The 56,963-nt window shown below is 74.0% G+C and carries 51 protein-coding genes (1 of these 51 only partly in view); 23 read left to right on the top strand and 28 right to left on the bottom strand.

The window, feature by feature from the left end; all coding sequences use genetic code 11:
* Positions 1-70: 70 nt before the first annotated feature.
* The 3 genes from ABD330_RS02625 to ABD330_RS02615 are packed head-to-tail and all read right to left on the bottom strand — an operon-like array spanning position 71 to position 4,350.
* Positions 71-2,950 (bottom strand): FtsX-like permease family protein, encoded by a 2,880-nt coding sequence (locus tag ABD330_RS02625; RefSeq protein WP_344460182.1) that lies wholly within the window; start codon positions 2,948-2,950, stop codon positions 71-73.
* Positions 2,947-3,714, bottom strand: a complete 768-nt coding sequence (locus tag ABD330_RS02620; protein ID WP_344460606.1) for an ABC transporter ATP-binding protein — start codon at positions 3,712-3,714, stop codon at positions 2,947-2,949. The genes ABD330_RS02625 and ABD330_RS02620 overlap by 4 nt, the downstream gene beginning before the upstream one ends.
* 39 nt (positions 3,715-3,753) lie before the next feature.
* Complete coding sequence (locus tag ABD330_RS02615) at positions 3,754-4,350, bottom strand: PadR family transcriptional regulator (RefSeq protein WP_344460180.1); 597 nt, start codon at positions 4,348-4,350, stop codon at positions 3,754-3,756.
* Positions 4,351-4,415: 65 nt separating this feature from the next.
* Here ABD330_RS02615 and ABD330_RS02610 point away from each other — a divergent pair, with 65 nt between their 5' ends.
* The gene (locus ABD330_RS02610) at positions 4,416-5,375 is read left to right on the top strand and encodes an endonuclease/exonuclease/phosphatase family protein (protein WP_344460179.1); all 960 of its coding nucleotides are present in this window, start codon (positions 4,416-4,418) and stop codon (positions 5,373-5,375) included.
* Positions 5,376-5,451: 76 nt separating this feature from the next.
* On the opposite strand, the gene ABD330_RS02605 is transcribed toward ABD330_RS02610, so the two are convergent.
* The 4 genes from ABD330_RS02605 to ABD330_RS02590 all read right to left on the bottom strand — a co-directional run bounded on the left by ABD330_RS02605 (position 5,452) and on the right by ABD330_RS02590 (position 14,044).
* A complete protein-coding gene (locus ABD330_RS02605; RefSeq protein WP_344460177.1) occupies positions 5,452-6,525 on the bottom strand; it encodes a PP2C family protein-serine/threonine phosphatase in 1,074 nt (357 codons plus the stop codon).
* Positions 6,526-6,838: 313 nt separating this feature from the next.
* On the bottom strand, positions 6,839-10,036 hold the full coding sequence (locus ABD330_RS02600; protein WP_344460175.1) for an ATP-dependent helicase: 3,198 nt from the start codon (positions 10,034-10,036) through the stop codon (positions 6,839-6,841).
* Between the two features lie 151 nt (positions 10,037-10,187).
* The gene (locus ABD330_RS02595) at positions 10,188-13,538 is read right to left on the bottom strand and encodes an ATP-dependent helicase (protein ID WP_344460174.1); all 3,351 of its coding nucleotides are present in this window, start codon (positions 13,536-13,538) and stop codon (positions 10,188-10,190) included.
* Between the two features lie 179 nt (positions 13,539-13,717).
* Positions 13,718-14,044 (bottom strand): MGMT family protein, encoded by a 327-nt coding sequence (locus ABD330_RS02590; RefSeq protein ID WP_425555414.1) that lies wholly within the window; start codon positions 14,042-14,044, stop codon positions 13,718-13,720.
* Positions 14,045-14,187: 143 nt separating this feature from the next.
* Here ABD330_RS02590 and ABD330_RS02585 point away from each other — a divergent pair, with 143 nt between their 5' ends.
* Positions 14,188-16,965, top strand: coding sequence for a flippase-like domain-containing protein (locus ABD330_RS02585; protein WP_344460171.1), 2,778 nt, complete (start codon positions 14,188-14,190; stop codon positions 16,963-16,965).
* 207 nt (positions 16,966-17,172) lie between these two features.
* Here the strand turns inward: ABD330_RS02585 and moeZ are convergent, their stop codons facing one another.
* From moeZ to ABD330_RS02560, 5 genes are all read right to left on the bottom strand, one after another.
* Positions 17,173-18,351, bottom strand: coding sequence for an adenylyltransferase/sulfurtransferase MoeZ (gene moeZ, locus ABD330_RS02580; protein ID WP_344460169.1), 1,179 nt, complete (start codon positions 18,349-18,351; stop codon positions 17,173-17,175).
* Positions 18,352-18,580: 229 nt separating this feature from the next.
* Positions 18,581-19,552 carry an NAD-dependent epimerase/dehydratase family protein gene (locus tag ABD330_RS02575; protein ID WP_344460167.1) on the bottom strand — a complete coding sequence of 324 codons (972 nt, stop codon included), beginning with the start codon at positions 19,550-19,552 and terminating at the stop codon, positions 18,581-18,583.
* Between the two features lie 116 nt (positions 19,553-19,668).
* Positions 19,669-20,754 carry a hypothetical protein gene (locus ABD330_RS02570; protein WP_344460166.1) on the bottom strand — a complete coding sequence of 362 codons (1,086 nt, stop codon included), beginning with the start codon at positions 20,752-20,754 and terminating at the stop codon, positions 19,669-19,671.
* Positions 20,754-22,394: a DUF3492 domain-containing protein gene (locus tag ABD330_RS02565; RefSeq protein WP_344460164.1), complete on the bottom strand. Its 1,641-nt coding sequence runs from the start codon at positions 22,392-22,394 to the stop codon at positions 20,754-20,756. The genes ABD330_RS02570 and ABD330_RS02565 overlap by 1 nt, the downstream gene beginning before the upstream one ends.
* Positions 22,395-22,918: 524 nt before the next feature.
* Complete coding sequence (locus ABD330_RS02560) at positions 22,919-23,842, bottom strand: alpha/beta fold hydrolase (RefSeq protein WP_344460163.1); 924 nt, start codon at positions 23,840-23,842, stop codon at positions 22,919-22,921.
* Between the two features lie 241 nt (positions 23,843-24,083).
* Here ABD330_RS02560 and ABD330_RS02555 point away from each other — a divergent pair, with 241 nt between their 5' ends.
* From ABD330_RS02555 to ABD330_RS02545, 3 genes are all read left to right on the top strand, one after another.
* Positions 24,084-24,764: a TetR/AcrR family transcriptional regulator gene (locus ABD330_RS02555; protein ID WP_344460161.1), complete on the top strand. Its 681-nt coding sequence runs from the start codon at positions 24,084-24,086 to the stop codon at positions 24,762-24,764.
* Between the two features lie 128 nt (positions 24,765-24,892).
* Positions 24,893-25,120, top strand: coding sequence for a DUF3107 domain-containing protein (locus tag ABD330_RS02550; RefSeq protein ID WP_344460604.1), 228 nt, complete (start codon positions 24,893-24,895; stop codon positions 25,118-25,120).
* Positions 25,121-25,248: 128 nt separating this feature from the next.
* Complete coding sequence (locus tag ABD330_RS02545; protein ID WP_344460160.1) at positions 25,249-25,530, top strand: hypothetical protein; 282 nt, start codon at positions 25,249-25,251, stop codon at positions 25,528-25,530.
* Between the two features lie 207 nt (positions 25,531-25,737).
* Here the strand turns inward: ABD330_RS02545 and ABD330_RS02540 are convergent, their stop codons facing one another.
* Positions 25,738-26,460 carry a ferritin-like fold-containing protein gene (locus ABD330_RS02540; RefSeq protein WP_344460158.1) on the bottom strand — a complete coding sequence of 241 codons (723 nt, stop codon included), beginning with the start codon at positions 26,458-26,460 and terminating at the stop codon, positions 25,738-25,740.
* Positions 26,461-26,866: 406 nt separating this feature from the next.
* On the opposite strand from ABD330_RS02540, the gene ABD330_RS02535 reads away from it, so the two are divergent.
* From ABD330_RS02535 to ABD330_RS02510, 6 genes are all read left to right on the top strand, one after another.
* A complete protein-coding gene (locus tag ABD330_RS02535; protein ID WP_425555413.1) occupies positions 26,867-28,957 on the top strand; it encodes a DEAD/DEAH box helicase in 2,091 nt (696 codons plus the stop codon).
* A 180-nt stretch (positions 28,958-29,137) separates the two neighbouring features.
* Complete coding sequence (locus tag ABD330_RS02530; protein WP_344460156.1) at positions 29,138-30,004, top strand: alpha/beta fold hydrolase; 867 nt, start codon at positions 29,138-29,140, stop codon at positions 30,002-30,004.
* A gap of 431 nt (positions 30,005-30,435) precedes the next feature.
* Positions 30,436-30,582, top strand: a complete 147-nt coding sequence (locus tag ABD330_RS02525; RefSeq protein WP_344460155.1) for a hypothetical protein — start codon at positions 30,436-30,438, stop codon at positions 30,580-30,582.
* A gap of 411 nt (positions 30,583-30,993) precedes the next feature.
* Positions 30,994-31,632 carry a DUF6758 family protein gene (locus ABD330_RS02520; protein ID WP_344460153.1) on the top strand — a complete coding sequence of 213 codons (639 nt, stop codon included), beginning with the start codon at positions 30,994-30,996 and terminating at the stop codon, positions 31,630-31,632.
* A gap of 56 nt (positions 31,633-31,688) precedes the next feature.
* Positions 31,689-32,549, top strand: coding sequence for a PHP domain-containing protein (locus ABD330_RS02515; RefSeq protein ID WP_344460152.1), 861 nt, complete (start codon positions 31,689-31,691; stop codon positions 32,547-32,549).
* Between the two features lie 124 nt (positions 32,550-32,673).
* On the top strand, positions 32,674-33,288 hold the full coding sequence (locus tag ABD330_RS02510; protein WP_344460150.1) for a MarC family protein: 615 nt from the start codon (positions 32,674-32,676) through the stop codon (positions 33,286-33,288).
* Between the two features lie 90 nt (positions 33,289-33,378).
* Here ABD330_RS02510 and ABD330_RS02505 read toward each other — a convergent pair whose 3' ends face one another.
* Both ABD330_RS02505 and ABD330_RS02500 read right to left on the bottom strand, forming a co-directional pair.
* Complete coding sequence (locus ABD330_RS02505; RefSeq protein ID WP_344460149.1) at positions 33,379-34,032, bottom strand: suppressor of fused domain protein; 654 nt, start codon at positions 34,030-34,032, stop codon at positions 33,379-33,381.
* 60 nt (positions 34,033-34,092) lie between these two features.
* The gene (locus tag ABD330_RS02500; RefSeq protein ID WP_425555412.1) at positions 34,093-35,022 is read right to left on the bottom strand and encodes a DMT family transporter; all 930 of its coding nucleotides are present in this window, start codon (positions 35,020-35,022) and stop codon (positions 34,093-34,095) included.
* A gap of 155 nt (positions 35,023-35,177) precedes the next feature.
* Here ABD330_RS02500 and ABD330_RS02495 point away from each other — a divergent pair, with 155 nt between their 5' ends.
* The 5 genes from ABD330_RS02495 (at position 35,178) to ABD330_RS02475 (ending at position 40,088) form a co-directional block, all read left to right on the top strand.
* Entirely contained in the window at positions 35,178-35,714 is a 537-nt protein-coding gene (locus tag ABD330_RS02495) for a pyridoxamine 5'-phosphate oxidase family protein (RefSeq protein ID WP_344460147.1), read from the top strand.
* Positions 35,715-36,018: 304 nt separating this feature from the next.
* On the top strand, positions 36,019-36,846 hold the full coding sequence (locus ABD330_RS02490; protein ID WP_344460146.1) for a MerR family transcriptional regulator: 828 nt from the start codon (positions 36,019-36,021) through the stop codon (positions 36,844-36,846).
* A 107-nt stretch (positions 36,847-36,953) separates the two neighbouring features.
* A complete protein-coding gene (locus tag ABD330_RS02485; protein ID WP_344460144.1) occupies positions 36,954-38,258 on the top strand; it encodes a magnesium transporter MgtE N-terminal domain-containing protein in 1,305 nt (434 codons plus the stop codon).
* Positions 38,248-38,871, top strand: coding sequence for a DUF1003 domain-containing protein (locus tag ABD330_RS02480; RefSeq protein WP_425555411.1), 624 nt, complete (start codon positions 38,248-38,250; stop codon positions 38,869-38,871). Before ABD330_RS02485 ends, ABD330_RS02480 begins: the two co-directional genes overlap by 11 nt.
* A 56-nt stretch (positions 38,872-38,927) precedes the next feature.
* On the top strand, positions 38,928-40,088 hold the full coding sequence (locus tag ABD330_RS02475; RefSeq protein ID WP_344460143.1) for an Mrp/NBP35 family ATP-binding protein: 1,161 nt from the start codon (positions 38,928-38,930) through the stop codon (positions 40,086-40,088).
* A gap of 153 nt (positions 40,089-40,241) precedes the next feature.
* Here ABD330_RS02475 and ABD330_RS02470 read toward each other — a convergent pair whose 3' ends face one another.
* The 5 genes from ABD330_RS02470 to sigE all read right to left on the bottom strand — a co-directional run bounded on the left by ABD330_RS02470 (position 40,242) and on the right by sigE (position 43,845).
* Positions 40,242-40,562, bottom strand: coding sequence for a barstar family protein (locus ABD330_RS02470; RefSeq protein WP_344460141.1), 321 nt, complete (start codon positions 40,560-40,562; stop codon positions 40,242-40,244).
* 85 nt (positions 40,563-40,647) lie between these two features.
* Complete coding sequence (locus tag ABD330_RS02465; protein WP_344460140.1) at positions 40,648-41,334, bottom strand: hypothetical protein; 687 nt, start codon at positions 41,332-41,334, stop codon at positions 40,648-40,650.
* Positions 41,335-41,526: 192 nt separating this feature from the next.
* Positions 41,527-41,949, bottom strand: coding sequence for a sec-independent translocase (locus tag ABD330_RS02460; protein ID WP_344460138.1), 423 nt, complete (start codon positions 41,947-41,949; stop codon positions 41,527-41,529).
* A 196-nt stretch (positions 41,950-42,145) separates the two neighbouring features.
* Complete coding sequence (locus ABD330_RS02455) at positions 42,146-43,132, bottom strand: zf-HC2 domain-containing protein (RefSeq protein WP_344460136.1); 987 nt, start codon at positions 43,130-43,132, stop codon at positions 42,146-42,148.
* Positions 43,129-43,845, bottom strand: coding sequence for an RNA polymerase sigma factor SigE (gene sigE, locus ABD330_RS02450; protein ID WP_425555430.1), 717 nt, complete (start codon positions 43,843-43,845; stop codon positions 43,129-43,131). Before sigE ends, ABD330_RS02455 begins: the two co-directional genes overlap by 4 nt.
* A gap of 318 nt (positions 43,846-44,163) precedes the next feature.
* Here sigE and ABD330_RS02445 point away from each other — a divergent pair, with 318 nt between their 5' ends.
* Positions 44,164-44,796, top strand: a complete 633-nt coding sequence (locus ABD330_RS02445) for an O-methyltransferase (RefSeq protein WP_344460594.1) — start codon at positions 44,164-44,166, stop codon at positions 44,794-44,796.
* Between the two features lie 176 nt (positions 44,797-44,972).
* On the opposite strand, the gene ABD330_RS02440 is transcribed toward ABD330_RS02445, so the two are convergent.
* Positions 44,973-45,140, bottom strand: a complete 168-nt coding sequence (locus ABD330_RS02440) for a DUF3117 domain-containing protein (RefSeq protein ID WP_280715156.1) — start codon at positions 45,138-45,140, stop codon at positions 44,973-44,975.
* A 319-nt stretch (positions 45,141-45,459) separates the two neighbouring features.
* Here ABD330_RS02440 and ABD330_RS02435 point away from each other — a divergent pair, with 319 nt between their 5' ends.
* Entirely contained in the window at positions 45,460-46,260 is an 801-nt protein-coding gene (locus tag ABD330_RS02435; protein ID WP_344460132.1) for an enoyl-CoA hydratase/isomerase family protein, read from the top strand.
* Here ABD330_RS02435 and ABD330_RS02430 read toward each other — a convergent pair.
* Positions 46,245-46,829: a DNA-3-methyladenine glycosylase I gene (locus ABD330_RS02430; protein ID WP_344460592.1), complete on the bottom strand. Its 585-nt coding sequence runs from the start codon at positions 46,827-46,829 to the stop codon at positions 46,245-46,247. The two genes, ABD330_RS02435 and ABD330_RS02430, sit on opposite strands and share 16 nt — an antisense overlap.
* Positions 46,830-46,840: 11 nt before the next feature.
* On the bottom strand, positions 46,841-47,332 hold the full coding sequence (locus ABD330_RS02425) for a DivIVA domain-containing protein (protein ID WP_344460131.1): 492 nt from the start codon (positions 47,330-47,332) through the stop codon (positions 46,841-46,843).
* Positions 47,333-47,506: 174 nt separating this feature from the next.
* On the opposite strand from ABD330_RS02425, the gene folP reads away from it, so the two are divergent.
* Entirely contained in the window at positions 47,507-48,319 is an 813-nt protein-coding gene (gene folP, locus ABD330_RS02420; RefSeq protein WP_344460590.1) for a dihydropteroate synthase, read from the top strand.
* A 152-nt stretch (positions 48,320-48,471) separates the two neighbouring features.
* Here folP and ABD330_RS02415 read toward each other — a convergent pair whose 3' ends face one another.
* Both ABD330_RS02415 and dapE read right to left on the bottom strand, forming a co-directional pair.
* The gene (locus ABD330_RS02415) at positions 48,472-49,296 is read right to left on the bottom strand and encodes an LOG family protein (protein WP_344460129.1); all 825 of its coding nucleotides are present in this window, start codon (positions 49,294-49,296) and stop codon (positions 48,472-48,474) included.
* A 64-nt stretch (positions 49,297-49,360) separates the two neighbouring features.
* Complete coding sequence (gene dapE / locus ABD330_RS02410; RefSeq protein ID WP_344460127.1) at positions 49,361-50,437, bottom strand: succinyl-diaminopimelate desuccinylase; 1,077 nt, start codon at positions 50,435-50,437, stop codon at positions 49,361-49,363.
* 315 nt (positions 50,438-50,752) lie between these two features.
* Here dapE and ABD330_RS02405 point away from each other — a divergent pair, with 315 nt between their 5' ends.
* Positions 50,753-51,721, top strand: a complete 969-nt coding sequence (locus ABD330_RS02405) for a VldE C-terminal domain-containing protein (RefSeq protein WP_425555429.1) — start codon at positions 50,753-50,755, stop codon at positions 51,719-51,721.
* A gap of 376 nt (positions 51,722-52,097) precedes the next feature.
* The gene (locus tag ABD330_RS02400) at positions 52,098-52,853 is read left to right on the top strand and encodes a hypothetical protein (RefSeq protein WP_344460124.1); all 756 of its coding nucleotides are present in this window, start codon (positions 52,098-52,100) and stop codon (positions 52,851-52,853) included.
* A gap of 199 nt (positions 52,854-53,052) precedes the next feature.
* On the opposite strand, the gene dapC is transcribed toward ABD330_RS02400, so the two are convergent.
* The gene (gene dapC, locus ABD330_RS02395) at positions 53,053-54,159 is read right to left on the bottom strand and encodes a succinyldiaminopimelate transaminase (protein ID WP_344460588.1); all 1,107 of its coding nucleotides are present in this window, start codon (positions 54,157-54,159) and stop codon (positions 53,053-53,055) included.
* 83 nt (positions 54,160-54,242) lie between these two features.
* Entirely contained in the window at positions 54,243-54,569 is a 327-nt protein-coding gene (fdxA, locus tag ABD330_RS02390) for a ferredoxin (RefSeq protein ID WP_030275917.1), read from the bottom strand.
* Between the two features lie 128 nt (positions 54,570-54,697).
* On the opposite strand from fdxA, the gene ABD330_RS02385 reads away from it, so the two are divergent.
* The gene (locus ABD330_RS02385; protein WP_425555410.1) at positions 54,698-55,726 is read left to right on the top strand and encodes a GNAT family N-acetyltransferase; all 1,029 of its coding nucleotides are present in this window, start codon (positions 54,698-54,700) and stop codon (positions 55,724-55,726) included.
* An 88-nt stretch (positions 55,727-55,814) separates the two neighbouring features.
* On the top strand, positions 55,815-56,726 hold the full coding sequence (locus tag ABD330_RS02380; protein ID WP_344460121.1) for a transglutaminase family protein: 912 nt from the start codon (positions 55,815-55,817) through the stop codon (positions 56,724-56,726).
* Positions 56,727-56,791: 65 nt separating this feature from the next.
* Here the strand turns inward: ABD330_RS02380 and ABD330_RS02375 are convergent, their stop codons facing one another.
* Positions 56,792-56,963, bottom strand: partial view of a response regulator gene (locus ABD330_RS02375; protein WP_344460120.1) — the 3' end only. Its footprint extends 434 nt past the window's final position; the window shows 172 of its 606 coding nt (coding positions 435-606); its start codon lies off the right edge, out of view — the gene reads right to left on this strand; the stop codon is at positions 56,792-56,794.

Raw genomic sequence — 56,963 nt, 5'->3', positions numbered from 1 at the left:
GCGGAGGGTGCGGCGCCGCCGCTCCCGATCCCGCCCGGCCCCCGCGCCCACCGGGCTGCCCCGGCGCGCGCTAGCCCGCGCGCCGGAGCAGGACGAGCCGCGAGCGGGTGAAGAGCATCGCGAGCAGCACCGCCACGGCGGGCAGCACGACCAGGGTGGCCGCGATGTTCAGCCACGGGAAGGCGATCACCGCGTGGCCGGCGCCGGCGTCGGCGTACGGGTCCGCCGAGGCCGCCATCGCCTGGACCTTGCGCAGGGCGACGGCGGGGACCATCCCGCTGACCGTCCCGAGCACCGCGCCCATCGCGGCGATCACGCCGCACTGGAAGCCGGAGAGCCTGCGGCGGATGCCGCCGCCCGCTCCGACCGCCGCCAGGGTGGCCAGGTCGCGCTGGGAGTCGGCGGCCGCGAGGCCGGTGGCGATCCCGGCGGCGCCGAGCGCGACCAGCGCGGCGAACCCGGTGAGCGCCAGGCTGATTGCGCCGTGCTGGGGGCGGAACCCGCGCTCGACCGTGAGCCGGGCGCCCGCGTCGACCTTGGAGACCGCCGCGGTCGCCTTCTGCTCGGCGGTGTCGGAGGGCGCCGATTCGGGCAGCCAGACCGATCCCGCCTCGGTGGTGCCGAGGCCGAGCGCCCGGACGGCCGGCACGGTGATCAGCGCGGTGGCGCTCCTGACCTGCGCGGTGGCCAGCACGGCGGGCACCGCGACGTCGTGGCTCCTCGTCTTGGCGGGCTCGGCGACGGCCCCGTCGGCACCGATCACCGGCACACCGCGGTCGTTCGACGGCTCCGCCAGTTTCAGGGTGACCTTGCCGTCCTTGAGGTAGACCGGATCGAAGACGACCAGCTTGCCCTCGGTGAGTGCCCGCACCGCCGCAGGGTCCTGGACGCCGAGCAGGTTGTGCAGGACGGTCGCGTCCCCGGCCGTCAGCGTGCCGAACTGCTGGCTGCTGGGGTAGCCGTTGGCGCAGCGCGGGTCCGTCCGCATCAGCCGTTGGAAGTCGGCGCCGTTGAGCGACTCCGTCCGGTCCTGGTCGGTGGCCGGGCAGCGGCGCTCCTTGGGGATGGAGAGCTGGACGTAGCCGCAGGAGCCGGCCAGCGGGCTGCACCCGGCCGGGTAGCTGATCGCGGAGATGTCGCCGCGGGCGCCGAGCCCGGGCATCGCCTGCTCGATGGCGGCCCGCTGCTGCGGCAGCAGCTTCGGGTCCGCCTCCCGGCCCCAGCCGAGCGCGACCGCCACCCCGCCGCTGGGCAGGCCGGCCGTGTAGTGCCCGCGCATCTCCTGGTCGCTGCTGGCGCCGTAGATCCCGACCGCGACCGATCCGGCCACGGCTGCCATCACGGCGGCCACGGCGGGGGCGGTGCGGCCGCGGTGGCGTACCGAGTCGCGCAGTGCCAGGCGGGGGCTGAGCGGCAGCAGCCGTCCCAGTCGGCCGAACAGGCCGACCAGGATCGGGGTGCAGGCGACCATGCCCAGCTCGGCGATCATCGAGCCGCCGAGGACGGCCACGCTGCGGTGGCTCCGGAGGCCGCCGATGGTTCCGCCGAACAGGGCGAGCGCGCCGCCGCCGAGCAGCATGAGCAGGCCGAGCACGGCGAGCTTGCGGCTGGCGGGGCGGATCGTGCCCCGGCCGGTGAGAGCCTCGACCACGTCCTGCCGGGCGGCCTGGAAGGCCGGTACGACGGCCGCGAGCAGCCCGGTGACCAGGCCGATCCCGGCCACCGCGAGCAGGTCGAGCGGCTGGACGGCGAAGTGTCCGAACCTGCTGCCGGAGGCCTCCTCGGCCCACGGGCGCACCACCGCGACCAGGGCGATCCCGAGCACCACGCCGGTCACCGCACCGGCCAGCCCGAGCACCACACCGCCGCCGAGCACCACGGCCCGCACGTGCGCGCGGTCGCCGCCGCCGGCGGCGAGCAGCCCGAGCTGGCGGCGGGAGCGCCGCGCACCGACCGCGAAGGCGGGGCCGGCCAGCAGCACGATCTCCAGCAGCGCCATGCCGCAGACGGTCGCCAGGACCACCACGGCGGTGCTGTCGATGAGGGAGCCGCTCCCGCCGGAGGCGTCCTGCTCCACGAAGTACGGCACCGCGGAGCGCGGCGGCGGGTCGAGCAGCACGCTGCGCGAGTCGGCGAGGAAGCCGTACTTGTTGAGCTCCAGGACCTTCGGCCAGTCCAGCACGGTTCCGGCGGGCAGTTGGAGGAACCACTTGCTCCGCCCGAAGCTCGGGCTCCGGTCGGCCGACTGCCCCAGGGCCTTGTCGAGCGGGTCGAGCAGCTCGCCGGGGCGGCCGATGAGCTGGTCGTTCTTGAGGTCGCTGGGGTCCTCGACGGCGGCGGTGATGGTGAAGGGCCGGCTGTCGAGGCCGCGCAGGGTGGTGGTGTCGCCGACCTTCAGGTGGGCCAGGTCGAGGAAGTGCTGGGTGGCGGCCAGCTCCTGGGGCGAGCCGGGTGCCCGGCCGCGGATCAGGTTGATCCTGCCGTGCCAGACCGGGTTCGCGAGGTCCGCCTCGGCGGTCTGGACCCGGACCAGCCCGTCGCGGGTGGTGGTCGCCGCGCCGCTGCCCTGGGTCAGCGGGAGCAGGGTGCTGCCGGCCGGCAGCAGCTGCCTGACCAGCACGGCCGGGTCCGTGGCCAGGCTCCTGAGCTGCTCGGGGGTGGGCTTGTCGCCCTTCTTCGGGTTCTCCGAGTTGTACCCGTCGCCGGAGTTCGGGGCCTGCTTCACGGTGGAGCCCTGGTCGTACTGGGAGACCACGGCGTCGGCCCGGCCCAGCTGCCGGGCCGCCTGCTCGGACGGCGTGAGCTGGGCACTGCGGTAGACCACGTCGGCACCGGCCACGCCGAGCACCGGCAGCGCGATCATGGCGAGCACGAGCGCGCTGCGGCCCTTGGCCCGCATCGCGTCGCGGCGGGCGATCCGCAGCGCGACCCTCCAGGCGCCGGGCCTCACTCGTGCACCGGCCCGTTCAGGCTGTTGGTGGCGGCGCTGACCAGCAGGCTGGCGGCGTCCCGGCTGACGCTCTCGTCGACCATCCGGCCGTCCCGCAGGAAGACCACCCGGTCCGCCCAGGCGGCGTGCCGGGCCTCGTGGGTGACCATCATGGCGGCGGCCCCGGCGTCGCAGCGGGCCCGCAGCACGGCGAGCACCGACTCGCCGGTGGTGGAGTCGAGGGCGCCGGTCGGCTCGTCGGCGAGCACCAGCCGGCGCCCGCCGATCAGCGCGCGGGCGATGGCGACCCGCTGCTGCTGGCCGCCGGACATGTTGTCGGGGAACCGGTCGGCCAGTTCGAGGATGCCCAGCTCCTCCAGCGCGGCCAGCGCCTCGCGGCGGGCGGCGCGGGTGGATATGCCGTCCAGCTCACGGGGCAGCGTGACGTTCTCGGCCGCGGTCAGCGCGGGGATCAGGTTGTAGTCCTGGAACACGTACCCGATCGAGCGGCGGCGGACCTCGGCCAGCTTCTTGCGGCTGAGGCCGCCCAGCGCCGTGCCCTCGACCAGGACCTGGCCCGCCGTCGGGCTGTCCAGGCCGCCGGCCAGCGTGAGCAGAGTGGACTTGCCGGAGCCGGAGGGCCCCATCACGGCGACGAACTCGCCGGGGTGCACCTTGAGGTCGACACCGCGCAGCGCGTGCACCTCGGTGGTGCCCTGTCCGTGGACCCGGGTCACGCCCTCCAGGTGCAGTACGGGCGCCGCGCTGTTCGAATTCTGAGAGATGGTCAACTTTCCCCCTGCTGTTGTGCGTACGTTCGACGTTCAGAGGCGGGAGCGGCGCCGCGGTTTGGCCGGGGCCTCGGTGGCCTGCTGCGGCTCGGGCGGCGCGGCGGCCCGCTGGGTGAGGCGGCTCTCGCAGTGGTCCAGCCAGCGGATCTCGGCCTCGGTCTGGAAGATCAGCTGTTCCAGCACCAGCAGCCAGGCGAGGTCCTCCTGCTTGCCGGTGTCGGCGGTCAGGGCCTGGCCCTTCAGCCGGGTGTAGTCCTGGAGCGCCTTCATGCTGTGCCTGCGCTGCCCCTGGACCACCGCGGTGACATCCACCCCCGGCACGGTCACGGCCATCGCCAGCTTGATCGCCAGCTCGTCGCGCGGCGGATTGGTCCGGGGCACCGGGGTCTCGAACCAGGTGCGCAGTTCCGCGCGTCCTGCTTCGGTGACGGCGTAGAACAGGTGCCCGTCCTCGTCCTCACCGTGCGGCGCGACCAGGCCGTCCCGTTCCAGGCGCCCCAGCGTGGTGTAGACCTGGCCGACGTTGAGCGGCCAGGTGGCGCCCGTACGGGCCTCGAATTCGGTTCTGAGCTGGTAGCCGTAGCGCGGGCCCTGGTCGAGCAGGGCGAGCAGGCCGTGACGGATGGACATACCGAGTATGTATACCCGGTATGTCCATCCAGCTCAAGCGTCACGCGAACCGGTACGGTCGTACGGTGAGCCAGCTGCGCATCGCCACCTTCAATCTGCTGCACGGTCAACCCCTGGCCGAGGACGGCGCTCCGCTGCCCTGTCCACCCGATCCGGGCGAGCCGCTGGGCGAGGCCATCGCCGCGCTGGACGCGGACGTCCTGGCGATCCAGGAGGTGGACCGGTACCAGGAGCGCTCCGGCCTGGTCGACCAGGCCGCCGTCGCCGCCAAGGCGATGGGCGCCGCCGACTGGCGCTTCGCCGCCGCGCTGCACGGCCGGCCCGCACCGCTGGCGGGCTGGTTGGCCGACCCCTCCGTCACCGGCCTCCAGGTCTACGGCCCCGGCGAGGCGGACACCGGCACCGACCTGCCCTCCTACGGCACCGCGCTGCTGACCAGACTGCCCGTCCGGCACTGGCGGGCCCGGCGGTTCGCGCCGGCGCCGTTCGGGCTGCCGCTGCGGGTGGCCGGGCGGCGCGGGCTGACGCCCGTGCCGGACGAACCGCGGGTCGCGCTGGCCGCCGTCCTGGAGGGCGGGAACGGACCGTTCACGGTGGTCGCCACCCACCTGTCCTTCGTGCCCGGCTGGAACATGGCGCAGCTGGCGGCGATCCGCCGCTGGATCGCCGACCTGCCGCAGCCCTGCCTGGTGCTCGGCGACTTCAACCTGATCGGCGCGGTCCCGCGGACGGTGCTCGGCGGCGCGGCGGCGCTGGACCGGGACCGGGTCCGCGACGTCCGGGCGGCCCGCCGCGCACGGGCCGCCGTCCCGGGCCCGCGCCGCCGCCGGGTCCGCGAGCCGCGCCCGCGCCTGCACGGCTGGTACGACCTGGCCAAGACCCCGACCTACCCCTCGCACCGCCCGACGGTGCAGTTCGACCACGTCCTGGCGATGGGCGTCCCCCGCACGGCCGTCGGCCCGGCCAGCGCCCCGCGCGCGGCGGTCTCCGACCACCGCCCCCTGATCGTCCAGGTCTCCCTCTGACCGCGGCCGACCGACCGCGACCGACTGACCGCGACCGACCGACCGCGACCGGCGCCGGGGCGCGGCGCCGCGGAGGTCAGCCGGCGGTCAGGGCCTGCGGCGCGGCCTGCTGCGGGAGCGCGGGCCCGACCGGCTCGTACTGGAGCAGCAGCATCGCGGCGTCGTCGGACAGGCTCCGCCCGACATGCCGGACGACGTCGTCGTGGAGGCGCCGCAGCACCTCGACCGGCCCGCCGGTGGCGCAGTGCGGGAGCCGCTCGGCGAGCGGATAGAACACGCCGCGGTGGTCGCGGGCCTCGATCACGCCGTCGGTGAAGAGCAGGACGCGGTCGCCGGGGCGCACCGCCACCCGCTGGACGGGCGGGCGGACGTCGGCCGGGTCGAGGACGCCGAGCGGCGGGACGGTCTCGTCCAGCTCCAGCGCGCGGACGGGCTCGCCGGCCCGCATCAGCAGCGGGGCGGGGTGGCCGCAGTTGACGATCTCGGCGGTGCCGTCCGGGCGGACCCCGATCAGGACGAGGGTGACGAACTCCTCCTCCACGCCGGGGTGGTCGTTCTCGTGCAGCGCGCGGTCCAGGCTGACGGCGAGCCAGCCCGCGACCTTGTCCAGTGCGGGCTCCTGGTGCGCGGCCTCGCGGAAGGCGCCGAGCACGGCGGCCGCCGTCTCCACGGCGTTCAGCCCCTTGCCCCGGACGTCGCCGACCACGGCCCGCACCCCGTGCCGGGTGTTGACCAGCTCGTACAGGTCGCCGCCGATCGAGGCGTGCGCGGCGGCGGCGGCGTAGTGGACGGCGGCCCGGACACTGCCGACCCGGTCGGGGACGGAGCGCAGCAGGACCCGGCGGGCGATGTCGGCGACCAGCTGGGCGTCGGCGAGCGCGGCCTCCTGCCGCAGCCGCAGCGTCACGCTGACCCAGCCGATCCCGGCCACCAGCGCGATGGCGAAGACCGTCGCGCTGTGCACGGACTCGCCGAGCACGTTGTTGAGGAAGGCCATCAGGAAGGCCGCCGCCTCGGTGCAGACACCGATCAGCAGCGGGAACCAGGCCCGGCGGCTGACCACGGCGGCCAGTGCGGGGACGGCGGTGAGGGCGGGTTCGACCGTGACTTCGCTGTTGCTGAAGTAGTCGAGGGCGACCACCAGCAGCATGCCGATGAACGGCAGTGCCAGGGCGGTCCTCGGCCATGTCCCCGAGGGCCCGGTGACACCGCCTGGAACGGCTCCCGGGGTCGGCCCCCCGAGCCGCGCTCTGATCCATCCGGTCGCGCTCAACTTCGGTCTCTCCAGCAGAAGGTGGCCGGTGCCTGGGACACCTGCGGTGATGACTGAGGGTTACGAACTGCGGGCCTCGCTGGTGGCCGGAGTACGGGGGTGACCGGTTACCGACCCCACAATAGGCGCGAAAAGTGCACTGTGAACAGGTTTCGCACGATCCTGTGACGACGCGGATGCGCTGCGTGACTCATTCTTCACTATTCCCGATCAGAAGCCGAGTCAACTCTTTTCGGTCAGGAAGTCCTGACGGATTTTCGACCCGCCCACTACGGACGTAGAGGAACGATGCCGTGACCTGCTCCAGATCCACCCCCATCTGCTCGGCCCAGGCGACCCGGTAGATGGCCAGTTGCAGCGCGTCCGCCGTCTCCTCCCGGTGGGTCTTCCAGTCCACCACCTCGTAGCGCGCGGACCGTGGTGACCCTGAGCCACCGTCACGCTCCCGGTACACCGCATCGATCCGGCCGCGCACCACCCGCCCCGCCAGCACCAGTTGGAACGGCGCCTCGACCCGGTACGGCTCCCGGTGCGCGTACGGGCTGCGCAGGAACGCCTCCTTGAGCCGCTCCAGGTCCCGCTCGTCCTCGATCCCGTCGTCGTCGACCCCCGGCAGAGCGCCCGGCTCGATCAGCATCAGCGGCTCGATCCGGGACTGCACCCAGGCGTGGAAGCGGGTGCCCCGGCGGGCGGCGGGCTGCGGCTCGCGGGGCATCGGGCGGGCCAGCTCCCGGGCGAAGCCGTCCGGGTCGGCGGCCAGGCGCATCAGCTGGGACGCGGACATCGAGGCCGGCAGCGGGACCTCGCGGACCGCCCGCCGGGAGCGCGCCAGCTCGCCGAGCAGGGCGTTCAGGTCGCGGTCCCAGGAGTCGGCCTGCCGCTGGTCCTCGGGGGCCAGCGGCTCGGGCCCGGGGGCCGGCTCGCCCGCCAGCCTGCCCCGGACGACCCCCGCGACCCGGCGGCGGGCCAGCTGGGCGGCCGGGTCCAGCGGCAGCGGCCAGGGTGTCTCGACGGTGCCGGCCAGCGCCGGGTTCTCAGCGTCCGGAGCCGGGTGCTCGGCCCAGTGCTCGACCTCGCCGCAGCCCGGCCGCTCGCAGTGCTCGCGCAGCTCCTTCAGGAAGCCGGACGGGCCCCGGCGGCGCTTCTGGCTCGGCCCCCACCAGTGGCCGGAGGCGAGCAGCAGCGAGCGCGGGCGGGTGAAGGCGACGTACCCGAGCCGGAGCTCCTCCGTCTTCGAGTGCTCGGCCATCTCCTTCTTGAACAGCGCCATCTCCTTCGGCGCCCAGGTGTCGAGGTCCGGCAGGGTCGCCGCGTCACCGCGCAGGCGGTGCGGCAGGACGCGCTTGGTGCTCGTCCACTTCTCCCGGCCCTTGCTGCCGGGGAAGACGTCCTTGACCAGGTTCGGGACGGCCACCACGTCCCACTCCAGGCCCTTGGACTTGTGCGCGGTGAGCACCTTCACGGTGTCCTCGCCGCCGGGCAGGCTGTTGTCGAGCCCGCGCTCGTACTCCTGGGCGGCCCGCAGGAAGGCCAGGAAGGCGGCCAGCCCCGGGTCGCCGTCCAGGTCCGCGAAGCCGGCCGCGACGTCCAGGAAGCTGTGCAGCGTCTCCCGGCGGCGGGCGGCCAGGGCGAGCGGCGAGGCCGAGAGCTCGACCTCCAGGCCGGTGGCGGCGAGCACCCGGTGCAGCACGTCCATCAGCGGCTCGGCCAGCGCGCGGCGCAGCTCGCGGAGCTCCTGGGCGAGGCGGGCGAAGCGCACCCGGGCCTCGGCCGAGAACGGCAGTTCGTCGGGCTGGTCGCTGTCGAGGAAGGTCTCCAGCGCGTCCGCGAGCGAGACCACCTCCGTCGGGTCGGTCTCGGCGACGGCGGCGGTCAGCGCGTCCACCCCCTCCGGGCGGCCGGTCCGCACCAGGTCGGTGGCCCGGCGGCCGAGCAGGGCGAGGTCGCGCGGGCCGATCCGCCAGCGCGGCCCGATCAGCAGCCGGACCAGCGCGGCGTTGGCCGTCGGGTCCTGCAGCACCTCGCAGACCGCGACCAGGTCGGCGACCTCCGGCAGCTGGAGCAGCCCGCCGAGCCCGACCACCTCGACCGGCACCTCCCGGGCGACCAGCGCCGCGTGGATGTCGGGGAAGGCCGCACCGCCCCGGCAGAGCACGGCGATCCGGCCCGGCGCGGTGCCGGTGCGGACCAGGTGGGCGATCGAGTCGGCCAGCCAGTCGATCTCCTCGGCGTGGGTGGGCAGCAGCGCGCAGCGGACGAAGCCCTCCTGTTCGTCCCCCGGCGCCGGGCGGAGTGCCTCGACGCCCTGGTGCATGGCGCGCAACGGGTGCGCCAGGTGGTTGGCGAAGGCGAGCAGCCGGCCGCCGCTGCGGCGGTTCTCGCTGAGCGAGTAGCGGACGGCGGGGGTGCCGTCCCGGCGCGGGAAGTGCCGGGGGAAGTCGTCCAGGTTGGCGACGGAGGCGCCGCGCCAGCCGTAGATCGCCTGGCACGGGTCGCCGACCGCCGTGACGGGGTGGCCGGAGCCGGAGCTGCCGCCGAACAGCCCGGACAGCATCAGCCGCTGGGCGACCGAGGTGTCCTGGTACTCGTCCAGCAGCACCACCTTGAACTGGCCGCGCATCAGCTCGCCGACCTCGGGCCGCTGCTGGGCGAGCCGGGCGGAGGCGGCGATCTGGTCACCGAAGTCCATCAGGTTGGCAGCTTGCTTGCGGCGGCGGTACTCCTCCACCAGCTCCAGCAGCTCCAGCCGGGCGCGGGCGGTCACCGGCAGGGCCCGCAGGTCGTCGTTGCTCAGCCTGGCGCCGGCCAGCTCGTCCAGCAGGCCAGTGTCGAAGGCCCGCAGCTCGGCCGGGGCCACCAGGTGCTCGGCCAGCTCACTGTCCAACGCGATCAGGTCGGCGACCAGCCCGGAGAACGCCCCGGTCAGCCCCGGGAAGGGCCCCCGGGCGGAGCGCAGCACCTTGGCGGCCAGCTGGAACCGGGTGGCGTCGGCGAGCAGCCGGACGTCCGGCTCGACACCGATCCGCAGGCCGTGCTCCTTGAGCAGCCGCCCGGCGAAGGCGTGGTAGGTGGAGATCTCCGGCTCCCCGAGCGACTCCTCGTCCGGGTCGATCACCCCCGCCCGCAGCAGCGCCGTCCGGACCCGCTCGGCCAGCTCCCCCGCCGCCTTGTTGGTGAAGGTGAGCCCGAGCACCTCCTCCGGCCGGGCCGCCCCCGACCCGACCAGCCAGACCACCCGGGCCGCCATCACCGTGGTCTTCCCCGACCCGGCCCCGGCCACGATCACGGCAGGCTCCAGCGGGGCGCCGATGGCAAGCATCTGCTCCCGGTTGAACGGAATGCCGAGCAGCTCCTTGAGCTGCTCGGGCTGGGTGAGTACGCGCTGCACGCCGCCAAACCTAACTGTTCGGGCCGACACAACAGGGGCGCGGCGGACTGCGCGAACCCGGGAGTGACGGCGCCGCACCTACCGCTTCGCGCAGTTCTCCCCCGGCCTTCGGCCGGGAGGTGCCCCCACGCGCCCCTGACGATGGCCGGCGTCAATCGAGAAGCTGACGGCCGTCACGTTGCGCCGAGCAGCTGCTGCGGAAGGAGCAGCGCGCGCAGCCGTCCCCGGTGGTGGGCAGGAAGCGTTCGGCGAGCACCCGGCCGGCCGCTTCCGCGAGCATGTTCTCGATCCACGGCTCGCCGTCCGGAGCGCCCTGCTGCTGGACCTTCGGCGCCTCGACGGCGCCCTTCGCGGGCTCCCGCAGGTGCACCAGCTCGGCGCCGCCGGACACCGCTCCGTCCTCGAAGCCCGGCAGGTCGGCGAGCGCGCCGCTGCGGACGGCGAGCTGGTAGACCGCGAGCTGCTTGTGCTCCGGCAGGGACTTCTCGGTCGGGATCTGCTTGCCGGTCTTGAAGTCGACCACGTACGCCCGCCCGGCCTCGTCCCGCTCGACCCGGTCCATCGAGCCCCGGATCCGGACGTCGATGCCGCCGACCGGGATGGTCAGGTCGAAGCCGTGCTCGGTGGCCACGGTGGTCCGGCCCCGCTCCAGGACGTGCCAGTGCAGGAAGCGCTCCAGCGCGGCCCGCGCCTGCTCCTTCTCCTGGTGGGACTTCCAGGGCGCGTCGAAGGCCAGCGCGTCCCAGACCGTGTCCAGCCGCCCCATCAGCACCGCGAGGTCCGCCGGGGTGCGGCCGGAGCCGACCTCGTCGGCCAGCGCGTGCACCACGTTGCCGAAGCCCTGGGCGGCGGTGGTGGTGGTCGCCGCCTTGACGTCCTTGTCCAGGAACCACTGCAGCGAGCAGTTCTCCAGCTGCTCCAGCCCGCTGCCGGAGAGCCGGACGGGCAGCCCGGGCTCCCGCAGCGGCTCGGGGACGTCCGTCCGGTCGGCCAGGCCCCACCAGCGGTCCGGATGGGCGGCGGGCACCAGCGGCACGCCGTCCTCGTCCAGCGCGCCGGCCAGCAGTGCCAGCCGCTCGGCGGCGGCCCGCCGCAGCTCCGGGCTGCGGCCGGGGTCCACCGTGACGGCCCGCAGCTCCGCGACCAGCGCGGAGACGGCCAGCGGGCGGCGCGGGCGGTGGGTGACGTCCTCGACGACCACCTGCGGGGTCCGGCTGCGCACCTTGCCGGTCCGCGGGTCCAGCTCCTCGCGGTAGAGCTCGCGCAGGAAGCGGGACGGCTCGTCGCCGTCCTCCGCCGGGGCCTTGACGGCGGTGACGATCAGCCGGTCCTTCGCCCTGGTCGCGGCGGTGTAGAAGAGCCGGCGCTCCTCGCCGAGCAGCGCGGCCGGGGTGAGCGGCTCGGCGAGGCCGTCCCGTCCGATCCGGTCGGCCTCCAGCAGCGAACCCCGGCGCCGCAGGTCGGGCCAGAGCCCGTCCTGCACCCCGGCCACCACGACCACCCGCCACTCCAGCCCCTTGGACCGGTGCGCGGTCATCAGCCGGACGGCCTCCGGGCGGACCGCCCGGACGGTGAGGGTGTCGGCGGCGATGTCCTGCGCCTCCAGCTCGGCCAGGAAGTCCAGGGCGCTCCGGTGGCCCGCGAGCTGCTCCTCCGCCCGCGCGGCGGTCTCGAACAGCGCGCAGAGCGCGTCCAGGTCCCGGTCGGCGTTGCGGCCGGCGGAGCCGCCGCGCAGGGCCGCCCGCTCCAGCCGCTCCCGCCAGCGCCGGCTGCCGTCCCAGAGCTCCCAGAGCGCCTCCTCGGCCCCGCCGCCGCCCGCGAGCCGCTCGCGCACCTTCCGCAGCAGCATCCCCAGGTCACGGGCCCGCCGGCTGTACGAGGGATCCATCGCCACCAGCCGCTCGGGCTCCAGCAGCGCCTCCCGGATCAGCTCCTCGGCCGACCGCACGGTTTTTTCAGGGGCGCGGGGAACCGCGCCGGACGGAAGGTCCCCCTCCGTCACCGCTTCGCCGTCCTCCGGAGGCACCCCGGCGCGCTGCTTGCCCAGGGCCTGCCGCTCCTCCTCGCGCAGGGCGCGTCCGAGCCGCCGCAGGTCCGACCCGTCCAGCCCGCCGAGCGGGCCGGTGAGCAGGGTGCGGGCCAGCTCGGCGGTGCAGAGTTCGGCGGGTTCGGCGCAGACGCGGAGCGCGAGCAGCAGCGGGGCGACCGCGGGCTCCTCCCGCAGCGGCAGGTCGTCGCCGTCGATCTCCAGCGGGACCCCGGCGGCGCCCAGCGCCCGACGGACGCCCGGGATCGAGCGCGAACCGGCCCGGACCAGGACGGCCATCTCGCCCCACGGCACGCCGTCCTCCAGGTGCGCGCGGCGCAGCAGGTCGGCGATGGAGTCGAGCTCCGTGCCGGGGGTCGGGTAGGTGTACACCTCGGCCCGGCCGCCCTCCCGGGAGGGCAGCAGCGCGCGGTGCTGGGCGAGCTTGTCGGCGGGCAGCCGGCCCATCGGCATCCGGCGGGCCAGCTCGCGGGTGGCGGCCAGCAGCACCGCGCCGGAGCGGCGGGAGACCCGCAGCACCTTGACCTCGGCCGGGCGGCCGTCGGCCTGCGGGAAGGACTGCGGGAAGTCGAGGATGCCGTTGATGTCGGCACCCCGGAAGGCGTAGATCGACTGGTCCGGGTCGCCGACGGCGACCAGGTCCCGCCCGCCGCCCGCGAGCTGCCGCAGCAGCCGGACCTGCGACGGGTCGGTGTCCTGGTACTCGTCGACGAAGACCACCTCGTACCGCTCGCGCAGCGCGGCGCCCACCTCGGGCCGCTCGGCGAGCAGCACCGCGCGGTGCACCAGCTCGGCGTAGTCGAGCACCCCGCGCAGATCGAGCACGTCCAGGTAGTCGGCGAGGAAGTGCGCGGCGGCGGCCCAGTCCGGGCGCTGCACGCCGTCGGCGAAGCGACTCAGCTCCGCCTCGCCGAGGCCGAGCTCGCGGCTGCGGGCCAGCACGGCGCGGACCTCGTCGGCGAACCCGCGGGTGGTCAGGCAGGCGCGCAGGTCGAGCGGCCAGCTGATCCGGCCGGCTCCCTGCCTGGCGTCCTCGGCGTCGCCCGCGAGGAGCTCGCGGACCATCACGTCCTGCTCGGGGCCGGAGAGCAGCCGCAGCGGCTCGGCGTAGGCCTCCGGGTCCTGGTGGGCGCGCAGCAGCGCGTAGCAGAACGAGTGGAAGGTGGTGGCCTGCGGCGAGGCCCCCGCGCTGCCGAGCCGCCCGGTGATCCGGTCGCGCAGCTCCATCGCGGCCTTGCGGCTGAAGGTGAGCACCAGGATGCGTTCCGGGTCGGTGCCGCGCTCGATCCGGCGGACGACGGACTCCACCAGCGTGGTGGTCTTGCCCGTCCCCGGACCGGCGAGCACCAGCAGCGGCCCGCCCGGGTGCTCGGCCACCGCCCGCTGGTACGGGTCCAGGACGGGCGGGGCGGGCTGCGCGAGCGGGCTGCGCACCAGACGGAAGGGGGAGGTCACGGACGTCCTGGGCTGGGGAGGCGGGTGGGCCGGGCGGTGCCCGTACGCATCGAGCCTACGATCCTGCCCCGCCGCTGCGGACGCCGCACCCGGATCGGCCGGAGCGGGGGCGCGCCGCCGGCCGGACGCGCCCGGTGGCAGGCATACGGCGGGGCGGACCGGTGCAGATTGGTGAGGTGCTACTTGCCGTCCCAGCGGGCGCGTTTCAGGTCCACCCGGGGCTCGCCCCCGACGGTGCGCAGCGGCGTCCCCTCCACCCGGTAGTTGGCCAGCGCCCGGTCCTCGTGGCCGGGCAGCGGCCGCCCGTCGGCGCGGACCACCCGCCACCAGGGCACCGCGCTGCCGTACAGCGCCATCACCCGGCCCACCTGCCTCGGGCCGCCCCGGCCGAGGTACTCGGCGACGTCCCCGTAGGTCATCACCAGGCCGGGCGGGATGCGTTCGGTGAGGTCGAGTACCGAGTCCGCGTACGGTTGGGGCCCGTCCGGGGGCACACTGTCTTCCATCTGCGGCATTTTTCCTCATCCGGTCCAGTCCGGGGCGCCGTGCGAGGGATTCGCCGCGCCCGATACGGCCCCTGTCCAGCACGGGCGGCCCGGGCATGCCACCATCTTCGGGGCGGTGAGTGGTGATACGAGGACAAGACCAGATGACCGGGACGGCAGACGTGGACGTGGACAGGGGCTCGGACGAGCCCGCCACCGACCGGTCTGCGCGCTCGGAGCAGGTCCCGCCGCCGCAGCGGATCTCGCTGGACAAGCAGCCGCGCGGCGAGGAGTCCGGCGCCCCGCACGCACAGACCGGCCCGGCTCCGGGCCGGGACCTGCCCGCAGGTCCGTCCGGAGCCCCGCACGGCGATCCGCGCAGGGACACCTACAGCGACAGCCGCAGAGATGCCTACAGAAATCCGTACAAGGGGGAGAAGGGCGTGCCGGCCGACGAGCCACCGACCGGCGACCACCTCGCCGTGGACGAGCCGCTGCTCGCGGCCCGAGCACACCGGCCGTCGGACCTGATCCGCTTCCTGGCCGGGGTCATGGGCATCGTCGCGCTGTTCCTGGTGGCCAGGTTCGCGGTCTCGACCACCTCGGGCCTGGAGACCGACATCTCCACCAACGCCCAGCGCATCCCCGGCCTGCTGAGCACCGTCGCCGCCCTGGTGTCGAGCGTCGCCGTACTCGCCGTACCGCTCTCCTTCGCCGTCGAGCGCCTGATCAAACGGGACGGGCTGCGGGTGGCCGACGGCGTGCTCGCCTCGGTGCTCGCCTACGGGGTCTCGCTGGGCGTCGACTGGTGGGTCGCGGTGGGCGCGCCGAACCTCCTCCGGGAGACGCTGACCCAGCTGCCGCCCGACGGCGCCCGGACCCTCACCGACCCGGTGCACGGCTATCTCGCGCCGGTGATCGCCTACATGACGGCGGTCGGCATGTCGAGCCGGCCACGCTGGCGGGTCGCGCTCTGGGTGGTGGTGATCCTCAGCGGCGTGACCGAACTGGTCAGCGGCTACACGACGCTGCTCTCCCTGCTGCTGACCGTGCTGATCGGCTGGTCCGTCGCGTACGGCACGCTGTACGCGATCGGCTCGCCGAACATCCGCCCGACCGGGAATCACCTGATGCTCGGGCTGCGCAAGGTCGGCTTCGCGCCGGCCGGCGCGCACCGGGCCTACGACGCCCCCGGCGGCACCCGCCGCTACTACGTCGAGCAGCAGGACGGGCCGCCGCTGGACGTCCACATCATCGACCGCGAGCAGCAGGCCTCCGGCTTCTTCTACCGGGCCTGGCGACGGCTGCGGCTGCGCTCGGTCGCCGTCCGGCGCAGCCCGCAGTCCCTGCGCCAGGCGCTGGAGCAGGAGGCGCTGATCGCCTACGCGGCGGCCGCCTCCGGCGCCCGCGCGCCGCAGCTGGTGGCCACCTCCGAGCTGGGCCCGGACGCCGCGATCCTGGTCTACGAGCAGGTCCCCGGCCGGACCCTGGACGAGCTGCCGGGCGAGGAGATCACCGACCAGGTGATGGCCTCGCTCTGGGAGTCGGTCGGCGCGCTGCACGAGCGGCGGATCGCCCACCGGAGGCTCACCGGCGAATCGCTGCTGGTGGTGGACGACAAGACCGGTTGCCTGGTCAACCTGTCCGGTGGCGACATCGCGGCCGGCGACCTGACCCTGCGGATCGACGTCGCCCAGCTGCTCACCACCTTCGCGCTGCGGGTCGGTCCGGAGCGGGCGGTGGCCACGGCCAACGCGGTGCTCGGCGCCGACCGGGTCGCCGCCTCGCTGCCGCTGCTACAGCCGGTCGGGATGAGCCGCAGCACCAGGATCGACCTGGCCCGGCTGGGCAAGGAACGCAAGGCCGCCGCGCAGGCGCTGGCGCTGGAGCAGGTCGCGGCCGGCGAGCGCACCCAGCAGCAGGCCGAGGAGGACATCGCGACCGCCGGCGAGGACCTGCTGAGCCGGATCCGCGGCCAGATCCTGCAGATCGCGCCCGAGGCCCCGATGGCCCCGGCGAAGCTGGAGCGGCTCAAGCCGAAGACCCTGATCATGGTCATCGCGCTGACCTTCGCCGCCTACCTGGCCCTCACCACCGTCAAGCCCGCGCAGCTCAAGCTCTCCCAGATGGACTGGGCCTGGGCGGCGGTCGCGTTGGCCGCCGCCGCGATCAGCTACGTCGCGGCGGCGATGAGCCTGACCGGGTTCGTGCCCGAGCGGCTGCCGTTCCGGCGTACGGTGGCGGCCCAGGTCGCCGGGTCGTTCGTGAAGCTGGTCGCGCCCGCCGCGATCGGCGGAATCGCGCTGAACACCCGCTACCTGCAGAAGGCGGGCATCCGGTCCGGCCAGGCGGTCGCCAGCGTCGGCGCCTCGCAGCTGGCCGGTCTCGCCGGGCACCTGCTGCTGCTGTTCTGCTTCGGCCTGATCACCGGCAGCCAGACCAACGGGGACCTCGGCGCCTCCCGAGCAGTGATCATCGGGGTGCTCACGGCCGCCGTGCTGGCACTGGTGGTCGCCGCCGTCGGCCCGCTGCGGCGGTTCGTGGTGACGCGGGTACGGTCGCTGTTCTTCGGCGTCGTCCCCCGGATGCTCGACCTGATGCAGACCCCCAGCAAGCTGGTCACCGGCTTCGGCGGGATCCTGCTCCTGACGCTCAGCTTCACCGCCTGCCTGGACGCCTCCGTCCGGGCCTTCGGCTACTCGATGAGCTTCTCCGCCGTCGCGGTGGTCTTCCTGACCGCGAACGCGGCCGGCTCCGCGATCCCGACCCCGGGCGGGATCGGCCCGGTGGAGATCGCCCTGGTCGGCGCGCTGACCCTGTCCGGCGTACCGCCGGTGGCCGCCACCCCGGCGGTCTTCCTCTACCGGGCGCTGACCTTCTGGCTGCCCGTGCTCCCGGGGTGGATCTCCTACAACGTGCTGCAGCGCAAGGGCACGCTGTAGCCTGCGGCTCACTCGGCGGGCACGGCCAGGGGGCTGCCGGGGAACCGTTCGTACGCCTCTGCCCCTGGGCGGCGGACCGGTCGGGAGGTGCCCCCACGTGCAAGGGCAGACGAGGCCAGGGGCGCGGGGAACTGCGCGAAATCGGAAGTGACGGCGCCGCACCTTCCGACTCGCGCAGTTCCCCGCGCCCCTGGCCGTGGCCGGTCTCTAGTAGATGGGCTTCTCCGGCTCGATCTGGTTGACCCAGCCGACCACGCCGCCGCCCAGGTGGACGGCGTCCGAGAAACCGGCCGCCTTGAGGACGGCCAGCACCTCGGCGGAGCGGACACCCGTCTTGCAGTGCAGCACGATCTTCTTGTCCTGCGGCATCAGCTCCAGCGCGGTGCCCATCAGGAACTCGCCCTTCGGGATGAGCGTGGCACCCGGGATGCTGACGATCTCGTACTCGTTGGGCTCGCGGACGTCGACGAGGAAGATGTCCTCGTTCTCGTCCTGCCAGGCCTTGAGCTGCTTGGAGGTGATGGTGGAACCCGCGGCGGCGGCCTGGGCCTCCTCCGACACGACTCCGCAGAACGCCTCGTAGTCGATCAGCTCGGTGACCGTCGGGTTCTCGCTGCAGACCGCGCAGTTCGGGTCCTTGCGGACCTTGACCTGGCGGTAGGTCATCTCCAGGGCGTCGTAGATCATCAGGCGGCCGACCAGCGGGTCACCGACACCGGCCAGCAGCTTGATCGCCTCGGTCACCTGGATCGAGCCGATCGAGGCGCACAGCACGCCGAGCACGCCGCCCTCGGCGCAGGACGGGACCATGCCTGGCGGCGGGGCCTCCGGGTAGAGGCAGCGGTAGCAGGGGCCGTGCTCGGCCCAGAAGACGCTGGCCTGGCCGTCGAAGCGGTAGATCGAGCCCCAGACGTACGGCTTGCCGAGCAGCACCGCGGCGTCGTTCACCAGGTACCGGGTGGCGAAGTTGTCCGTGCCGTCGACGATCAGGTCGTAGCCGGAGAAGATCTCCATCACGTTGGAGTTGTCGAGGCGCTCCTCGTGCAGGATCACCTCGACGTACGGGTTGATCTCCTTGACCGAGTCCCGGGCGGACTCCGCCTTGGAACGACCGATGTCGGAGTGGCCGTGGATGATCTGGCGCTGGAGGTTGGACTCGTCGACGGTGTCGAACTCGACGATGCCGAGCGTGCCCACACCGGCGGCGGCCAGGTACATCAGGGCCGGTGATCCGAGGCCACCGGCGCCGACGCACAGCACCTTCGCGTTCTTCAGCCGCTTCTGCCCGGCCATCCCGACATCGGGAATGATCAGGTGGCGGGAGTACCGGCGGACCTCGTCAACGGTGAGCTCGGCGGCCGGCTCGACCAGGGGTGGCAGCGACACGGGGACTCCGATGGTCGTCGTCATATCGGTTTGAGCTTCGATTCAGCTACGCCAACAGTGTCACGCCCCCTCGGTATTCCGAGACAGCTGGTCCAATGGGCGAGACGGTCGGCGCCGGATGGTGGGATCGGGCCGCCACCCGGCCCGCGGCCCGCCCCACCCGGCCCGATCCGCCTGGTTGAGCCGCGGCGGGGTGCCGGAGGACTCCGCCGGGCGCCGCCGGGGTGTCTCAGACCCGGCAGGCGGTCTCCATCCAGATGTCGCCGAGCGACTCCTCCAGCGGGACCTGTGTCCGCCAGCCGAGACGGTCCCGGGCCGTCCGGACGTCCGCCTGGCGCCACTGGACGGGCTCCATGACGGGACGCGGCTCGTGGGTGCGGTGCTGGTCCGCACCCCGGTGGCCATGGTGCTCGGCGGTGGCCGCCGGCTGGCTCGGGAGCAGGACCTGCCGGGCGTCCTCGCTGATCGTGCCCTCGAAACCGGAGGCCCGGACGAGCAGCTGGGCCGCGTCCCGGGCCCGGACGGCATGGCCGCTGCCGATGTTGATCACCCCGGTGGCGGCGGACACCGCCGCCGCCTGGATCGCCCGGGCGACGTCCCGCACGTCCACGAAATCCCGGTATCCGGACAGGTCCGGCATCCGCACCTGGTGCTCGCCGTGCTCCAGGGCGCGCCGCAGACCCTCGGAGAGCCGCCCGAACAGCGAGGCCGTCGGCGAACCGGGACCGACCACGTCGAAGACCCGCAGCACCGCGGCGTCCAGCCCGGACGAGATCACCAGCTCGGTACCGGCCAGCTTGGACACCCCGTACGGGCCGACCGGCCGGGGCTCGGCGGTCTCCGCGATCGGGGCACCGGCCGGCATCGGGCCGTACTCGGCCGCCGAACCCACGTGCACCAGCCGGGCCGGCTCCCGGCTGCGGCGGATCGCCTCGCAGACCGTGGCGACGGCCAGCGTGTTGGCCTTGATCAAGGCGCGCGACGTCCCGTACGTCACCCCGGCGCAGTTGATCACCACCTGGGGGGCCACCGCGTCCAGGAACCTCGACAGTGCGCCGGGGCTGCCCGCCGTCAGGTCGAATCGGATGTCGGCGGAGTCACGTCGGCCGAGCACGGTGACCTGGAGTTCCTGGTCGGCCAGGAGACGGTCGGCGACCCGGCGGCCGATGAAACCGTCGGCGCCCAGCAGCAGCACCCTCATCGGGGGTGTCCTTCCACGAAGCCCGGCCCGTGCGGGCCCGGCGGATTGCGAGTGATCGGGCGGGGTCGGGAGCGGGTGGGGGTCAGGAACGGGTACGAGTCGGGAGCGGATGGAGGTCAGGGAACGGCGGTCGGGCCGAGGTACCCCGGGACGCGCCCGAGGACCGCCCAGGCGTAGGGGAGCAGCAGGGCCGCCGCCGCGCCGCAGCAGAGCAGCTGCGCCGTGCCGGGGTCGTACCGGAGGGCCGTCAGCAGCGCGCTGCCCGCCCCGGCGCCGACCAGCCCGGCCGCGGCCGGAGCGGACCGGCCGCTGTACCGCAGGACGGCGGCGGAGACCAGCAGCAGGCCGAGCGCGGCCGCCCCGGCCCACTGCGCACCGGAGGCCCGCAGCGCCGCCTGGTGCAGCAGCCCGCCCGGCCCGGGCCGGGGCGCGAGCACGGTGAGCACGGACAGGGCGGCGAAACAGAGCACGGCGAGCACAGCCAGGTGCAGCAGTACGGCCACCGGCAGGGCCGGCCGCATCCGGGCCCGGAACTCGGCCAAGGTCCTGGCCGAGCCGAGGTGGTCGCGGGCAGCCTGCCGGAGCCAGCCGGCCGACCACTCGACCGATCCGACGCCCAGCGCGGCGGCCAGACCGAATGCGGCCTCGGGCTCCCGCGCCCGGAGCGGCACGGCGAGCAGCAGCGCGACCCCGAGCCCGTAGCCGAGCCCCGCACCGAGCCCGGAACCGACCCCGGCTCCGTATCCGGAGCCGGACCGCCGGTCGGGCCGGGGCCGCTCCCGTCTGCCCGCGGCAACCCGGGCCAGCCAGGCGCCGCAGACGGCGAGCAGCGCCAACGCGACCGGTGGCGGCAGTGCCCGGGAGCCGAGCAGGACGGCGCAGGGCAGCGCGTGCAGCGCGGAGCTGCGCAGCGCCCGGCCCGTCCGCCGCTGCCAGTGGGTGCCGCGCGCGGGCGGCTGCGGATCGGGTGGGCGGCGCGGGACCCGGGCGTACAGCTCCTCGGCCAGGGCGAAGACGTCCACGTGCCGGTAGCGGGCGGCCTCGGCCGGGCCGAGGCCGCTGTCCTCCAGCCCGGCGGCGATGTCCAGTGCGTCGACGGCCTGCTCGCAGAGGGCGCGGTGCCGGTCCATCAGCTCGCGTACCGGGTCGCCCGGCAGGCCGGCCGGCCGCTCGGTGCCGGAGCCCGGCTGTTGGCCGGCCATCAGACCGCCTCCGCCAACGCCCCCGGCTCGGCGACCCCCGGCTCGGTGTCGGTCACAGCCTCGGACAGGCGCTGGGGCGGGCCCTGCGACGGCCGCTCGGCGGGCGACTCGGCGGCCGCCCGCACACCCCGCACCCAGTACTCGACCGGCCGGGCGAAGGGACGCAGCGCGTCCACCGCCGGGCCGTCACCGGCCGGGAAGGCCGGCCACTGCGAGAGCAGCTCCAGGTAGATCTCGCGGAAGGCCGCCACCACCGGCTCGACGGCGAAACGCTCCTGCGCACGCAGTCTCCCGGCCAGGCCGAGCCGGGCTCTGCGCTCCTCGTCCCGCAACAGGGCCAGGCAGGCGCCGGCCAGCGACTGCGGGCTGCGTGGCGGGACCAGCAGACCGGTCGGGCCGACCACCTCCCTCGCGACGCCGACCTCGGTGGAGACCACCGCGCGCCCGCTCAGCATCGCGTCGGCGAGCAGGCGGGGGCTGCGCTGCGCGAGCGCCGAGAAGACCACCACGCTGCCCGCCTCCCACGCCCGGGCCGTACCGGCCGGCCGGCCCTCGAAGGTGACCGAGCCGCCGAGCCCCAGCCGGTCGGCGACCGCCCGGCAGTGCGCGAGGTACCCGGGCACGCCTTCCTCGCCGTACATCCGCAGCCGGGCCCCGGGCAGCTCGGCGCGCACCCGGGCGAAGGCGTGCAGCATCAGGGCCGGATCGCGGCCGGGCTCCAGCGCCCCGGCCCAGACCAGGGTCGGCTGCTCGGGCTCGGGCCCGGCGGCCGCGCGGGTCACCGCCGGGGTGCCCTCGTGGACCACCCTGGTCCGGGCCGGGTCGGCGCCGCAGCGCAGCTGCCAGTGCTGGTCGTAGGCGCTGCCCGGGGTCAGCACGGCGGCCTGCCGGTACGTTTCCTCGGCGAGCAGCCGGAAGAAGCCGAGCAGCAGGGCCCGGACGGGCCAGCGGTAGGGCGCGGTGCGGTAGCTGCGGTACTGCTCGCGCAGGTGCAGACCGTGCTCGGTGAGCACGAACGGCACGCCGTGCAGGTGCTTGGCCGCCAGCGCGGGCAGGGCGGCCGGGCCACCGCCGACCACGTGGCAGAGGTCCACCCCGCCGAGGCCCTGCTCGCCGGTGCCGTACCAGGGGGCGGAGAGCGGGCGCAGGCACTGCTCCAGCAGATCCCCCGCGACCAGTACGTCGCGGACCTGCGGCTGCCCGGCGGCGGTGTCCGCACCGGGCGAGCCCCACTCCTGCTCCAGGGTGCGCCGGGCCTGGCCGGAGGCGAGGAAGGCGGGCAGCGCGCCGTCCTCACGGGCGAGCGCGGCGAGCCGGTACAGCCCGTCGGCGAACCCGGCGCGCTCGCCCGGCAGCACCAGTGCGCGGACCAGGTCGCGGTAGGCGCGGACGTAGAGCCGCCGCCGGTGCAGCGAGGGGCCCCGGCCGGCCGGCCGCCGCCCCCACATCGGCAGCTCGTGCACGACGCCGGGGGGCTCGGCCCGATCGGCCTCGTCGGCCCGGTCGGCCGCAGCGCCCGTGGACAGCAGGTACAGCCGGAAATCGTGCTCGGCCAGCCCTTCGACGAGCCGGCCGCACCAGCCGCCACCGGTACGCGGTGCGTACGGATGAACGCCCTCGGTGAGCAGAGCAATGCGCACGACGACCTCCAGAGCAGAGCAGAGCGGAGCGGTTCGATGGACCAGGAGTGCAACTTCGTCACGACCGGGAGCCTGATCAGCCAGTACGCCCGTACTCAGAAGGCCAGTACTCAGAAGGAGGGCGCGGCCCTCGACGGGCTCGGCAGCGCCGCCCGGGCCGCCGACCGCTCTCCCTGCGGCCGTGACCCCGGGCGTAGCGCTCGACGCCCTTTCTCGCAGCCGCCCCTTGGGCACCCGACGGCTGCTGCTCCCCCACATCTGTTCGGTCCGACATCACGAAGGTAGAGCGAGGGGCCGACAACTCCTCGCTCACGTGCCTGGTTGCCACCTGAACGAGTGAACCAGCGTGACCTACCCCGCCAACCCGCGTTGGCGACCCCTGCGCCCGCTCCCGGGCAGCCCTGCCCGGCCCTGTCCAGCCACTCCGGCCTGGACGGCCTGTCCGGCCTGTCCGGCCTGGACGCGGCCTCTCCAGCTCCTCCGGCCCGGCCCCGCCCGTCCTCCCGCCCGTCCCGCCCGGACGCTCAGCCCCGCGCCAGCAGCTCCCGCGCCGCCCGGGCCACCTGGACCGGGTGTTCCATCATCGCGACGTGCCCGGAGTCCGGCAGGACCAGCAGCCGGGCGTCCGCGAAGGCGGCACAGGCCCGGCGGGCGGAGCGGTACGAGACCAGCTTGTCCTTCAGCCCGTACACCAGCAGCACCGGCACCCGGACCTGCTCGGCCTGCCGCCAGAGCGACTGCTCACCGCGCTCGGTGTAGGCGGAGACGATCCCCCGCGCGCTGCCCACCAGGACCTCCAGCGCGTACGGCAGTGCCGCCCGGCGCCGGTACTCCGCCACCGCACGCTCGCGGCGCTCGGCCGGGACGCCCGGCGCGTCGCCGTACACCAGGCGCAGCAGGCCCTCGGTGGCCTCCTCCGCGCTCCGGCCGGCGGCCGGGACGCGCTGGAGCAGCGCGGGCACCCCCGGCACCGCGATCAGGCCGGTGGGCCAGGCGGTGCGCTGCGGGGGCAGCTCGGGCAGGGCGGGCGAGATCAGGGTCAGGCTGCGGACCAGGTCCGGGCGGAGCGCGGCGAGGCGGACGGCCACCGCACCGCCGAGCGAGTTGCCGAAGAGGTGCACCGGCCCGCGCCCGGACTGCTCCAGGTACCCGATCACCGCCCTGACGTGCCCGGACACCGAGAGGTCGCCGTCCTGCGGGGGCGCCGACCAGCCGAACCCGGGCAGGTCCACGGCTTCACCCGCGACCACGTCGGCGAGTTCCGCCATCAACTCGGTCCAGTTGTCGCCCGAGCCGCCGAGACCGTGCACGAACAGGGCCGGTGGCAGCCCCTCCGTCCCGGCGGGGGGCCCGGTGACCGCGAGGACGGCCCCGGGTACGGCGACGGTACGGAAGTCCTCGGTACGGAGAGGGTCGGCCGGGGCCGCCACCTGCTGCTCAGCGCTCATGGAGGACGATGGTAGTGAGGCCCTGGCAGGCCCTGCCGTCCCCGGTGCCATCTCACGCTCTGGACAGCACAGGCCAGCCCCGTATTGTGGGCTTCCGACAAGGGCGTGCCGTGCTTTTCTCGCCTCCGACCGGCGCAGATCCGGTTACTCGAAAGTAGAATCGGCCACCTTGCCAGCTATGCACGGCACACCGTCCAAACCGTGGGCGCGCCTGCCGCAGACCGTGAAGTGAGGAGCGCCCGTGACGGCCATCCAAGAGGCGCAGGAGCGCCCGCGCGGTGCCCGCCTGCCGCGAAGCGCCCGCCGCGAACAACTGCTCGGAGCCGCGCAGGAGGTGTTCGTCGCCCAGGGGTACCACGCTGCCGCCATGGACGACATCGCCGACCGCGCCGGGGTCAGCAAGCCGGTGCTCTACCAGCACTTCCCCGGAAAGCTGGAGCTCTACCTCGCACTGCTCGACAAGCACTGCGAGGCGCTGGTCGACGCGACCCGCAACGCACTGTCCGCGACCACCGACAACAAGATGCGCGTCGCCGCGACCATGGAGGCGTACTTCAACTACGTCTCCAGCGAGTCCGGCGCCTTCCGACTGGTCTTCGAGTCCGACCTGACGAACGAGCCCGCCGTCCGCGAGCGGGTCGAGCGGGCCTCGGACGCCAGCGCGACGCTGGTCAGCAAGGTCATCGCGGAGGACACCGACCTCCCGGAGCACGAATCCAAGCTGCTCGCGGCCGGGGTCTGCGGCCTGGCCCAGATCACCGCGCGCTACTGGCTCTCGCAGGGTCTGGAGATCCCGCGCGACGAGGCCGTCCGGCTGGTCGCCAGTCTGGCCTGGCGCGGCCTCAAGGGCTTCCCGATGCACCCGACCGACCAGCCCGAGGAGCAGTCCGCCGAGGACTCGGACGGCGCCAGCGCCGAATAGGTGATCAGCTGACCTTCCTCGCACGGCGACCCAGGTGCTCTATGGTGAAGCCGTACGGCGCGGTCGCCGCGAACACCGGTTCGAGACTGTCGCGCATGGATACCTGCAACCCCGGAGGGACGGAAGCCGTGGAGGTCAAGATCGGCGTGCAGCACGCGCCCCGAGAGATCGTTCTCGAGAGCACGCAGACTGCCGAAGAGGTCGAGAGCGCGGTCGCCAAGGCGCTGGAGGGCACCTCGAAGCTCTTCACGCTGACCGACGAGCACGGCCGCCGCGTGATCGTCCCGGCCGAGCGCCTGGCGTACGTGGAGATCGGCGAGCAGACCGTGCGCAAGGTCGGCTTCGGCAACCTCTGAGCCGCCTGCACCAGCAGGACTGTGCCCCGCCCTTTCTGATGAGGGGCGGGGCACAGTCGTTTCGGCAGCGGTGGCCGCTGGGTATGGCCGAGGTACGACAGGACCGCGCCAGCCCCGGGAGGCAGCCCGTGCTCATCGAGTCGATCGGCTTCGCGTTCATCGGTCTGGCCGTCGGGATCGGCGCGCTGCTCCTGCTGCCCGAGTTCTTCCCGGGCGCCCGGGGGCTGACCGTCGCGACGGCGCTGGTGACCGCCCTGCTCGGCGGGTGGATCACCCACTACGCGCTGGGCGGACGCCTGCCGGGGGTCTCCCTGGGGGTCTCGGCGATCGCCTCGGTCCTGCTGGTCTCGGTACTGGCCCGGCCCGACCGCGCCGCGGGGCGCTCTCGGGGGCGGCACCGCCACGCGTGACCTGCTCCGCAGGGGTTGCGCGGCTCACCCCGGTCAGCTGTGCAGCTCGCCCGAAATTGCGCTGTCCCAGGGGCGCGGGGAACTGCGCGAAAGCGGAAGGTGCGGCGCCGTCACTCCCGGTTTCGCGCAGTTCCCCGCGCCCCTGGGGTTGGCCCCTACCTGTCAGTTCGCCTTAGCTATCAGGGGGCGGCCCTGCCTGTGCCCGGGTCAGGAGGCCAGGCCGAGGACGGCCATGCGCTTGGTGTGGGCCTCGGTGATGCGGTTGAACATCTTGCCGACCTCGACCAGGTCGAAGCCCTGCACGGCGCCGCCGACCAGGAGGTTGGAGAGCGCGTCGCGCTCGGCGACCACCCGCTGGGCCTGGCTGAGTGCCTCGCCCATCAGCCGGCGGCCCCAGAGGGCCAGCCTGCCGCCGACCCGCGGGTTCTCCTCGATCGCCTGCCGCACCCGGTCCACGGCGAACTGCGCGTGCCCGGTGTCGGACATCACCCGCAGCACCAGGTCCCGGGTGTCGTCGTCCAGCCGGACGGCGACCTCGCGGTAGAAGTCGGTCGCGATCGCGTCACCGACGTACGCCTTGACCAGGCCCTCCAGCCAGTCCGCGGGCGCGGTCATCCGGTGGAAGGACTCCAGCGGCTCGACGAACGGGGTCATCACCTCGGTCGGGTCGGCGCCGACCTCGACCAGGCGGTCGTGCAGCAGCTGGTAGTGCTGGAACTCGGCGGACGCCATCCGGGCCAGCGCCGCCTTGTCGGGCAGCCCGGGGGCGAGCTTGGCGTCCTCCGCGAGCCGCTCGAACGCGCTCAGCTCGCCGTACGCGAGGGCGCCGAGCAGGTCCAGCACGGCCGCGCGGTAGCCGGGGTCGGCCGCGCAGCTCGTCCAGTCGCCGATCGAGGTCCCGTCTGCCTGCGCGTCTGCCTGAGTCTCCATGGCTCGCCACCCTAGACCCTCCGGCCGGGCTGCTCCGCGCCCGCCGGGAGGCGGCCGCCGAAGGAGGTAGGACGCGTCACATGTTCGAGTCGTCGCCTGACTGTATGGTGGTAGTGAGGCCCGATGTACCCAGGCGCACGAGCGTGCGCCCCACGGACACCGGGCACTCACGTACGCGGATGCCCGGTCGGAGACCCGATCGGCTCCGACCTCGGCTTGGACTTCAAGCCTAGGCACCGCATCAGTGGCCGAGCGAGGGTCGCCGCGGACCGCGCCTGCAACGGCGGAGGTCCCGCGCATGGCCCCGCAGGGAATCCTCCCCCGCGCCGCCGGACGACGCGCCCGCTACCGGGCCGCTCGTGACGGCAGGCCGCAGGGGCCGGCGCGGTTGTGCGACCCCGTAGCTGTGCCCCCGGCCCCAACCGGCCCGGACGCCGCGACGTGGCTGCCCGCCGCCCTCTCGCTCTCGGTCCCCCCACATGGAAGAGGCAGCACCCTGTCCACCACCGCTGAACCCGCCAAGACCACCTTCCGAGAGCTCGGGATCCTGTCGGAGACCGCCGAGGCCCTGGAGGCCGTCGGCATCATCCACCCCTTCCCGATCCAGGAGATGACCCTCCCGGTCGCGCTGACCGGCCACGACGTCATCGGCCAGGCCAAGACCGGCACCGGCAAGACCCTCGGTTTCGGCCTCCCGCTGATCGAGCGCGTGATCGTCCGCGCCGACGTCGACGCGGGCCGCGCCACCGAGGAGCAGCTCACCGAGAGCCCGCAGGCGCTGATCGTCGTCCCGACCCGCGAGCTCTGCACCCAGGTCACCAACGACCTGCAGACGGCCGGCAAGGTCCGTAACGTCCGCGTGCTCGCGATCTACGGCGGCCGGGCGTACGAGCCGCAGGTCGAGGCGCTCAACAAGGGCGTCGACATCATCGTCGGCACCCCCGGCCGCCTGCTCGACCTGGCCGGACAGCGCAAGCTCGACCTCTCGAAGGTCCGCGCGCTGGTGCTCGACGAGGCCGACGAGATGCTCGACCTGGGCTTCCTGCCCGACGTCGAGAAGATCATCACGATGCTGCCCGCCAAGCGGCAGACCATGCTGTTCTCGGCCACCATGCCGGGCCAGGTCATCAGCCTCGCCCGCCGGTACATGAGCCAGCCGACCCACATCCGGGCCACCGCGCCGGACGACACCGGCCACACCGTGGCCAACACCACCCAGCACATCTTCCGCGCGCACTCGCTCGACAAGGTCGAGATGGTCTCGCGCATCCTGCAGGCCGAGGGCCGTGGCCTGGCGATGATCTTCTGCCGGACCAAGCGGACCGCCGCCGACGTCGCCGACCAGCTGACCCAGCGCGGCTTCGCGGCCGGCGCCGTGCACGGCGACCTCGGCCAGGGCGCCCGCGAGCAGGCGCTGCGGGCCTTCCGGGCCGGCAAGGTCGACGTGCTGGTCTGCACCGACGTCGCGGCCCGTGGCATCGACGTCGAGGGCGTCACGCACGTCATGAACTACCAGTGCCCGGAGGACGAGAAGACCTACCTCCACCGGATCGGCCGCACCGGCCGCGCCGGGGCGTCCGGCACCGCCGTGACGCTGGTCGACTGGGACGACATCCCGCGCTGGCAGCTGATCAACAAGGCGCTGGACCTGAAGTTCCCGGAGCCGGAGGAGACCTACTCGACCTCCCCGCACCTCTACGAGCTGCTGAAGATCGCCCCCGGCACCACCGGCGTGCTGCCGCGCGCCGAGCGGACCCGGGCGGGTCTGGGCGCCGAGGCCGTCGAGGACCTGGGCGAGACCGGCGGGCGCGGTTCGCGCTCGGCGGGCCGTCCGGCCCGTGGCGGTCGTGGCGGCGCCGCACCGGCCGCCGCCGAGCAGCCGGCCGAGCGTCCGGCGCGCCAGCCGCGTGAGCGTCGGCGCACCCGTAGCGGCGGCGCCGAGGGCGCGGCCGCCGTGGTGGAGACCGCCGCCACTGCCGTCGCCGCGCCGGCCGAGGCGCCGGCCGAGGGCGAGGCCCCGCGCCGCCGCCGTCGCCGCCCGCGCAACGCCGCAGCGGTGGAGGCCGTCCAGACCGCCGAGGGCACGGCGTCCGCCGAGGCCGCTGCGGTCGTCGAGGCCGTCGCCCCGGTCAGCGCACCGGTCGCCGAGGCCGCACGGGTCGCGGAAGCAGCCCCGGTCGTGGAGGCCGCACCGGTCGCCGAGGCTGCCCCGGTCGCCGAGGTGAAGGCGCCCCGCAAGCGCGCGTCCCGCGCCAAGGCGAAGGCCCCCGAGGCCGAGGCCGCCGTCGAGGCGGCCCCGGTCGCCGAGACCGCCGAAGCCGCCGTGGTGAAGGCCGCGCCGAAGAAGCGCGCGTCCCGCGCCAAGGCCAAGGCCCCCGAGGCTGCGGTCGAGGCCGTCGCCGAGGCCCCGGCCGAGGACGCCCCGGCGGCCCCGCGCCGTCGTACCCGTACCCGCCGCCCGGCGGGCGCCGAGACCGAGGCCACGCCGGAGAGCTGAGCAGTCCGGCACGTACGGGCGGGCCGGATCACCACGATCCGGCCCGCCCGTCGGCGTACCGGGCCTCGTCCACCCCGGTCGCGCCCGCGCCGTCGGCGCCCACCCCCTTCGCAGCGCCCCCTTCCCGCCACTGCCTACGCACGGCGACCGCCCGCCCCGACACCCGCAGGAGTCCGCCCGATGAGCACCCCGCCGTTCCTCGCCCTGCCCGCCTGCGCCGAGGCGCTGCGCCTGACGACCGCCCGGGGCGAGTTCGCCGCGCTGCTGGCCGTACCGGCCGGGCCGCCGCGCGGGACGGCACTGCTCGTGCCCGGGTTCACGGGCAGCAAGGAGGACTTCATCGCGCTGCTGGAGCCGCTCGCGGCGGCCGGGTACCGGGTGGCCGCCGTCGACCAGCGCGGGCAGTACGAGACGGGCGGCGGCGCCGACCGGGCCGCCTACGCGATCGAGCAGTTCGCCGACGACGTGTCGGCGCTCTCCGCCGAGCTGGCCGACGACGGCCCGCTGCACCTGCTCGGGCACTCGTTCGGCGGGCAGGTGGTCCGGGAGACGGTGCTGCGGGAGAGTGTGCTGCGGGCCGGGCGGGAGCTGCCCTGGCGGTCGCTGACGCTGCTCTCCTCCGGGCCCGGTGCGATCGATCCGGCCGAGGCCGTCCGGACGAAGCTGCTGGCCGACGCGTTGCAGTCGATGGACCTGGAGTCGATCTGGCAGCTGATGCGGCAGCTGGAGAAGGAGCCCGCCGTCCCGCTGCGCCCGGAGATCGCCGACTTCCTGCACCGGCGCTGGGTGGCCAACGTCCCCGAAGCCCTGGCCGCCATGGCCGGGCATCTCGTCGCGGCGCCCGACCGGGTCACGGAGCTGGCGGCCGTACCGCTGCCGAAGCTGGTGCTCTCGGGCGTGCAGGACTACGCCTGGCCGGTCACCGAGCAGTCCGCGATGGCCGAGCGGCTGGGCGCCCGCCGGGTGCTGATCGACGACGCGGGCCACTCCCCCAACGCCGAGCAGCCCGCCGCCACGGCCGCCGCGCTCGTCGACTTCTGGGCCTGATCCGCGAACGCCCCGACCTGCCCCACCCCGCCCGACGCCGGCCCGCCCCGCCCGGCTCCACCCGTCCCGACGCCGGCCCGCCCCGCCCGGCTCCACCCGTCCCGGCTGCGGCCCGCCCCGCCCGGCTCCACCCGTCCCGGCTGCGGCGACGGACCCCGGTGCGCCGGGTCCGACGCGACCCGCACGTGACATAACACGGGACAAAATTCTTTAGCTCGGGTAATATTTGACTCTGTCCGGGAATCATTGCGCTCAGTAGCCCTGTTGACCTGAAGGTGCCGGTCAGCCGAAACCGGGACTTCACGGACGGGCAACCGCCCGGAAGCAGGACCGGGGCACCGTAGCTCCCAGGACACCGCAGCACCCCGCACCACCGACCGAACCGAACGAGCCCCGGCCAGTGAACCGCCGGGGCAGAAAAGGAGAGGCCCATGCGTTTCGAGATCCTCCGACTGGACGACGTCCAAGGCGCCGCAACCGACACCCTCATCGCCGACGCCGCAACCGTCCGCAAGCTCGTGGAGGCCGCCGCCCGTACCGGCGAGCGCCTCTACATCCGACCGTGCAAGACGGTCTGAACCGGGGCGGACCGGCTCACCCCGCGTTCGAGGCTCCAGCACCCCACTGACGCCCTGTCATCCTCCGGCCGCCGGCCGACGAGTCGATGCCGGGGCGTCCGTGCGTCCGGCAGCCCCCGGCCCACCCCGAGCGCCCCGGCCGCCGGACCGCCGGACAGGCCGCCCGCCGGACCGTCCGCCGAGCGTCCACTGCGCCATCCGTCGCGACGCCCACCGCGCCGTCCGTCGACCCGTCCGTCGAGCCGCCCATTGCGCCGTCCGGCCGAGGGCACGTTTGCCGGTGCGCCGCACGGGACATCCCCTAGCAGGACTTCCGCCGTCTTCCGGGCCGACCGGGGCAGGTGACGCGACCCGCTTCCTACGGGTGATCGTCCTTGACGCGGCGGGCCGGAGGGAGGACCGTTGTCGGCTATGAGGGGCGAGCCAAGCTGCCCGAGGTGCGCCGGCCGGGTCCGGGCACCCGGTCTCTTCTCCGACACCTGGCAGTGCGACCAGCACGGCGCCGTGCACCCGATGCAGCCGGTGCTGCCCCCGAGTGTCGAGGCCCTGGGCGTCGCGGTCGCCCGCTCCCAGGTGCCGGTCTGGCTGCCCTGGCCGCTGCCGGTCGGCTGGCTGTTCACCGGCATCGCGCACGCGGGGGACGACGTCTCCGGCGCCAGGGCCACGGCGGTGGCCTGCTCCGGCCCGGCCCCGCTGGGCGGCTTCGGCGAGCTGGTCCTGATCGCCGAGGAGCTCGGCGTCGGCCTGGGCGCCCGGTACGCGGGCCTGGCCGGCCCCGACCCGGGCGACTCCGTCTCGCTCTACAAGCCCGCCGACGCCAAGCTGCTCGCCGCCGGGCGCCCCACCCCGATGTTCCACGTACCGGAAGCGCCCAGCGACCGCGCGGTCTTCGTGGGCGAGGCACGCGGGCTCTGGCTCTGGGCGATCGTCTGGCCCGAGACCTCGGCCCTGATGATGTACGACGAACTGGTCCTCACCGACCTGCGGGACGCCGGCGCCGAGCTCGAACTGCTGCCCTGCGGGGCCCTCTCGCCGCGCCTGCTGGGCTGACTATCCTGGGCTCACCCGCCCAGCCGCCAGCACAGCCGTCAGGAGCACCCGAGATCGTGCGCATCGACCTGCACGCCCACAGCAACGCCTCCGACGGCACGGACACCCCCGCCGAACTGGTCGCCGCCGCCGTGGCCGCCGGGCTGGACGTGGTCGCCCTGACCGACCACGACACGGTGTCCGGCCACGCCGAGGCGGCCGAGGCGGTCCGGGCGCTGCCCGTCGGCACCCGGCTCACCCTGGTGCCGGGCGCGGAGCTGTCCTGCCACGTCGACGGCATCAGCATGCACCTGCTGGCGTACCTCTTCGACCCCGCCGAACCCGCCTTCGCCGAGGAGCGCGAACTCGTCCGCACCGACCGCTTCCGGCGCGGCCGGGCCGTGGTCGAGCGCTGCCGCGCGCTGGGTGCCCCGATCAGCTGGGAGCAGGTGCAGCGGATCGCCGGCGCGGGCTCGGTCGGCCGGCCGCACATCGCCAGCGCCCTGGTCGAGGCGGGAGTGGTCGCCACCGTCTCGGACGCCTTCACCGCCGACTGGCTCGCCAACGGCGGGCGGGCCGACGTCCGCAAGCACGAGACCGACCCCGTGACGGCCGTCCGGCTGGTCCGGGCCGCCGGCGGCGTACCGGTGTTCGCGCACCCGGGTGCCGTCAAGCGCGGCCGGACGGTGTCCGACCAGGTCGTCGCCGAGCTGGCGGCGGCCGGGCTCGCCGCGCTGGAGGTGGACCACATCGACCACGACGAGCCGGCCCGGGCTCACCTGACCGGCCTGGCCGCCGAGCTGGGCCTGCTCACCACCGGCTCCAGCGACTACCACGGCGGCCGCAAGACCGTCCGGCTCGGCGAGCACACCACCGACCCGGCCGTGTACGAGGCGCTGCTCGCCCAGGCCACCGGAGCCTCGCCGGTCAGCCGCTGACCGCCCGGCACAAGGCCACACTCCACGCCCCACGCCCGCACCCGATCCGCACCCGGCCGCCGTCGGCGTGCCGGTGTTCGCGCTGCGCATGCGGCCCGCCCGACCCGGCCGGACAATCCTGATCATGGGCTTCTTCGACGCCACGACCTTCGGGTCACTCTTCGTCACGCTGTTCGTGATCATGGACCCGCCGGGCACCATCCCGATCTTCCTCGCCCTCACCTCGGGCCGGGCGCACCGGGTGCAGCGCCGGATGGCCTGGCAGGCGGCCGCGGTGGCCCTGGGGGTGATCACCACCTTCGGGCTGTTCGGGCAGCAGATCCTGGACTACCTGCACGTGTCGATCCCCGCGCTCCAGGTCTCCGGCGGCATCCTGCTGCTGCTGATCGCCCTGGACCTGCTGACCGGCAAGATCGAGGAACCGACCCAGACCAAGGACGTCAACGTCGCGCTCGTCCCGCTCGGCACCCCGCTGCTGGCGGGCCCCGGCGCGATCGTCGCCGTCATCCTGGCCGTCCAGCGGGCGCACGGCGAGTCCGAGAAGCTGGCGGTGTGGACGGCGATCGTGGTGATGCACGTCGTCATGTGGCTGACGATGCGCTTCTCGCTGGTGATCATCCGGATCATCAAGGAGGGCGGCGTGGTGCTGATCACCCGGCTGTCGGGGCTGCTGCTCTCGGCGATCGCCGTCCAGCTGGTCGCCAGCGGGGTGTACGGCTTCATCCACAACTACAAGTGACGAAGCGTCGGCGGGCGGGAGGCGTCAGTCAGTCGGCCGGCCGGCCGGCCGACGGGTCGGCCGACGACGTCACCACGGACGTCGTCACTGTCAGTCGAGCGGGACGCCCCGCCGCTGCGGGTCCCGCAGGTCGGTGCCGTGCCGCAGCCAGCGCTCCTCCAGGGCCGCCGCGCCCTGCACCCGCTTGTGCGCCGCCTCGTTCGGGGTCATCGGCAACAGCGGGAGGAACCGCACCGGCTCGGCCGGCTCGGCGAGCTCCAGATCCGGGACCAGACCGCCCGGCTCGGCGGCGAGCACCGAGGTGAACGGGGCGCCCTCCCAGAGCGGCGCCCCCAGGTCGAGCGAACCGCCGGGTGCCAGCACCAGCCCCTCCACCTGCGGCGTCGCCGCGAAGGTGGCCAGCGTACGGAGCACGTCGTCACGCCCCCCACGGACGGTGAGCACCAACTCGACGCGCGGTCCGCGCACCGGGTCGGCGGTCATCGAGGTCGGGTCCGCCATCGGGGCCGCCGCCATGCCGAGCGTGGCGTACCGCACCAGGCCCTCGGCGTCCGGGCCGAAGCGCAGCACCTCGATCCGCTCGGCGCCCAGGAAGGTGACGGCCGCCCGCCCGCTGGGTTCGCCGAAGGCGGTCAGCAGCCGGGCCTCGACGGCGGTCAGGACGGCCTCGCGGGAGAGCTCTGCGGCACCACCGGAGGCGGAGCCGTCCGAAGGGTCGCCGAAGAGCGGGAAGTCGTGCGCCATGGCCCCGACCCTACCCGCTGGTACCGGCCGGCCGGCCTCGGCCGCCCCGGGCACGGACGGTCAGCGTCGGCCGCCCCGGGCGACCAGGACCAGGCCGAGCAGGATCAACCCGACCGCCGGGTACGCGGCCACCGGCGGCAGCTGGCCGAGCCAGACCGCCGCGATCAGGGCCGCCCCCGGGGTTTCCAGCAGGATCGCCGTCGAGGTGATCGAGGGGCCCAGCGTCCGGACCACCCGGTTGCTCAGCGAGTGGCCGAGCAGCTGGGCCGCGACCATCAGCAGCGCGATCTGCCACCACACCCCGGCCGACCAGCCGGACAGCCGGGTCCCCGCCACCAGGCAGATGCCCAGCAGCACCACGGCCGTGGTGGCGTAGCAGACCAGCGTGTAGGCCGTGGTGCTGACGGTCCTTCGGACCTCCGCGCCGAGCAGCATGTACCCGGCCGCCGCCAGGCCCGCTCCGAGCGCCAGCGCGTCACCGAGCAGCGCCCTCGGCGAGAGCGACAGGTCGACGCCGGTCAGCACCAGCACACCCGCGAAGGCCACGCACATGCCCGCCCAGACCAGTCGCGGCGCGCGCCTGCCGAAGAGCCGCATCAGCAGGATCGTCCAGAGCGGCGTGGTGGTCACCAGTGCCGTCGCGGAGGCCACCGAGGTCATCCGCAGACTCGGCATCCAGAGCGCGAAGTGCACCGCGAGCAGCGCGCCGGCCGCCGTCGCCAGCAGCAGCGCCCGCCGCCCGATGCCGCGCAGCTCGGCACGGTGCCGCAGCAGCGCGTACGGACCGAGCACGCCGACCGACATCACGTTGCGCCAGAGCGCGATGGCCAGCACCGGCGCGGCGGTGGCGCTGATCAGCGGGGCGGAGAGCGAGATGCCCGCGATGGAGACGGCCAGCAGCAGGAAGTCGAGCCGGGGCAGGGCGTGCGGGGCGGGCTCGGCGGCGACCCTGGGCGGGGCTGTCGTGTCGGGCCGGGCGGCGGTGGGCACGGCGACTCCTCCGGAGAGCGTCGGGACGATGAGGGCACTACAGGCAAATGGGGCGCTCCTACGGTAAGGCCACTCACCGCTCCATGGAACTGTCGTCCTGAGCACTGAGACACCGGACGGCCCCGCCGGGGCCCGAAGCCGTACGCTGGTGCGCCATGGAGCCAACGACGACCGACGCCGCCGACTTCCTCGACCGGGCGCTCCTGGAGGAGGCCGCGAAGAAGTCCGGCCTGCTCTGGGTACGGGCCGACGGCGAGCAGCAGAGCCGGGCCCTCTGGCACGCCTGGCACGACGGCGCGGTGGTGGTGGTCGGCGACGGCGCCGAGCAGCCGCTGCACGGTCTCACAGCGGGCTCCGGAGCCACCGTGACGGTGCGCAGCAAGGACAAGTGGGGACGGCTGACGAGCTGGCCGGCCCGGGTCGGCGAGCTCGCCCCGCAGAGCGAGGCCTGGCTCGGCGCGGTCGAGGAGCTCAAGGGCAAGCGGCTGAACGCCCCCGACACCGACACCATCGGCGACCGCTGGGCCCGGGAGTGCCGCGTGCTCCGGCTGGAGCCGGCCGGCCCGCTCGCCGAACAGCCCGGCGCGATGCCCGAGGACTCGCACGCCGCGGTGCCGATGCCCTCCACGGCGACCACCCGCAAGCCGATCCCGGCCGGACTGCCGAAGCTGCTCCTGAAGCGCCGCAAGTAGGCAGCTCGCCCGCCATGCACCACCCAGGGACGCGGAACAGCTGTGCAGCTCGCCCGCCATGCACCATCCAGGGGAGCAAGGCAGCTCACCCGAACTTGCACTATCCAGGGGCGCGAGGAACTGCGCGAGGCGGAAGGCACCAGGCCGTCACTCCCGATTCGCGCAGTTCTCCCCCAGCCTTCGGCCGGGAGGTACCCCCACGCGCCCCCAGGGGTTGCCCCTACCCGTCGGGGGAACCCAGCGGAGCGTGCCGCCCCCAAGGGGTTGACCCTCACACCGTGTCAGGCCGTCGACTGGACCCATCATGTTCACCATCGGAGACTTCGCCAAGCACGGCCGCGTGTCGGTCCGGATGCTGCGCCACTACGACGCCATCGGGCTGCTGCGCCCCGCCCGGGTCGACCCCTTCAACGGCTACCGCTGTTACGAGGCCGCCCAGCTCGCCCGGCTCAACCGGGTCATCGCCCTGAAGGACCTCGGCTTCACGCTCCAGCAGGTGCAGTCGATCCTGGACGAGGACGTGAGCGCCGACGAGCTGCGCGGGATGCTCAGGCTGCGACGCGCGGACCTGGCGGCGGCGGTGGCCGAGGCGGCCACCCGGCTGACCAGGGTCGAGGCGAGGCTCCGGACGATCGAGAGTGAGGGGCACATGCCCGTCGACGACGTAGTGGTCAAGCGCATCCCGGCGGTCCGGGTGGCCGAACTGACCGGCACCGCCGCCGGATTCGAGCCGGAGCACATCAGCCCGGTGATCGGCCCGCTGTTCGAGGAGCTGTGCCGCCGGGTGACCACGGCCGGCCTCACCCCGACCGGCCCGTCCATCGCGTACTACACCCCGGCCGGCCCCGACGGCGGCGAGGCGGTGACCGTGCACGCCGCCCTCCCGGTGGCAGCCGCACCGCAGGACGGGCACGACTTCGCGGTGGTGGACCTGCCCGCCGTCGAGAACGCCGCGACCATCGTGCACCGCGGGTCGATGGACGCCGTCCTGTCCACCGCCCAGACCCTGGCCCGGTGGATCGACGGCACCGGCCACCGCTCCACCGGCTACGCCCGCGAGCTCTACCTGGAGGCCGACGGCGACCCGGAGACCTGGGTGACCGAGCTCCAGGAGCCGATCTCGGCGCACTGACGCCGCCAGGGGTGTGTGGCGCACCGTCACACACCCCGGGGGCTCGGCGGGCTGCGGGGTTCCGGCCCAGGTAGCCTTGGCCCGGAACGTCCAGAGAGAGGGAGTCCATGGCAGGGCCAGGCAGCCGGGTCTTCATCTCCCATCTCGCCGGGATCTCCGTCTTCGATCCGAACGGCGACCAGGTCGGCCGGGTCCGCGACGTCGTGGTCTCGCTGCGGATCGGCGGCCGCCCGCCGCGCGTGCTCGGCCTGGTGGTCGAGGTGGTCGGCAGGCGGCGGATCTTCCTCCCGATGACCCGGGTGACCAGCCTGGAGTCCGGGCAGGTCATCACCACCGGCGTGATCAACATGCGGCGGTTCGAACAACGCCCCTCCGAGACCCTGGTCCTCGCCGAGCTGCTGGACCGTACCGTCACCCGCACCAAGACCACCGAGGACGTCACCGTCCTGGACATCGCGATGGTGCAGACCCGGGTGCGCGAGTGGGAGATCAGCAAGGTCTTCGTCCAGGTCGGCAAGGTCGGACGGCTGCGCAAGGCCAAGGGCGAGACGCTGACGCTGGACTGGTCGGCGGTGACAGGCTTCGCGCTGGCCGAGGAGGGCCAGGGCGCGGCCAACCTGCTGGCCACCTTCGAGCAGCTGCGCCCGGCCGACCTGGCCAACGTGATGCACCACCTCTCCCCCAAGCGCCGCGCCGAGGTCGCCGCCGCGCTGGACGACGACCGGCTCGCGGACGTCCTGGAGGAGCTGCCCGAGGACGACCAGATCGAGATCATCGGCAAGCTCAAGGAGGAGCGTGCGGCCGACGTCCTGGAGGCGATGGACCCGGACGACGCCGCCGACCTGCTCTCCGACCTGCCGGAGGCGGACGCCGAGCGGCTGCTGCTCCTGATGGAACCCGAGGACGCGGCCTCGGTGCGCCGGCTGCTCTCCTACGAGGAGGACACCGCCGGCGGTCTGATGACCACCGAGCCGATCGTGCTGGAGCCGGACGCGACGGTGGCCGAGGCGCTGGCCCGGGTCCGGATCGCCGACAACAAGCCCGCGCTGGCCGCCCAGATCTACGTCTGCCGCCCGCCGAACGAGACACCGACCGGCAAGTACCTGGGCACCGTGCACTTCCAGCGGCTGCTACGCGAGCCCCCGTACATCCTGGTCGGCTCGATCGTGGACGACGACCTGGACCCGCTGCCGCCGGACACCCCGCTGCCGCTGATCACCAGTTACCTGGCGACCTACAACATGGTGGCCGCGCCGGTGGTCGACGAGGCGGACCACCTGCTCGGCGCCGTCACCGTCGACGACGTGCTGGACCACCTGCTGCCGGAGGACTGGCGCGAGTCGTCCCTGCACGGCGGCGACGCGGCCGCGATGGATCACGGGCACGAGAGCGAGGAAGCCGGTGGACGCTGACCGGAAGGGGCGCCGGGACGAGAGCCCGCGCCAGCGGCTCCAGGGCGAGCTGCGGGAACTGCGGCAGCTGCGCGAACTGCGGGTGCGCGAAGGCACCACCCCGCGCACCGAGGCCACCGGCGGCACCCGCACCAAACTGGACCAGCCGCGCACCTCGCGCCCCGGGCTGATCTCGCTCCCCACCTACGACCCGGAGGCGTTCGCCAAGCTCTCCGAACGGATCGCGCGCTTCCTCGGCACCGGACGCTTCATCGTCTGGATGACGGTGGTGATCGTCATCTGGGTGATGTGGAACACGATGCTGCCGGGCAGCTACCGGTTCGACAACTACCCCTTCATCTTCCTGACCCTGGTGCTCTCCCTCCAGGCCTCGTACGCGGCGCCGCTGATCCTGCTGGCGCAGAACCGGCAGGACAACCGGGACCGCGTCAACATGGAGCAGGACCGGGCCCGCAGCGACCGCAACATCGCCGACACCGAGTACCTCGCCCGGGAGGTCGCCGCGCTGCGGCAGGGCCTGGGCGAGGTGGCGACCCGTGACTTCATCAGGTCCGAACTGCAGGCGCTGATCAAGGAGCTGGACGGCCAGCGGGAGGCCTCGGAGCTGCTGTGACCGGCAGCACGCTACTGGCGGGTCGGCACCGCTGAGGCGCGCCGTACCATCAAGGCATGGCCAACGAGACAGAGGTTGCGGTCGGCGTCACGGAGGAGTCCGTACGCGAGGCGCTGGCGACCGTCAACGACCCTGAGATCAACCGACCGATCACCGAGATCGGCATGGTGAAATCGGTCGAGATCGGTGACGGGGGCGCGGTGCGGGTCGCCGTCTACCTGACCGTCTCCGGCTGTCCGATGCGCGAGACGATCACCAACCGGGTGACCGAGGCGGTCTCCCGGGTCGCCGGGGTGACGGGCGTCGAGGTCGAGCTCGACGTGATGAGCGAGGAGCAGCGCAAGGAGCTCTCCACGCTGCTGCGCGGCGGCGCTCCCGAGCGGGAGATCCCGTTCGCCAAGCCCGGCACGCTGACCCGGGTGTACGCGGTCGCCTCCGGCAAGGGCGGCGTCGGCAAGTCCTCGGTGACCGTCAACCTGGCCGCCGCGATGGCCGCCGACGGGCTGAAGGTCGCCGTCGTGGACGCCGACATCTACGGGCACAGCGTGCCGCGCATGCTGGGCGTCGAGGGGCGCCCGACCCAGGTCCAGGACATGATCATGCCGCCGTCCTCGCACGGCGTGAAGGTCATCTCGATCGGCATGTTCACCCCGGGCAACGCCCCGGTGGTGTGGCGCGGCCCGATGCTGCACCGCGCCCTCCAGCAGTTCCTGGCCGACGTCTACTGGGGCGACCTGGACGTGCTGCTGCTGGACCTGCCGCCGGGCACCGGCGACATCGCGATCTCGGTGGCCCAGCTGGTGCCGAACGCCGAGATCCTGATCGTCACCACCCCGCAGATGGCCGCCGCCGAGGTGGCCGAACGGGCCGGAACCATCGCGCTGCAGACCCACCAGAAGATCGTCGGCGTGATCGAGAACATGTCGGGCATGCCGTGCCCGCACTGCGACGAGATGGTCGACGTCTTCGGCACCGGCGGCGGCCAGACCGTCGCCGACGCCCTCACCCGCTCGGTCGGCGCGACCGTCCCGGTCCTCGGCTCCATCCCGATCGACATCCGCCTGCGCGAGGGCGGCGACGACGGCAGCCCGGTCGTCCTCTCCCACCCCGACTCCCCGGCCGGCACCGCCCTGCGCGCCATCGCGGGCAAGCTCGGCGGCCGCCAGCGCGGCCTCTCGGGCCTGTCGCTGGGGCTGACCCCGAAGAACAAGTTCTGACCTCTCGGCAACGTCGGCCGGCAGCGGCTCAGCTCGTACGGCCCCAGACGGCCCCGGACCTCACCGTCCGGGGCCGTCTGCGTCCGCTTCACGCAAGTGCTGACGCCGTTACAGGGTCGTCGGACGACGTGCCCAGGTCCGATCCACAGGCGTCTACGCCTCGTCGCCGGGCCACGCCGTAGGACCGCCGAGTTCGAGGGTGGCCCGACCGGACTCCTCGAAGACCTCGGCCAGGCGTGCGCCGTCCGGGTTGCCCGGCGCGAAGAGGCCGTGTCGGTCCGCTCGGACGGTCAGGCGGTCGTGGCGGTCGATGACCTCCGAGATCCCACCGGTCTCGATCGTGTCCCACCAGGCGTCCAGGTTCCGGCCGAACCACTCCGGCAGGCCGCAGGGGACGGCGACGGCGTCCCAGAAGTCCGCGGACGACCTGATCTGCCGCCCTCTGAGATCGACCACCAACTCCGTCTGTGTCACCCGGACAGCCTATCGAGCAGGTGGCGGCGGCACGGCCTCGAAGGGAACAGCCCGCGCCGCCGCTCCCGTTCCCCGGCGGAGCCGCTCAGCGGCGGGTGTACGCCGTGAGGTCCGGGACAGCGCTGAAGCCCGTCCCGTAGGCGCTGACGCCGCGTCCGTAGGCGCCGAGCAGGACGCCCGGGGCCTCGCCGGCCAGCACCCAGCCGTACTCGGACTCGCGGTAGCGGAAGGGCTGCGGGAGGCCGTTCACCGGCAAGGTGAGCGAGGACCAGCCGGGGCCGTCCAGGTCGTCGGCCAGGTCCCAGGCCAGGGCGGTCTGCTGGTCCAGCCAGTCCTGCCGCAGGGCCCGGTCCAGCTGGCCGGGCCAGGTCGCGGCGAGCAGGCCGGAGCCGGCCAGCCAGGCGGCGGAGGAGGCGGTGGTGGCCTCCAGCGTCCCGGTGTTGTCGGCACTGCGCCGCACCTCGCGGCGGGCCATCGTGACCACCACGGCGAACCGCCGGACGTCCCTGGCCTCGTACTGCTTGGCGGGCTCCTCGCCGTGCCCGAGGGTGCCGTAGTCCACGCTGCCGCGCTGGGCCGCGCGGTTGTTGCCCGCACCGGCCTGCATCAGCCAGCGGCGGCCCGTCCAGGCGTCGTCCAGCCCGTACCAGGGGAAGTCGGCCGCCTGGTACGGCGCCAGCGGGTCAGCCGGCGGTCCGGGCTGGGCGCCGACCACTGCCCCGGCCGGCTCCCCCGCCGTGGCCGTTCCCATCGCACGACTCGTCGCGTCCATCCCCGGGCCTCCTCAACGCACTGTCCCCTGCGGTAGCGCGCTCCATCGTGGCGCACGCCGGCACCCCGGCGGGTCGGGACGCCACCGAGACCTCGGTGACCTGCGGCACAGCGGAGCACTCCAGCACAATAGCGGCGCACACGGCGAAGCCCCGCACAGTAGAGCTACCGGCGGGGCGTGGTGCCTGGAAGGTCAGGTCGCGTCGGGGTCGAAGGGGGGACGCTCACCCTCGTGCAGCGCCGGGCCGCCGGTGGCGGGCACGGGGCCGGCCGGCTTGGTCAGACCGACCGAGGCGGACGGGGCCGGCTCGTCGTTCAGGACGGACCGGAAGTCGAGACCGTCGCGGATCTCCTTGAAGCCGAGCGGGTCCTCGTTGCCGCCGAGCAGCTGCTTGCGGACGAAGGTCTTCGGGTGCAGGTCCTGGAACTCGAAGTCCTGGAACTCCGGGCCCAGCTCGCTGCGGATGTCCTCCTTGGCGCTGTCCGCGAAGGTCCTGACCTTGCGGATGAAGCCCATGGTGTCCTGGATCAGCTTCGGGAGCTTGTCCGGCCCGAAGATCACCACGGCCAGGATGACCAGCGTGACGACGTCCAGAGGGCCTATGCCTGCAAACACGTAAGCTCCCAGCTCCTGATGACGAACCCGACGAGCTCCAAGGACGGCGGTCACTACAGCGTAGTGGCCGCCGACCGGTGTTCGGGCCCGGAGTCTGTGAAGCAGTAGGTGAAGCCGGGGCGAAGATCAGCCGATGGCCGCACGTCGAGTGGGCCACCGGCGGGGCCCGGCCCGGCCGGGCCGGGCCCCGCGAGGCCTAGCGCAGCTGGTGCCAGGGCACGGCCTGGTACGCGTTGGGCTGGGACGCGGCGGGTGTCGGCAGAGCGGCGCCGACCCCGTGCGGCCCCCGGACGGGGTACACCGGGAAATCGACCGACAGTTCACCCGATACGGGGACGACCACCGAGCCGCCCGGGCCCCGGACGGGGTTGACCGCCGTGCCGTGCTGCGGGTCCTCGCTGGTCAGGGCGGAGATGTTGCCGACCCCGCCGAGGGTGACGGCGGCCACCGAGAAGGCGCCTGCGGCGGCGAAGACCAGCCGACGCCCGCGCGGGGCGGGCGGGCGGACCACCGGCACCTGCAGCAGGGCCGCCAGCGGCCGCTGGACGCGCTGGGCCGTGCCGCGGGAGTCGTCCGAACGGTCCGAGCGCCGGCCGCCGAAGAAGCCGGGCTCGGCCCGGCCGGCCCGGGGGTCGACGCCGGGCACCGGGGCCTGCGCACCGAGCGCGCCCGCGCCGAACGAGGCGCCGGCGCCGCGCCCGAAGGAACCGCCGGTCAGCCGGCTGCCGCCGAGGGTGCCGACCGCCGCGGAGGGGCCGGACGCGGTGGCACCGGGGCCACCGCCGTCCTGCGGCTCGTCGTCGGGCAGCGCGGCGACCGCCATCAGCCGGGACATCAGCATGGCGGACGGGCCCGGGGTGACGGTGTGCGTCAGCAGGTGCTTGACCGCGCGGCCGTCGTCGGCCTCCGCGAGGCACTCGGGGCAGGTCGCCAGATGGGCCTGGACGCGCTCGCGCGAGTCGTGGCCGAGCTCGCCGTCCACGAAGGCGGACAGCCGCTCCCCGAGGTGGTGCTCCTCGGCGGGCTGCTCGGCGGCACGGACCGGGACGGCCCGCAGCGCGGTGGACTGCTCGGGCGCGGCGGCGGGCTCGGCACGACGGCCGAGCTGCGCCCAGCCGGGGCCGCGCCGGGACCGGCCCGGTGGTTCGTACCCGGCCGGACCGGGCGGGGTGGCGCTGGTCACGAGCGCCCCCGTTCACTCCCGCCGGAGGGGCCCGCCTCGGCGCCGACGGGCACCGGCTCCGAAGTCCCGCCCCGCCGGACCCGGCCGGGGGCGGCACCGGGGGCCCGGTGCTTGAGGGCGGCCCGCAGGTGCGAGCGGCCACGGTGGATACGGCTGCGCACGGTGCCGAGCTTGACGCCCAGCGTGGCGGCGATCTCCTCGTACGAGAGGCCCTCGATGTCGCACAGCACCACGGCGGCGCGGAACTCGGGCGCGAGGGTGTCCAGCGCCTGCTGGACGTCGGCGTCGAAGTGGGTGTCGCTGAAGTGCTGGGCCGGGCTCGGCTCGCGGCTGGGGAGGCGCTCGGCCGCGTCGTCACCCAGGGCGTCGAAACGGATCCGCTGGCGGCGGCGGACCATGTCCAGGAAGAGGTTGGTGGTGATCCGGTGCAGCCAGCCCTCGAAGGTGCCCGGGGTGTACGTGGAGAGCGAGCGGAAGACCCGGACGAAGACCTCCTGCGTCAGGTCCTCGGCGTCGTGCTGGTTGCCCGTCAGACGGTAGGCCAGGCGGTAGACCCGGGCACTGTGCGCCTCGACGATCTCCTCCCAGCTGGGGGGCGTCCAGGTCTGCGCGTCGGGGCCCTCGGCGAAGGTCGCGAGCGGGGCGGGGGCGCCGGCCACCGCGTCGTCGGCTGCGGTCGTCTTGTCCAGGGGGGTCTGCGCGGACTTGTTCATCACGGGCTTCGGCGTACGGACCGACGCAATGCCACGGAAGTGCCGCAGCACAGGAGCGTCGCCCTCGGCCACACCTCCTCGGTCGGCTCTTCTGCCCAGCAGGGCCACCACCATATCCACCTCACCCGTCAGATCTGGATAAAAGTGCTCGACCGCCCTTGCGGCAGCCCGGTGGGCAACCCACCGGGATCGTGCGTGAGCCGATCACCCGCTCTCTTCTGGACCAACGGCCGGTCATCGAACGCGGTTCCCGGTCGGCCAGTAATCTGTGGCAGGAAATATCGACATCAGGATCAACGCGCTCCGGAAGAGGCAGCCATCAGCGAGTTCGGGCCCGCGCATGCGGCACTCGCCGACACCTACGTCGGGGAGGACGCGGTGCTGACCTACGCCAGGGCGCAGTCCGCCCGGACCGGGATCCGGGCGATCGGGCCGAGCGGCGGGGCGTGCCTGCGACTGCTGGCCGCGGCCGTGGACGCCAAGGCCGTGGCGGAGATCGGTACCGGCACCGGCGTGTCGGGCGTCTACCTGCTGCGCGGGATGCGGCCGGACGGGGTGCTGACCACCGTGGACTCCGAGCCGGTGCACCAGCAGTTCGCCCGCGAGGCGTACCACGCGGCGGGCTTCGCCCCGAACCGGGCGCGCTTCATCCCGGGGAAAGCGCTGGACGTGCTGCCCCGGCTCGCCGACGGCCAGTACGACCTGGTGTTCTGCGACGGCGACCCGGCGGAGTCCGCGTCCTACCTCGCAGAATCGTTGCGGCTGCTCCGCCCCGGCGGGATGGTCTGCTTCGAGGGCGTGTTCCAGGAGGGCCGGCTGGCCGAGCCGCAGCACCAGGACGAGCAGACCCACGCCGTCCGGGGGCTCGTCCGGGACGTCCGGGAGAGCGACGTGCTGCTGCCCGCCCTGCTGCCGGTGAGCGACGGGCTGCTCTGCGCGGTCAAGCGCTGAGCGCACCGCCCAGGGCCCGTACGCGGCCGCCCTGCGGCGTCCCGGTCGCGCGACGCGCCCCCCGGTACGACGCACGGTCGTGACGGGCCCCCGGCCGGCGTCCGGACGTGACAGAGCCCGGGCCGGGGCCCGGGCTCTGTACGCAGCTCCAGGAGATCAGGGGAGCACCTGCTGTCTCAGCCGACAACCTTCTTCAAGGCATCGCCCAGGGCTTCGGCCTCATCAGGCGTGAGCTCCACTACGAGGCGCCCGCCGCCCTCGAGCGGAACTCGCATGATGATGCCCCGCCCCTCTTTGGTGACCTCGAGCGGGCCGTCACCCGTCCGCGGCTTCATGGCCGCCATGCTCGTTCCCCTTCCTGCAACCGCAAAGCTACGTACCGGCAAGTCCGTCCACCGCCGGTATCGAACGCATTGATCGGAAGCCATTATCCCGCATGCGGCGGCCCGATGACCAACGTCACTCTCTCCGCAAGCACGACCAGACCCGTCCGGACCGCCGCAATACGTGCCGGAAGCCCCGCCCGCACGGGACTTCACGGGCCACCGGAAGGTGCCGTACCTCACACTCCCCACCCGCTGCCGGGCTCGGGCATGCTGACACCGTCGCACCTTGCGTGCCGTCTTCCGTCCCACCCGACGAACCCCCGGGGAGCCATCACCCATGTCCGATTCCGTGCTGTACGAGCTCGACGGCGGCCTGGCCGTCATCACCATCAACCGCCCGGACGCGATGAACGCGCTGGACACCCCGACCAAGGTGGCCCTGCGCGACACGGTGACCGCCGCCGCCGAGGACCCGGCCGTGCGGGCCGTGCTGCTCACCGGAGCGGGCGGGAAGGCCTTCTGCGTGGGCCAGGACCTCAAGGAGCACCTGGGACTGCTGGAGCGGGCCCGGGAGACCGGAGAGGGGGCCCTGAAGACCGTGGCGGAGCACTACAACCCGCTGCTGCGGGCGCTCGCCGGGATGCGCAAGCCGACCGTCGCCGCCGTCGGCGGGGTGGCGGCGGGCGCCGGCGCCTCGCTCGCCTTCGCCTGTGACTTCCGGATCGTCGCCGACACCGCCGGGTTCAACACCTCGTTCGCCGGTGTCGCGCTGACCGCCGACTCGGGTGCCTCGTGGACGCTGCCCCGGCTGGTCGGGCACGCCCGGGCGACCGAGCTGCTGATGCTGCCGCGCACCGTGAAGGCCCCCGAGGCGCTCAGCCTGGGCCTGGCCACCCAGGTCGTCCCGGCCGACGAACTCGCCGCGACCGCACGCGAGTTCGCCAAGCAGCTGGCCGAGGGGCCGACCGTCGCCTACGGCGCGATCAAGGAGTCGCTGGCTTACGCCGCCTCCCACTCGCTGAGCGAACTCCTCGACAAGGAGGACGAGTTGCAGACCCTGGCCGGGGCGAGCGAGGACCACCGGATCGCCGTCGCCGCCTTCGTCGCGAAGGAGAAGCCCCGCTACCTGGGCCGCTGACCCCGGGCGTGACAGTCGGCCAGGTGGTCGTCCACCAGGCCGCAGGCCTGCATCAGCGCGTACGCCGTGGTCGGGCCGACGAAGCGGAAGCCGTGCTTCTTGAGCTCCTTGGCCAGCGCCGTCGACTCCGGCGTGACGGCCGGCACCTCGCCCAGTGTGCGGGGCGCCGGCCGGGCCGGGTCGCCCGCGAAGCGCCAGACCAGCTCGTCCAGCCCGCCTTCGGGGAGTTCCAGCGCGGCCTTGGCGTTGGCGACGGTCGCCGCGATCTTGGCCCGGTTGCGGATGATGCCCTCGTCCTGGAGCAGCCGCTCGGCGTCCTCGGGCCCGTACGCGGCCACCTTCGCGATCTCGAACCCCGCGAAGGCCGCCCGGAAGCCCTCCCGCCTGCGCAGGATGGTGATCCAGGACAGCCCTGACTGGAACGCCTCCAGCGAGATCCGCTCGAACAGCGCCTGGTCGCCGTGCACCGGACGGCCCCACTCGGTGTCGTGGTAGACCCGGTAGTCGTCCGACGAGTCGCCCCAGCCGCAGCGGCGCAGGCCGTCGGCGCCGAGGACGGCGCCGGTCACCTCCGCGGCGCTCACTGGTCCGGCACCGAACGGCGGTCGCCCTGCTCGGCAGACGTCCCGTCGCCCGTCCCGTCAGCCGTCCCGGCGTCCGACGCCCCGGCCGCCGACGACCCGGCGTCCGCGTTCCCCCGGTCGGCGCCGACCACCTTCGCGAAGTCCTCCAGCCCCGGCAGCGGCTCCAGCCCGGGCTGCGGGCCGGGGGCGGCCTGCACGGCGCCGCGGACGGCCTCGGCGGCCTCCAGCTCGGCGATCCGCGAGTCCCGGTACGCCAGCTCGGCGCCGAGGCGGTCGAGGACGTCGTCCACCTCGTCCATCCGATAGCCGCGCAGCGCCATCGGGAGCCGGATCTCGTCCACGTCGTGCCTGCTCAGCGGGCGGTCCTGCGGCAGCCGGGCGGCGATCCGGTCGTGCACGGCCTCCGGCAGCACGCCGCCCGAGCCGAGCGCCACCAGCGCGGCGCCACCGACCACCACCGCCATCGCCGCCACGATGATCCAGAACACGAACTGTCCTCCCGAGGCTCCTGGTCGGCCCGGTCATGGGTACCAGAACTGGAAAATGCGAGCATGGTCCCTGAGTAGCCGGGGCCCATCATTGCACCCGGTGGAGCTGTGGAGGAGAGACCGGTGGCACTGCGCCTGGGCCCACGTGAGTTCGGCGACGACGAGCTGGTGATCATGGCCATCGTCAACCGGACCCCCGACTCGTTCTTCGACCGGGGCGCGACCTTCGCCGACGAGGCCGCGTTCGCCGCCGCCGACCGGGCCGTCGCCGAGGGGGCGGCCGTCCTGGACATCGGCGGGGTCAAGGCCGGGCCGGGCGAGGAGGTCACGGTCGAGGAGGAGCTGCGGCGTACCGTGCCGTTCGTCGCCGAACTGCGCAAGCGCCACCCCGGGGCCGTGATCAGCGTCGACACCTGGCGGCACGAGGTCGGTGAGGCGGTCTGCGAGGTCGGCGCCGACCTGCTCAACGACGCCTGGGGCGGGGTGGACCCGAAGCTCGCCGAGGTCGCCGCCCGGTACGACGCCGGGCTGGTCTGCACCCACGCGGGCGGCGCCGAACCCCGGACCAGGCCGCACCGGGCCGGGTACGAGGACGTGATGGCGGACATCCTGCGGGTCACGGTCGGGCTCGCGGAACGGGCGGCCTCGCTCGGGGTCCGGCGGGACGCGCTGCTGATCGACCCCGGGCACGACTTCGGCAAGAACACCCGCCACTCGCTGGAGGCGACCCGGCGCCTGCCGGAGATGACCGCGACGGGCTTCCCGGTGCTGGTCTCGCTCTCCAACAAGGACTTCGTCGGCGAGACGCTCGACAAGCCGGTGGACGAACGCCTGCTCGGCACCCTGGCCACCACCGCGGTCTCGGCCTGGCTCGGCGCCCAGGTCTACCGGGTCCACCAGGTCGCCGAGACCCGCCAGATCCTCGACATGGTCGCCTCGATCCGCGGCACCCGTCCCCCGGCTGTCGCCCGCCGGGGACTCGCCTGACGGCGGGTATGGAGAACCGTACGCAACTGGGTACCCACAGGGGCGCGTGGGGGCACCTCCCGGCCGAAGGCTGGGGGAGAACTGCGCGACCAGGGCACGACATACGTGCACGGTTGCGCGCGCAGTTCCCCGCGCCCCTGCTGTGGTTGCCCTCAGATGTCCCCGTTGGGGCGGCGGCTCTCCTCCAGGATCTTGAGGACCTCGTCGATCTCGTCGGTGACGTGGAACAGCTCCAGGTCGGCCGGGGAGGCCTTGCCCTGGGCGACCAGGGTGTTGGTGAGCCAGTCGACCAGGCCGCCCCAGTACGCGGTGCCGAAGAGGATCACCGGGAAGCGGGTGACCTTCTTGGTCTGGACGAGGGTGAGCGCCTCGAACAGCTCGTCCAGCGTGCCGAGCCCGCCCGGCAGCACCACGAAGCCCTGGGAGTACTTCATGAACATCGTCTTGCGGACGAAGAAGTAACGGAAGTTCAGCCCGAGGTCGACGTACTCGTTCAGGCCCTGCTCGAACGGCAGCTCGATGCCGAGCCCGACCGAGAGGCCCCCGGCGTCCGAGGCACCGTGGTTGGCGGCCTCCATCGCGCCGGGGCCGCCTCCGGTGATCACCGCGTAGCCGGCCTCGGCGAGTGCCCGGCCGATGGCCACCCCGGCCGCGTACTCGGGCGAGTCGACCGGTGTCCGGGCCGAGCCGAAGACGCTGATCGCGGCGGGGAGTTCGGCCAGGGCGCCGAAGCCCTCGACGAACTCCGAGGTGATCCGCCAGACCCGCCACGGGTCGGTGTGCAGCCAGTCGGTCGGGCCGGTGGTGTCCAGCAGACGCTGGTCCGTGGTGCTGGTGCCGACCTGGTCCCGGCGGAGCAGCACCGGGCCCTTCTGCTTCTCCGGCACGGCCTTCCGGCGCTCGGGCGCCTCGACCCGCTCGGGGCCGTGCCCGTAGTGGGCACGGTCGTGTCGCTTTTCGTCTCCGGTGCCTGTCATGACGAAACCCTACGCCCGTCACTGGGCGATTTCCGGGAATAGCCAGGGAAACGGAAGGTGACGGTCAGGAGCCGGTCAGCCAGGCCCGCAGCCGGTCCTCGACCTCGGCGATGGCCGAGAGCGAGCAGTGCTCCTCGCGCTTGTGCGCCAGGTTCGGGTCGCCCGGGCCGTAGTTGACGGCGGGTACGCCCAGCGCGCTGAACCGGGCGACGTCCGTCCAGCCGAACTTGGCCCGTGCCCGGCCGCCGGTGGCCGCCAGGAAGGCCTGGGCGGCGGGCTGGGCGAGCCCGGGCAGCGCGCCGGGGGCGGAGTCGGTGACCAGCACCCGGTACCCGGCGAAGACCTCGCGCAGGTGGTCCTCGGCCTCGGCCTCGCTGCGGTCCGGGGCGAAGCGGAAGTTGACCGTCACCACGCACTCGTCGGGGATGACGTTGCCCGCCACGCCGCCCTCGATCTTCACCGCGTTGAGCCCCTCGCGGTACTCCAGGCCGTCGATCTCCACCCGGCGCGGTTCGTACGAGGCGAGCCGGCCGAGCAGCTCGGCGGCGTGGTGGATGGCGTTGTCGCCGAGCCAGCTGCGGGCCGCGTGGGCCCGGGTGCCGGTGAGCGCGATCTGGGCCCGCATGGTGCCCTGGCAGCCGCCCTCGACCATGGCGCCGCTGGGCTCCATCAGGATCGCGAAGTCCGCCGCCAGCCAGTCGGGGCGGTGCTTGGCGAGGTGGCCCAGGCCGTTGCGGGAGGCCTCGATCTCCTCGCAGTCGTAGAAGACGAAGGTGAGGTCGTGGTTCGGCTCGGTCAGCGTGGCGGCGAGCCGCAGCTGGACGGCGACGCCGGACTTCATGTCCGAGGTGCCGCAGCCGTAGAGCAGGTCCCCGTCGACGTACGACGGCACGTTGTCGGCGATCGGCACGGTGTCCAGGTGGCCCGCCAGCAGCACCCGCTCCGGCCGGCCCAGGTTCGTCCGGGCCACGACGTTGTTGCCGTACCGGTCGACGGCGAGGTGCGGGAGGGCCCGCAGCGCGCTCTCCACCGCGTCGGCGAGCGCCTGCTCGTCGCCGCTGACGGAGGGGAAGTCGACGAGCCGGGCGGTCAGCGCGCCACCGTCGAGGGACAGGTCAAGGGGGGCGTCGGAGCTGCTCATGGTCGCCAAGCGTATCGGTGCGGCCGGGCCCGGGACGCAGCGGCCGGGGGTGCTCCCGCGTGGCACGGCACACTCGCAACCGCGCTCCCCGTACAGCCGTCCGAGTAGGTACGGTGTGCGAGCGACAACGCGAGGGCGAGAGGGAGTGCGGTGGCCGGGAGCACTGAGAACGGGCCGAACGGCTCCGGGTACGACGGGCACGACCAGCCCGGACACGACGGACATGACGGCCACGAAGGGCCCGGGCACGACGGGTACGACCGGCAGCAGGAGCAGGACGGGTACCAGGAGTACGACGAGTCCGAGGACTACCGGGTGCGTCCGCGCCGGCCGCTGCGCCGCAAGGTGCTGACCGGTCTGCTGGTGCTCGCGGTGGTGGCGGCCGTGGTGCTGTTCATCAACCGGAAGCAGCTGATCCCGCTGCCCGAGGGCTGCAAGGTCAACACCACGGCCGGGCAGGGTTCGCTGGACATCGCGCAGGCCTCGAACGCGGCGACGATCACCGCCGTCACCATCGCCCGCGGCCTGCCCGAGCGGGCCGCGACCATCGCCCTGGCCACCGCGATGCAGGAGTCCAAGCTGCGCAACCTGGCGGGCGGCGACCGCGACTCGGTCGGTCTCTTCCAGCAGCGGCCCTCGCAGGGCTGGGGCACGGCGGAGCAGATCCAGGACCCGGTGTACGCCACCAACAAGTTCCTCGACAGCCTGGTGCGCGTCCCCGGCTACGCGAGCCTGCCGCTCACGGACGCGGCCCAGGCGGTGCAGAAGAGCGGCTACCCGCAGGCGTACGCCAAGCACGAGACCAACGCGACGCTGCTGGCCTCGGTGTTCACCGGCCGCTCGCCGGCCGCGCTGGACTGCGTGGTGCACGAGTTCGTCGCCGCGCCGGCCGCCGACGGCACTCCGGCGGCCGACGCCGCCGCCGCCTCCGCCGCCCCCGCGAGCGCGCAGTCGCCGGGTGTCGCCGACCGGGTGCGCCGCGAGTTCGGCCGGGCCGTCGTCGCCGCGCCGGCCGCCAAGGCGGACAAGGACCCGCGCACCGTGCTGGCCGTCACGCCGCAGGCGGCGGCCGGGACGGCCTCCGGGCCGGACGCGCAGCGCCAGGGCGGCTGGGCGGTGGCGCAGTGGGCGGTGGCGCACTCGCAGGAGCTCGGCATCGGCGTGGTCGCGTACGACGGCAAGGTGTGGAGCTTCGACAAGCCGGGGGACGGCTGGCAGGCGAAGACCCCGGCCGCCTCGGCCGACCAGGTGCTGATCACCGTGGGCGCGCCCGCGAAGCACTGATCCACGGCTACCCGCACGGGCGGAGCGCCCGGTTGACGCACTGGTGGGCGAGTTACCGCCCACCGGGTGATTCCTGTCAACGTACGTGGACGGAACGAGCCCCCCGCCCCACCCCGCCACGGCCGGGTGGGGCGGTTCCGTGCTCCCGTTGCCCGCCAAGGGGTGTGACGTTTCCTCGGCGCTCGATCAGCTGGGCGAAATGTCCGTGATGTCGGAAAAAGGATCGTCTGATCTTTAGAAACCCTTTACCTTGTTCGAGCGAAACCTTCTGGCTGCTCCGGCGGTAATCACTCCGTCCGCCCGGCCGTGCCCTGCGCAGGAACCGACAGGAACCGCAGCAGCGCCCGGCCGGGCAACCTCACCTCTTAGGAGCACCATGTCTCACCCCCTCACGCGCCGGATCGCCCAGGCCGCGCTGCTCGTCGCGGCCGGTGCGACCCCCTTCGTCGTAGCCGGGTCCGCGTCCGCCGCCGACCTGCTGCCGAAGAGCGACCTGGGGGCCGGCCTGACCCAGCTCGACGCGCCCTCCGGCGCCTCGACGGTGCAGGGAGCAGCCCACGACGTCGGCCAGGCCGCGGGCACCACGGGCGCGGCCACCGTCCAGGCCGGTGTCCCGGCCACCGCCGACGCGGCCGGCCACACCGTGGCGGCCGCGCTGCCGGACGCCAACAAGACCCTCGGCGGCGTGACCGGCCCGGCGGCCAAGACCGCCGCCATGACCGGCACCCTGACCGAGGTCGCGGGCCGGCTCGCCCCGGCGCTGGTCGACCGGGCCGGCCCGGCCATCACCGGCAAGCTGGTCCCGATGGCCGGCGGCGCCCAGCGCTCGGCGACCGCCAGCAACCCGGTCGGCAGCCTGACCCAGGGCCTGCCCACCGCCGGTCTGACCAGCGGCCTGCCCGGCGGTCTGAGCGGCGGCATGCCGAACGCGGGCAACGTCACCAAGTCCCTGCCGGCCCTGCCCGGCCCGCTGGGCGCGCTGACCAGCCACCCCGACGGCAACCGCCTGGGCGGCAGCGCCCCGCAGCTCGGCGGCGGCAGCCCCACCGACGCCCTCAGCCACCTGCTCGGCGGCCTCGGCGTGGCCGGCCTGAACGGCGCCTCGCTGGGCGGCGGCACGCTGCCGGTCTGATCCGGGTTCGGTCTGGCCCGGGGTCGGTCCGACCCGGAGTCGGTCGGCCGACGGGCCGACGGGCCGTCCGGCGCGCGAGACCCGCGCGCCGGGCGGCCGGGTACGGCGGAGGGCCGCCGGGGAGCAGCACAGCTCCCCGGCGGCCCTCCGTCGGTCGTTCAGCGGGTCGGCGGCCCGGTCGGTCCGGCAACCCGGCCGTTCAGCGGGTCAGCCGCTGCACGGCCGCCTGCACCCGCTCGTCGGTGGCGGTGAACGCCACCCGGACGAAGCGGTCGCCGGCCGGTCCGTAGAAGTCCCCGGGCGCCACCAGGATGCCCAGTCCGGCAAGCTCGGCCACGGTCTCCCAGCAGGGCCGGTCCTGGGTCGCCCACAGGTACAGGCTGGCCTCGGAGTGCTCGATCCGGAAGCCGTACGCCTCCAGCGCCGCGCGCAGTGCCGCACGGCGCGCGGCGTAGCGCTCGCGCTGTTCGACGACGTGGGCGTCGTCCGCGAGCGCCGCGACGGTCGCCGCCTGCACCGGGGCGGGCACGATCATGCCGCCGTGCTTGCGGATCTCCAGCAGCTCCCGGACCACCTCCGGGTCGCCGGCCACGAACGAGGCCCGGTAGCCGGCCAGGTTGGACCGCTTGGAGAGCGAGTGGACGACGAGCAGGCCCTCGTGCCGGTCCGGGCCGGTGCCGCAGACGTCCGGGTGCAGCACCGACACGGGGTCGGCCTCCCAGCCCAGCTCCAGGTAGCACTCGTCGCTGACCAGCAGCACCCGGTGCTCCCGCGCCCACTCCACCGCCCGGCGGAGCTCCGCGACGGACAGCACCCGCCCGGTCGGGTTGGAGGGCGAGTTGAGCCAGAGCAGCCGGACCCTCGCCGGGTCCAGCTCCGAGACGTCGTCGTACTCGACCGCCTCGGCCCCGCAGAGCCGGGCCCCGACCTCGTACGTCGGGTAGGCCAGGCGCGGGTAGGCCACCTGGTCGCCCGCGCCGAGTCCGAGCTGGGTCGGCAGCCAGGCCACCAGCTCCTTGGAGCCGACGGTCGGCAGGACCGCCTCGGGGCCGATCTCGGCGCCGACCCGGCGGTTCAGCCAGCCGGCGATCGCCGACCGCAGTTCCAGCGGGCCCCAGACGGTCGGGTACCCGGGGGTGTCCGAGGCGGCGGCCAGGGCCTTCTGGATCACCTCGGGGACGGAGTCCACCGGGGTGCCGACCGAGAAGTCGCAGAGCCCGCCCGGGTGGGCGAGCGCCGTCCGCTTGTAGGGCTCCAGCTTGTCCCACGGGAAGGTGGGGAGCAGGTCCGACACCTTCGACTTCAGGAACGGGCGCCGCGCCGCCCCCGGTTCACCCGGGAGCGGCGCGTGCGGAGCGTTGTCCGTGCTCACAGCTCAGCTGCCACCGATCAGTGGTCGGCGTTCTGCGGCGGGAGGGCCGCGATGAACGGGTGGTCCTTCTCGATCAGGCCGAGCTTCGAGGCACCACCGGGCGAACCGAGGTCGTCGAAGAACTCGACGTTCGCCTTGTAGTAGTCCTTCCACTCCTCGGGAGTGTCGTCCTCGTAGAAGATCGCCTCGACCGGGCAGACCGGCTCGCAGGCGCCGCAGTCGACGCACTCATCCGGGTGGATGTAGAGGGAGCGCTCCCCCTCGTAGATGCAGTCGACGGGGCACTCTTCGATGCACGCCTTGTCCTTGACGTCGACACAAGGCTGCGCGATGACGTAGGTCACGCTGTCGTTCCTCCTCGGAAGGGCTGGCGCCCAAACTATTGGTTGCGTGCGCGGTTGCGCGCGGCGTCGTCGATGCCCGCCCCTAGTATCGCGGGTCAGAGACCGCGAATGCACAGGAGGTTCCCCAGATGATCGCCGAAGCCCCCCTGGGACACCGTCCCGAGGTGCGGATAGACCGCTCTGACGTGGGACGACGGGTGTCAGCGCGGCGCATCTCGGAGCTCGTGGACGGGCGTCCGGTGTTCCGGGATGTGATCGGTGTGCTCACATCCTGGGACGATCATGCCCTGACGGTGGTCCCCCGTAACTGCGAACCGGTCTCATTCGCCGAGAAACTGCTGGTCGCGGGGAAGACGGTACCGCTCTTCCCGGCCCGGCGTGCACCCCTCCCGGCGGCCGGTCCGGCCGAACTCCAGCGGCTCGCCGCGCGCTGCTGGCCCGCCCTGGAGCAGGAGCCGCTCGGCGGCTGGACGCTGCGCGCCTCGGCCGGGTACACCCGCCGCGCCAACTCGGCGCAGGCCCTCGGCGATCCGGGCCGGCCGCTGCCGGAGGCGCTCGCCGCCGTCCGGGACTGGTACGCCGCCCGCGGCCTGCCCGCCCTCGTCGAGGTGACCGTCCCCGGCTCGTCCGAGGACCTCACCGCCGAACTCGACCGGCAGGGCCCCCGGCTGGCCGCCACCCTGGTCCGGACCGCCTCGCTCGCGCCGCTGGTCCGGCTCGGCGGCGGGTACGAGCGCGTGCGGCTCTCCCGGACGGCCGGCCCGGCCTGGCAGTCGCTCTACCAGCGCGCCGCCGGAGCCTCCCCCGAGGTCGAGCAGGCCGCCCGCCGGGTGCTGCACGGCGGCCCATCCATCTGGTTCGCAACCGTCCCCGCGCCGGCCGGCTCGCCCGAGGGGAGCACGCCGGCCGCGATCGGCCGCTGCGTGGTGGACGGCCCGTGGGCCTTCTTCAGCGCGATCGAGACCGCGCCGTACGCCCGGCGCACCGGCCTGGCCACCACCGTGACGGCCGTGCTCGCGGCACGGGCCGCCGAGGAGGGCGCCACCGGCGGCTGCCTCCAGGTCGAGGCGGAGAACACGGCCGCGACGGCGCTCTATGACAGGCTCGGCTTCACGACCAGTCACACTTACCACTACGCCCGCCTTTCCCAGCCGTAGCGAGCCTCCCAGCCGTAAGAAGCCAGCCGTAAGAAGCCCGCCGTAAGAAGCCGGCGGTAACACCCACCCCGGACAGACGAAGGCTGCTGTGACCGAGCAGAGCAGAACACGCTTCCGTACCGAGGCCAGGGCCGAGCACCCGGACCCGGTGCTGCTCTGCCTGCTCGCGGCCGCCGAGCACCTGCTGACCGCGCCGGCCCCGGCCGCGCCCGGTGCGCCGCCGGCCCCCGGCCCGGGCGCCGAACGCGAGGAACCACCCACCCTGGACGCGCTGCTGGCCGCCTGCCAGGCCGCGCTGGACCGGCACGCCGCCGCCGTCCGGCTGGCGGTGGCCGAGCGGGCGCCCGCCAACCCGGAGGAGACGGCCGCTCTGCTGGCCGCCATGCTCGGCGGGCGGGAGCGCTACCACGGGCGCCCGGCGGACTACCGGCGGCTGGAGTCCTCACTGCTGCCGGACGTACTGCGGCGGCGGCGCGGGCTGCCGATCATGCTCTCCCTGGTCTGGACGGCGGTCGCCGCCCGCGCCGGGCTGAGCGTGCGCGGGGTCGCCCTGCCGGGCCACTTCATCGTCGCGGTCGGCGGCCCGGCCGAGGACAGCGACTACGTGCTTGCCGACCCGTACCACGGCGGGCGGCTGCTCGACCTGCCGGACGTCGCCCGGCTGGTGCTCGCCGCCGGCCACCACTTCACACCCGAACTCCTCACCCCCGCGGCACCGCTGGACATCGTCCTGCGGGTACTCGGCAACATCCGCGGCTGGGCGGCCGACCGGCCCGAACACGCCCGCACCCAGCTCTGGGCCACCGAGCTCTCGCTGCTGCTCCCCCGCCACCCGGCCCAGCTCCGGCTGGAGCGCGCCGAATTGCTCGTCCGCACCGGCGACTTCCTCGCCGGGGCGGGCGAGATGGAGGCGTACGCGGAGATCCTGGACGCCTTCGACCCGGAGACCGCCTCCCGGGTCCGCCACGACGCGCGGGCGGCCCGGCACCGCCTCAACTGAAGCCCTGCGGGCCGCGCCACGACGCGCGGGCGGCCCGGCACCGCCTCAGCCGAGCCCCTGCGGGCCTACAGCCAGCCCTTCTCGCGGGCGACCCGGACCGCCTCGGCGCGGTTGCGGGCGGAGGTCTTCTGGATCGCCATCGAGAGGTAGTTGCGGACGGTGCCCTCCGAGAGGTGCAGCCGCCGGGCGATGTCCGCGTTGACCGCGCCGTCCGCCGCCGCCGCGAGCACGTCGCGC

Source organism: Kitasatospora kazusensis (genome assembly GCF_039529945.1).
In the GTDB taxonomy this organism is placed as follows: domain Bacteria; phylum Actinomycetota; class Actinomycetes; order Streptomycetales; family Streptomycetaceae; genus Kitasatospora; species Kitasatospora kazusensis.
This window is presented reverse-complemented; position numbering and strand designations above follow the sequence as displayed.

Bases quoted from the DNA above. Each gene is read 5' to 3' on its own strand.
- ABD330_RS02615 (WP_344460180.1), bottom strand. From the start codon at position 4,350: ATGTCCATCCGTCACGGCCTGCTCGCCCTGCTCGACCAGGGCCCGCGC.
- ABD330_RS02605 (WP_344460177.1), bottom strand. From the start codon at position 6,525: ATGCTGCTGGTGGTCGCCCTCGACTACTTCAGCAACAGCGAAGTCACG.
- ABD330_RS02590 (WP_425555414.1), bottom strand. From the start codon at position 14,044: ATGGAAGACAGTGTGCCCCCGGACGGGCCCCAACCGTACGCGGACTCG.
- ABD330_RS02585 (WP_344460171.1), top strand. From the start codon at position 14,188: ATGACCGGGACGGCAGACGTGGACGTGGACAGGGGCTCGGACGAGCCC.
- ABD330_RS02575 (WP_344460167.1), bottom strand. From the start codon at position 19,552: ATGAGGGTGCTGCTGCTGGGCGCCGACGGTTTCATCGGCCGCCGGGTC.
- ABD330_RS02570 (WP_344460166.1), bottom strand. From the start codon at position 20,754: ATGGCCGGCCAACAGCCGGGCTCCGGCACCGAGCGGCCGGCCGGCCTG.
- ABD330_RS02560 (WP_344460163.1), bottom strand. From the start codon at position 23,842: ATGAGCGCTGAGCAGCAGGTGGCGGCCCCGGCCGACCCTCTCCGTACC.
- ABD330_RS02540 (WP_344460158.1), bottom strand. From the start codon at position 26,460: ATGGAGACTCAGGCAGACGCGCAGGCAGACGGGACCTCGATCGGCGAC.
- ABD330_RS02530 (WP_344460156.1), top strand. From the start codon at position 29,138: ATGAGCACCCCGCCGTTCCTCGCCCTGCCCGCCTGCGCCGAGGCGCTG.
- ABD330_RS02525 (WP_344460155.1), top strand. From the start codon at position 30,436: ATGCGTTTCGAGATCCTCCGACTGGACGACGTCCAAGGCGCCGCAACC.
- ABD330_RS02520 (WP_344460153.1), top strand. From the start codon at position 30,994: ATGAGGGGCGAGCCAAGCTGCCCGAGGTGCGCCGGCCGGGTCCGGGCA.
- ABD330_RS02510 (WP_344460150.1), top strand. From the start codon at position 32,674: ATGGGCTTCTTCGACGCCACGACCTTCGGGTCACTCTTCGTCACGCTG.
- ABD330_RS02505 (WP_344460149.1), bottom strand. From the start codon at position 34,032: ATGGCGCACGACTTCCCGCTCTTCGGCGACCCTTCGGACGGCTCCGCC.
- ABD330_RS02495 (WP_344460147.1), top strand. From the start codon at position 35,178: ATGGAGCCAACGACGACCGACGCCGCCGACTTCCTCGACCGGGCGCTC.
- ABD330_RS02490 (WP_344460146.1), top strand. From the start codon at position 36,019: ATGTTCACCATCGGAGACTTCGCCAAGCACGGCCGCGTGTCGGTCCGG.
- ABD330_RS02485 (WP_344460144.1), top strand. From the start codon at position 36,954: ATGGCAGGGCCAGGCAGCCGGGTCTTCATCTCCCATCTCGCCGGGATC.
- ABD330_RS02475 (WP_344460143.1), top strand. From the start codon at position 38,928: ATGGCCAACGAGACAGAGGTTGCGGTCGGCGTCACGGAGGAGTCCGTA.
- ABD330_RS02465 (WP_344460140.1), bottom strand. From the start codon at position 41,334: ATGGACGCGACGAGTCGTGCGATGGGAACGGCCACGGCGGGGGAGCCG.
- sigE (WP_425555430.1), bottom strand. From the start codon at position 43,845: ATGAACAAGTCCGCGCAGACCCCCCTGGACAAGACGACCGCAGCCGAC.
- ABD330_RS02440 (WP_280715156.1), bottom strand. From the start codon at position 45,140: ATGGCGGCCATGAAGCCGCGGACGGGTGACGGCCCGCTCGAGGTCACC.
- ABD330_RS02435 (WP_344460132.1), top strand. From the start codon at position 45,460: ATGTCCGATTCCGTGCTGTACGAGCTCGACGGCGGCCTGGCCGTCATC.
- folP (WP_344460590.1), top strand. From the start codon at position 47,507: ATGGCCATCGTCAACCGGACCCCCGACTCGTTCTTCGACCGGGGCGCG.
- ABD330_RS02415 (WP_344460129.1), bottom strand. From the start codon at position 49,296: ATGACAGGCACCGGAGACGAAAAGCGACACGACCGTGCCCACTACGGG.
- dapE (WP_344460127.1), bottom strand. From the start codon at position 50,437: ATGAGCAGCTCCGACGCCCCCCTTGACCTGTCCCTCGACGGTGGCGCG.
- ABD330_RS02400 (WP_344460124.1), top strand. From the start codon at position 52,098: ATGTCTCACCCCCTCACGCGCCGGATCGCCCAGGCCGCGCTGCTCGTC.
- ABD330_RS02385 (WP_425555410.1), top strand. From the start codon at position 54,698: ATGATCGCCGAAGCCCCCCTGGGACACCGTCCCGAGGTGCGGATAGAC.